Source organism: Achromobacter insolitus (assembly GCF_002209555.1).
GTDB classification, from domain to species: domain Bacteria; phylum Pseudomonadota; class Gammaproteobacteria; order Burkholderiales; family Burkholderiaceae_B; genus Achromobacter; species Achromobacter insolitus.
This window is the reverse complement of record NZ_NJIF01000001.1, coordinates 963907-1019638: the sequence shown is the minus strand read 5'-3', so window position 1 is coordinate 1019638 and position 55732 is coordinate 963907. Positions and strand designations below refer to the sequence as shown.

Sequence of the window (55732 nt, the reverse complement as noted above, 5' to 3'; positions counted from 1 at the left end):
GCTGGCCGCAATACGCGCGAACCGTGCGCGGCTCCACGCTGGTAGAGAAGAACCGCGAGTACGTGCAGGCCGCGCGCGTGATCGGGGTGGCCTCGCCCGTCATCATGTTCCGCCACGTGCTGCCCAATGTGCTGGGCCCGGTGCTGGTGCTGGCCACGGTGCACCTGGCCACGGCCATCATCACCGAAGCCACGCTGTCGTTCCTGGGGGTGGGCGTACCGCCGACCGCGCCGTCGCTGGGCACGCTGATCCGCATCGGCAACGACTTCCTGTTTTCAGGGGAATGGTGGATCACCATCTTCCCCGGCGCGGCGTTGGTGCTGCTGGTGCTATCGGTCAACTTGTTAGGCGACTGGTTGCGCGATGCGCTCAACCCCCGGCTGAATTGAGGTTTACATGAGCGCACTTCTAGAAGTCCGCAATCTGCGCGTGGAGTTCCCCACGCGCCGCGGCACGCTGCGCGCCCTGGACGACGTGTCCTTTTCCATCCAGGCTGGCGAAGTCCTGGGCGTAGTGGGCGAATCCGGCGCCGGCAAATCCCTGACCGGCGCATCCATCATCGGTCTGCTGGAACCACCCGGGCGCATCGCCGCGGGCGAGATCCTGCTGGCGGGCCGCCGTATCGACAACCTGCCCGACGAGCAGATGCGCCGCGTGCGTGGCCGCGAGATCGGCGCAGTGTTCCAGGATCCGCTGACATCCTTGAACCCGTTGTACACGGTGGGCCGGCAATTGGCGGAAACCATCGTGACGCATCTGGACCTGAGCTGGTCCCAGGCGCGCGAGCGCGCGGTGGAGCTGCTGGCATCGACCGGCATCCCGGCCGCGCGCGAGCGCATCGACCACTACCCGCACCAGTTTTCCGGCGGCATGCGCCAGCGCGTGGTGATCGCGCTGGCCCTGGCGGCCGAGCCCAAGCTGGTGGTGGCGGACGAACCCACGACCGCGCTGGACGTGTCCATCCAGGCGCAGATCATCGAGCTGCTCAAGCGCCTGTGCCGTGAAAACGGCACGGCCGTGATGCTGATCACGCACGACATGGGCGTCATCGCAGAGACTGCCGACCGCGTCGCGGTGATGTACGCCGGCCGCGTGGCCGAGATCGGTCCGGTGGCGGACGTGATCCACAAGCCGCGGCATCCCTACACGACGGGGCTGATGGGATCGATTCCGTCGCTGGAGGGCCATGCCGAACGGTTGGTGCAGATCGATGGCAGCATGCCGCGCCTGAATGCCATCCCCGCGGGTTGCGCCTTCAACCCGCGCTGCGGCCAGCGCATGCCGCGTTGCGGCGTAGAGCGCCCCGAACTGATGGCGGCCGGCACTTCCCGCGCGGCCTGTTGGCTGCATGACAATAACGATAAGGTGGCCGCATGACGACGCCCTTGGTAGAAGTAAAGGACGCCGCGCGCTGGTTCGATGTGTCGCCGCCCTGGCTGGAACGCAAGCTCGCGGGCAAACCGCGGGTGATGCTGCGCGCCGTGGACGGGGTGTCTTTCGACATTGCGCGCGGCGAAACGCTGGCGCTGGTCGGTGAATCGGGCTGCGGAAAATCGACCGTGGCGCGCATGCTGGTGGGCTTGTACGGCCTGACCCGCGGCGACATCCGCTTCGACGGCCAGCCATTGTCGCGCATGTCCGAGCCGGGCGGCCGCGCCTTGCGCAAGCGCCTGCAGATGATTTTTCAGGATCCCTACGCCAGTCTGAATCCTCGCTGGCGCGTGGGCCGCATCATCGCCGAGCCCATGCTTACCCACACCACCATGACGGCCGACGAGCGGACCGCGCGCGTGGGCGAGCTGCTTAAACAGGTGGGCCTGGATCCGGCCGACCAGGGCCGTTACCCGCACCAGTTTTCGGGCGGCCAGCGTCAACGTATTTCGATTGCGCGGGCGCTCGCGGTGAATCCCGAATTCCTGGTGTGCGACGAGCCGACTTCGGCGCTGGACGTGTCGGTGCAGGCGCAGGTGCTGAACCTGATGAAGGATCTGCAGCGCAACCTGGGGCTTACCTATTTGTTCATTTCCCACAATCTGGCGGTGGTCCATCACGTGGCCGACCGGGTGGGGGTGATGTACCTGGGCCGCATGGTGGAGGTGGCCCCGCGCGACGAGTTGTTCGCGCGGCCGCGTCATCCCTATACGCGCATGCTGCTGGAGGCCATTCCCGACATCAACGGCGCGGGCAAGCCGCGCACGGCAGTGGCGGGTGAAGTGCCCAACCCGCTGAATCCGCCCTCCGGCTGCACCTTCCATCCGCGCTGTCCGCACGCGAATGAGCGCTGCAAGGCCGAGGCCCCGTCCGCAATCATGGCGGGAGTGACGGTGGTGGCGTGCCACGCCGTGGAGGAAGGACGGATCTCCGCCTGAATCGCGGACGGCGCGTCTGCGGCGCTACGCCAGCCGTCGCCCGCCGTCCGGTACCGCCTCAGTGGCGGTGGTTGTGGTCGTGAGGATGATCGTGGCCGTGGCCATTTTCATCATCCTCATCCTCTTCGTCCTCTTCGTCCTCTTCATCCTCGTCGTCTTCCGCGTCCGGATCCTCGGATACGGGTTCTTCCGTCAAGGCAAACGGCAGCACGTCTTCCAGATTGTCGGACCAGGCGGACTCCTCGCCGTCGTGATCCAGCTTGATGAAGCGTTCGCCTTCGTTCAACGAGATCTCGATGGCCCAGAGATAAAGGCAATCGTATGTGTCGTCGTCGGACTGGGGCAAGCCGCCGCGGTTGCCCAGCAAGCGGGCGCCGGGTCCGCCCAGCTGGACGTGGGTCTGGTCTTCGTCGGGCTTGGCGTTTTCATCCATGGGCACGCCATAGGTCACCCATTCGGTGCCGTCGTCGCCCAGCACTACCTCCGCCAGTACGGGTTTGCCCAGGTAGGCGCTCAGGGCGTCTGCCGTCTTGGCCAGCATGTCCAGTTCGGATGCGCTGAAATGGGTCAGGGAGGCTGGGGGGGTTGCGGAGGCAGACATGGGGAATTCCTGGGCGCGATGAGGCCGCGGCGGCACGGCAAAGTCGGATGAAAGCAAATTGAAAGTCAGGCGTATTGTCTCGCGATCGGCTCGGCGCCGCATCGGACGCTTGGACGACGCGATTTTCCCGGGCTAGGCCGGCGGGGAGCCGCCCAGGCAGCGCCTGCGCGCGCTGTCCGGCGATTGGCCGGTCAGCCGCTGGAACATGGCGATGAACGCGGACGGCGTACTGTAGCTCAGTTCTCGCGCGACGGACTGGACGGACTGGCCCGCGTCCAGCATGCCCAGCGCGCTGACCACCCGTAGCCGCTGCCGCCATTCATTGAACGACATGCCCAGGTGCTGTTGGCAGTGGCGCAGCAGCGTGCGCTCGGTAATGCCCGCGGTGGCGGCCCAGTGCGCGGCGCCGCGCTTGTCGCCCGGGCTGTGCTGCAGCGCCGACAGGATGGGCGCCAGCAGTGGATCGGAGGTAGAGGGCAGGTAGCTTGCATAGGCGCGCGCCTGGCGCGCCTGGTCGATGACGATCTGCGCCATGCGCCGGTCTTCCGGCGTATCCGGATAGCTGATGCCACGCCGTTCGAAGTCAGCCAGGATGGCCCGCATGACGGGGCTGATCTCGAGCGTGCACGGTTCCTTGGGCAGGCCGGCGCAGGCCGCGGCGGGAATGTCGATGCAGGCGTAGTGCACCTCGCCATCGTTCTGGCAGCAATGCTCGACATGCGGAGGAATCCAGATGGCGTACTGCGGCGGCGACAGATAAGTGATGCCGCCGACGCCGATTTCCATGATGCCGGAGATCGCGAAGTTCAGCTCTGCCCAGGGCGAGCTGTGGCGCTTCATGCGCGAGTTGGGCGTGAAATGCAGGATGCGGCAGGCCAGCGGATAGGGCAGGTGGCTGGCCAGCGAGGGGGCGATGTCGTCGGCGGACATGTCGGAACTTCGTCTGGTTTTGTCTGTTTTTAATTATATACATCATGTCGGACAGAGCCTACACTGCCCCAGTCTTCTCTACACCTGTGCTGTATCCCCTATGACGCGTGTTTCCTCCCCGCATGTTCCCGCCCGTTATCTGTTGTTTCCGCTGCTGGCGGCCCTGATCTGGTCGGTCAACATGATCGTCACCAAGATGGCGGCCAGCGCCATCGCGCCGGCCGCCATCGGCTTCTACCGATGGGCGCTGGCCGGCGTCGTCCTGACGCCCTTCGCGCTGCCGGGCGTCTGGGCGCAACGCCGCCAGATCCTGCCCAACCTGCCCAAGCTGGCGGTGCTGGGCGGGCTGGGCATGGCCCTCTATCAAGGTTTGGCCTACGTGGCCGCCGCCAACACCACGGCGACCAATATGGGCATCATCACCGCGATGATTCCGCTGATGACCATCGCAATCGTGGCGGTGTTGCTGCGTGAACTGCCTTCGGCCACGGCGATGCTGGGCGGCCTGTTGTCGCTGGCGGGCCTGGCCCTGCTGATCGGGGAGGGCGATCCCGCCCGCCTGCTGGAGGTGGGCGCCAATCGCGGCGACCTGCTGATGGGCGTGGGCGCGCTGGCTTATGCGCTGTACGGCGTACTGTTGCGCCGCTGGGCGCTGCCGGTGGGGCCATGGCAATCGCTGTATGTGCAGGTGGCTTTCGGCGTGTTGTTCCAGCTGCCGGCCTTCCTGTTGGCGCCGCCGTCACCGCTCAATGGCGACAACCTCCCGCTGGTGCTGTATGCGGCGGTGTTCCCCTCGCTTTTCGCGCCCTTTCTGTGGATGCAGGGCGTCAAGCACCTGGGGCCCAACCGCGCCAGCATTTTCCTGAACATCATGCCGGTGGCCACGGTGGCGATCGCGGCCGTTTTCCTGGACGAAAAGCCGCACCTCTTCCATATCGTTGGCGGCGCGATGGCGCTGGCTGGCGTCATGTTGGCGCAGATGCGTTCCGGCGCCAGGCCGGCGCGGCCCAAGGCAGCCTGAAACCCCGGGCGGCACGCGCGCGCGGGCTATTCGGCCTCGGACATACGCCGGTCAGGGTTCCGGCCTACAATCAGCGGTTTATCAGCTATATCTCTCATACGAGCCCATGGCCCAATACGTCTACACCATGAATCGCGTCGGCAAGATCGTGCCGCCCAAGCGGCAGATCCTGCGCGACATCTCGCTTTCGTTTTTTCCTGGCGCCAAGATCGGCGTGCTGGGCCTGAACGGCTCGGGCAAGTCGACGCTGCTGAAGATCATGGCCGGCGTCGATCGCGAAATCGAAGGTGAAGCCATCCCCATGCCGGGCCTGAACATCGGCTACCTGCCGCAGGAACCGCAGCTCAATCCCGAGCACACGGTGCGCCAAGCTGTCGAAGAAGGCCTGGGCGCGGTGGTCACCGCAAAGAAGCGCCTGGACGAAGTCTACGCGGCCTATGCCGAACCGGACGCCGATTTCGACGCGCTTGCCGCCGAGCAGGCCGAACTGGAAGCCATCATTGCCGCCGCCGCATCCAGCGGCGCGGACGATATCGAGCACCAGATGGAAATTGCCGCCGATGCTTTGCGCCTGCCGCCCTGGGATGCCATCGTCGGCAAGCTCTCCGGCGGTGAAAAGCGCCGCGTGGCGCTGTGCCGCCTGCTGCTGTCCAAGCCCGACATGCTGCTGCTGGACGAGCCCACCAACCACCTGGACGCCGAAAGCGTGGAATGGCTTGAGCAGTTCCTGCACAAGTTCCCCGGCACCGTGGTGGGCGTGACTCACGATCGCTACTTCCTGGACAACGCGGCTGAATGGATCCTCGAACTCGACCGCGGCTACGGCATTCCCTGGAAGGGCAACTACAGCTCGTGGCTGGAGCAGAAGGAAGACCGCCTGAAGCAGGAAGAGGCCTCGGAATCCGCCCGCCAGAAGACCATCAAGAAGGAACTGGAGTGGGTGCGCCAGAACCCGAAGGGCCGTCAGGCCAAGGCCAAGGCGCGTCTGGCCCGCTTCGAGGAACTGTCGTCCTACGAATACCAGAAGCGCAATGAAACCCAGGAAATCTTCATTCCCGTGGGCGAGCGCCTGGGCAACGAGGTCATCGAATTCAACAACGTCAGCAAGGCCTATGGCGACCGCCTGCTGATCGACAACCTCAGCTTCAAGGTACCGCCGGGCGCCATCGTCGGCATCATCGGCGCCAACGGCGCCGGTAAGTCGACGCTGTTCCGCATGATCGCGGGCCGCGAGCAGCCGGATTCAGGCGAGGTCAAGATCGGCCAGACCGTGAAGCTGGCCTACGTGGACCAGTCGCGCGACGCGCTGGAAGACAAGAAGACCGTGTTCGACGCAGTGGCCGATGGCGCGGACCTGCTCACCGTGGGCAAGTTCGAAATGTCGTCGCGCGCCTATCTGGGGCGTTTCAACTTCAAGGGCGGCGACCAGAACAAGGTCGTGGGCCAGTTGTCGGGCGGCGAACGCGGCCGCCTGCACATGGCCAAGACGCTGATCGCCGGCGGCAACGTCCTGCTGCTGGACGAACCGTCCAACGACCTCGACGTCGAAACGCTGCGCGCCCTGGAAGACGGGCTGCTGGAGTTCCCCGGCAGCGTCATGGTCATCAGCCACGATCGCTGGTTCCTGGACCGTATCGCTACCCATATCCTGGCTTTCGAAGGAGACTCGCAAGTCGTCTTCTTTGACGGCAACTACCAGGAATACGAGGCCGACAAGAAGCGCCGCCTGGGCGAAGAGGGCGCCAAGCCCAAGCGCCTGCGCTACAAGGCCCTGAAGTAATCAGCGCCTGAAGGAATCCCGGCCCTGCGCCGGGATTTTTTTTGCCGGAGGTATGCTAGGGACTTCTACCAGGAGTTCCATGCCATGCTGCTGTCCGCTTCCGATTCCACCCTGTTGATCGTCGACATGCAGGGTCGCTTGATGCCCGTCATCCACGACAACGAAGCCGTGCTCCAGGCCGCGCACAAGCTGGGGCAGGCTGCGCGCTTGCTGGATGTGCCGGTGGCCGCCACCGAGCATCACGCCAAGATGCTGGGCGCCACCGTGGAGCCCTTGCGCGAGCAGGTCCAGACGACCTTCCAGAAAATGCACTTCTCTTCGGCGCTGGAGCCGGGATTCGAAGCGTGGCTTCCTGCGGCGCGCAAAACCATTCTGGTGGCGGGCTGCGAGGCGCACATTTGCGTGCTGCAGACAGTGATCGGCTTGATCGATCTGGGTTACCACGCCGTGCTGGTGTCGGATGCAACGGGATCCCGCAAGCCTGCGGATCATCATGCGGCGCTGCGCCGCGCGCGTGCGCACGGCGCTGAAATCGTCACGTCCGAAATGGCGATATTTGAATGGATGCGTACTTGCGAACACCCGCGCTTCCGCGAGGTGTTACGTCTGGTCAAATAGCGCGGACCCGTTGCAACAAAGTCCCTGGGGGGTGCAAAGATCCTCTCGCCCTTTGACACAATTCATGGGCAAACCTAACAGCCAGGGCAACGATATTTTGCGATCCTGAAGGTTCCAGGCCCTTATGGGCGCCGCGTGCTCGCATCCAGTTTCATGCGCGGCCCCGGGTACGAGAATAGGAACCACAAATATGAAAATCGCATCTCTCTCCAAAATCTGTGTTGCGCTGGCGATGACCGCCGCCATGGCTGGCTGCTCTTCCTGGGATGGCATGAGCCATCGTCAAAAGAGCGCAGTGGGCGGCGCTGCGTTGGGCGGCGTGGCAGGCGCCGTGATCACCAATGGCGGCATCCTCGGAACAGTGGGCGGAGCGGCGATCGGCGGTGTCATCGGCGATCAGGTCGGCAAGCGTTAAGCTTCCGCCCCAAAAGGCAAATGCCCGGCAATGCCGGGCATTTTTTTTGGGCCGTGGCCCTGCAAAACAAGAATGCCCCCGCAGGGGCATTCTTCTTGGCCATGGCGCGCACAGCCGCATCAGGTCTCGTTCTGCGGCATCTCGATCTTTACCTCCAGGACCTCGAGCGTGTCCTGGCGTTCCAGGTGCACCTTGATGTCCTCGGGGTTGATCTTCACGTACTTGGAAATGACGGCGATAAGTTCCTGCTGCAACTGCGGCAGGTAATCGGGCGAATCGCCGCGGCCCCGCTCGTGGGCCAGGATGATCTGCAACCGTTCCTTGGCGACGGATGCGGAAGTTTTCTTTTGACCGAGCAGAAACGACAGGAAGGACATTGCTTACTTGCCTCCGAACAGGCGTTTCAGGAAACCGGGCTTTTCGTAATCGGTAAAGCGCAGGGCCTTGTCTTCGCCCAGGTAACGGGCCACGACGTCCTTGTACGCTTCAGACACGTCGGTATCTCTCAGGTGGATGGCCGGCAGGCCCTGGTTCGACGCCTGCAGCACCGCTTCCGACTCGGGGATCACGCCGATCAGCTTGATGCGCAGGATGTCCTCGATGTCGCCCAGCGACAGCATTTCGCCGTCGACAACGCGCTTGGGGCTGTAGCGCGTGAGCAGCAGGTATTCCTTGACCGGTTCGTCGCCTTCGACGGCGCGCTTGGACTTGGCGGCCAGGATGCCCAGAATGCGGTCGGAGTCGCGCACCGACGAGACTTCCGGGTTGGTCACCACCAGCGCGTCGTCGGCAAAGTAGGCGGCCATCAGCGCGCCCGTCTCGATGCCGGCGGGCGAGTCGCAGACGATGTAGTCAAAGCCCATGCCCTTGAGGTCGTTGATGACCTTTTCCACGCCTTCTTGCGTCAGCGCATCCTTGTCGCGCGTTTGCGAGGCGGGCAGGATGAACAGGTTTTCGAGCTGCTTGTCCTTGATGAGCGCCTGGTTGAGCGTCGCTTCGCCCTGGATCACGTTGACGAAGTCATACACCACGCGGCGTTCGCAGCCCATGATCAGGTCGAGGTTGCGCAGGCCGACATCGAAGTCGATGACAGCGGTCTTGTGGCCCCGCATCGCGAGTCCTGCAGAAAAACTGGCGCTGGTCGTGGTTTTGCCCACGCCGCCTTTGCCGGAAGTCACCACAACAATGCGTGTCATGACGATCAAACCCTTATGTTCGAATAAATCGCGTTATCGTAAAGCAAAAAGCCCTTGTAAGGCTTCTTACAGGATGTGTTGAAATCTTTGGGCCGCCTCAAGGCAAGAGCACCTCTCGGGGGCAGCAAGCCCGCGCAAGCGGGTGCAGCGTGGGGGCACACAACCCATTCAGGCCTTGAGCGCCTCGATGCGCAGCGTATCGCCGTCCAGGCGGACCAGCGCGGGCTGATTTTGCAGCGTGCGGTCCAGCTTGTCCTCGACCACGCGGTACACGCCGGCCACGGCCAGCAGCTCGGCATCCAGGTGCGTCGTGAAAATGCGCGCGGAAGTGTCGCCGCGGGCGCCTGCCATGGCCTTGCCGCGCAGCGGGCCGTAGACGTGGACGTTGCCGTCCGCGATGACTTCCGCGCCCTGGCTCACCATGCCGATTACCACCAGGTCCGTGTGGCGCGCATAGACGCGCTGGCCGGAGCGTAGCGGCTTGGTGATGACCAGCGCCGACGACGAGTGCGGGGCGGCAGGCGTGGGGCTGGGGGCAGAGGTGGTGCTGCTCGCCGCGCGCGCCGGCAGCGGCTCGGCCGCGGGCTTGTCGGCGGGCGTATCCGCGGCGGGCGTTTCAGGTTCGGTGGAGACTTCAGTGGGCGCGGGCGCGGTCTCGACCGCGGCGGCGGGCACCGAGGGTACCGGCGTGGACACGTCGTTGGGCGGCGCGGTGTCGATCACCGGCGCGGGCCGGGCCGCGGGCGTGGACAGTTCCACCGGCGTCAGGCCGGCCGCGCGAGCGGCTTCCAGGTTGGCGCCTTCCGCCACCACGCCGATGGGGGGCAGGTTGTGGCCGCGCAATGCCGCCACCAGGGCGGTCCAATCGATTTTTTCCTCGACGCGGCTGGCGTCGATGACCACGGGTTCGTTTTCGAAGAAGCTGCCGGCATCGGCCATGCGCTTGGCCAGGGCGGCGGTCAGGCGTTCGGGATCGGCGCTGTGCAGGACCACCCGGATGGCATAGAGGGTGGCGCTTTTGAAGTCCAGGGCTAGGGATTCAGTGTTCATCTTGATTGTGGCTGGCGGTCTGGGGCGCCGGAAACGGCGCGCTCGACCGGCTGCGGGGTTCGGGGGATGATAACCCGCCCAGGGGCGGCATGCGCAGGGGGCGGACCCAAAGAAAAAGGCGCCTTTCGGCGCCTTTTCCCTGCAATGCGGACGCGGCGCGTCAGCCTTGCGCCCAGGAGTCGCGCAGGGTCACGATGCGGTTGAGCACCGGGCTCTCCGCGGTGGATTCCTTCAGGTCGGCCGTGAAGTAGCCCAGGCGTTCGAACTGCCAGGTGGCGCCCGGCGTGGCCACGGTGCCGGGTTCCAGCCAGGCCGTGACGGTCTGCTTGGAGTTCGGGTTCAGGCAGGCCAGGAAGTCCTTGTCGCCGCCGTCGGGACGCGGGTCGGCGAACAGGCGGTCGTACAGGTGGATCTGGGCGGGCACCGCGTGGGCCGCGCTGACCCAGGTGATGTTGCCCTTGACCTTGACGCTGTCGGCGCCGGGCGTGCCGCTCTTGGTTTCCGGCAGGTATTCGGCCTGGACCTCGACGACCTCGCCGGCCTCGTTCTTGGTGAAACCGGTGCAGCGGACCACGTAGCCGTATTTCAGGCGCACGGTGTTGCCCGGGAAGAGGCGGAAGTATTTCTTGGGCGCTTCTTCGCGGAAGTCGTCGCGTTCGATCCAGAGCTCGCGCGACAGCGGGAACTCGCGCACGCCGGCTTCGGGGTTGTGCGGGTTGCGCGGCGCGGTGCAGATCTCGGTCTGGCCTTCCGGGTAGTTGGTGATGACCAGCTTGAGCGGATCCAGCACGGCCACCGAGCGCGGCGCGACGGGGTCCAGGTCGTCGCGCACCGCCTGCTCGAGCAGGCTGTAGTCGATGCGGGAATCGGACTTGGACACGGCGGTGCGGTCGCAGAACAGTCGGATCGAAGAGGGCGTGTAGCCGCGCCGGCGCAGGCCGAAGATGGTCGGCATGCGGGGATCGTCCCAGCCGTCCACGTGGCCTTCGCGCACCAGCTGCAGCAGCTTGCGCTTGCTGGTGACGACGTAGCTGACGTTCAGGCGGGCGAATTCATACTGGTGCGGCAGCGGCTGGGCCAGCTTGCCGAGTTCGGCCAGGCGCGCCAGGATCCAGTCGTAGAACGGGCGCTGGTCTTCGAATTCCAGCGTGCAGACACTGTGCGTGATGCCTTCGAGCGCGTCTTCGACCGGGTGCGCCCAGCTGTACATCGGGTAAATGCACCACTGGTCGCCGGTGCGGTGGTGGTGGGCATGGCGCACGCGGTACATGACCGGGTCGCGCAGGTTGATGTTGGGCGAAGCCATGTTGATCTTCGCGCGCAGCACCAGGCTGCCGTCGGGATGCTTGCCGTCGCGCATTTCGCGCAGCAGCGTCAACGACTCGGCGGCGGGGCGGTTGCGCCAGGGCGAGTCGGTGCCGGGTTCCGTCAGCGTGCCGCGGTTGGCGCGGATTTCTTCGGGGCTTTGTTCGTCCACGTAGGCGTGGCCGGCCTCGACCAGCGCCTCGGCGAACTCGTACATGTAGCCGAAGTAGTCGCTGGCGAAGTACAGGTTGTCATTGCCGTCGGCCTTCCAGTCGAAGCCCAGCCAGTGCACGGCCTCGATGATGGCGTCGACGTATTCCTGGTCTTCCTTTTCCGGATTGGTGTCGTCAAAGCGCAGGTGGCAGACGCCGCCGAAGTCGCGCGCCAGCCCAAAGTTCACGCAGATGCTCTTGGCGTGGCCGAGGTGCAGGTAGCCATTGGGCTCCGGCGGAAAGCGCGTGCGGATGCGGGCCGGATCCATTCCGCCTTGTTGTTGCAGGGCCGCCGGGCCAGGCTTGCCCGCCCAACGCTTGCCTGCGAAGCGCTGGGCTTCGAGGTCGTCTTGAACGATGTTGAGCAGGAAATTGGATGCGGCAGGGGTCGGCGTCGTGGCGGAGGTCATTCTTGAAAGAATAGGAAAAAGCAGCGACAAAGAGTCAATTTTGCCACGTTCCGCAGGCGAGGCCTTTTAGCGGCCGGCGCAACCGGTTTCAAACTGTCCCCACGGTCATGTAACTGGCTCTACACTACGGGCCATCATGGACATATCCACGTTATCCCTGGCCCGCGCGCAGTTCGTGGCCAGTCTGAGCTTCCTGGCGTTTTTCCTGGCCTTCTCCCTGGCGCTTGCCTGGGTGCTGCTGTTCTTCAAGATCCGGGCGCGCTGGTCGGGCCACGGCGGCTGGACAGCCGCCTACCGCTTCTGGGTGCGGATATTCGCCCTGGCCTTCGTGCTGACTCTCGCGGCCAGCGTGCCCGTGCTGATCCAGCTGGGCAGCCTGTGGGCGGGCCTCATGGACAAGATCGGCAATGTCGCCGGTCCCTTGCTCGGCTACGGCATTCTCTCGGTCTTCATCCTTAAGTCCTGTTTTCTCGGCGTCATGCTGTTCGGCCAGCGCCGCGTGTCGGACGGCGCCCATACGCTGGCCGTGCTGATGGTGGCGGTGGGGCAGCTGGTGGCGGTGTTCTGGGTGCTGGCATTGCAATCCTGGATGCAGACGCCGGACGGCGCGCTGCTGGTGGATGGACGCTACCAGGTCTATGACTGGATGGCCGTGGTGCTGAATCCGTCGGTGGGCTGGCGCATGGCGGTGGTGGTGGTGGGCGCGGCCCTGGCCGCCTCGTTCCTGATGATGGGCGTGACAGCGTTGCAGGCCTTGCGGCGCCCCTTGGGCGATGGCGAGCGCAATGCGTTCAAGACCGCCCTGGTGGTGGCGGTCGTAGCGGCCTTCATGCAATTGCCGGTCGCCACCGGCGCCGGCCAGATGATCGCCAAGCTGCAGCCCGCCAAGGCCGCCGCCGCCGCGGGCTACTGGGAAAGCGGCACCGAACCGCAACTGGTGCTGTTTGCATGGCCCGACGCGCGCTCCCATACGAATGTGGCCGACCTCACCCTGCGCAACATGGGCGGCATGTGGCTGCACCGCAACCAGGACGGTACCTACCGCGGCCTGGACAAGTATTCCGGCATGTTGCCCCCCGTGGCGCTGACATTCTGGTCGCTGCGCGTGGCGGCCGGCCTGGGGCTGTTGATGCTGGCCGTGGCCTGCGTGACCTTTCTGTGGACCTTCCGGCGCGGCTTGGACCCGTCCACATTGCCGCATTGGTGGCAGCGGGTCCTGTGCGGCATGATGTTTTCGGGTGCCATCGCCGTCGTGGCCGGGTGGTGGGTGTCCATACTCGGCCTGCAGCCGTTCGCGGTGAACGGCACCATCACGCAATCCGAAGTGCTGGGCATCGTGGCTTCCAGCACCGTGCTGTACGGCCTGATCGGCTACGGCGTGCTGTACGTGCTGCTGCTCGCGGCGTTCGTCGGCATGCTGTTCCACGCGGCGCGCTACGGCGTCGTGCCTGTGCGCAAACTGGGCGGAGGTACGCCATGATCGCCATGCTCGCCGCCTCCCAAGGCCTCAATCCCGACGATCCTTCATTCTGGATGCCGCTGGCCTTCATGGCGCTGCTGTTCGTGGTGATTGCCGCGGGCATGGTGCTGGACGGTTTCGACCTTGGCGTCGGGATCCTGCTGCAACTGGCGCCCGAACACGAGCGCGGCCGCATGATGAGCCTGCTGAGCCCATGGCGCGACGCCAACGAATTCTGGCTGCTGCTGGGCATGGGGCTGTTCGCGGCCGCGTTCCCCTTCGCCTGGGGCGCGGTGCTGGGCAAGCTTTACGGGCCGCTGACTTGCATGGTGCTGGGCGTGGTGCTGCGCAGCGTGTCCTTCGAATTCCGCATTCGCGCGCGCAACGAAATGAAGCCGCGCTGGATCTTCGGTTTCTGGGCAGGGTCGCTGATCACCGCTTTTGGCCAGGGCATGCTGCTGGGCCGCATCGCGACCGGCTACCAGTCCGACGCCGGCTATGGCTGGTTCTCCATGTTCGTGGGCTTGTGCGCGGTGGCCGCCTATGTATTGCTGGGCGCATCCTGGCTTGTCATGCGAGTGGACGGCGATTTGCAGCGCCGCGCCGCAAACTGGGCCCGCCATGCCATCCGCTGGACGGCGGTGGGCATGGTGGCGATCGCCGTTACGCTGGGCCTGGCCAACGCAGGCATTTTCTACAAATGGAGCAACATCGCCCACCTGAGCCTGGCCGCCACGGTCTGGGTCATGATGCTGGCGGGCTTCGTGGCGGCTGAAATGCTGCTGGCCCGCTTGCCCGGGAAGGCCGACCGCTTCAGCTGGCTGCCCTTCGTGCTGTGCGTAGCCCTGTTCCTGCTGATGCTTAGCGGGCTGGCCTACAGCCTGTTTCCCTACCTGATCCTGGACGACATGACCTTGTGGGACGGCGCGGGCGCGCTGGGCTCCATGCGTCTGGTGTTGGCAGGCGCCGTCGTGGGCATTCCAGTGGTGCTGGTGTTCAACATCCTGGCCTACCGCTCGGTGTTCGGCAAGGAGCGCGCCCCGGTGCCGCTGCTGCCGCCACCGGGCTGATTTGGCCGTGGCTGCCCCGAAGGGCAGCCATCACAAGGCCGGCTTGCTCACGCGCTGCAGGATTTCTTCGCCGTACGCTTCCAGCTTGCGTGCACCCACGCCGCTGATGTGGCTCAGCTCGTCCATTGATTCGGGCTGGGCCAGCGCAATCTCGCGCAGCGTGGCGTCATGGAAAATGACGTATGCGGGCACGCCATGGCTCTTGGCGACCTCGCCGCGCCAGGCGCGCAAGGCCTCGAACACGGGCTGCAGTTCGGCCGGCAGGTCGATCGTCGCCGCTTTGGGACGACCGGTGCCGCTCTTGCCAGAGCGCGGCTTTTTCTCGGATTCCCGGCGCAGCATCAATTGACGCTCGCCCTTGAGCACGGCCCGGCTGCCTTCGGTCAGGGCCAGGGTGCCATAGCCTTCGTGGTCCACCGTCAGCAAGCCTTGCGCCAGCAATTGGCGCAGCACGCCGCGCCACGCGGTGTCGCTCAGGTCCGCCCCTACGCCGAACACGCTGAGCGTGTCGTGGCCGTGCTGTTTGGTGCGGTCGGTGACCTTGCCGCGCAGGATGTCGATGATGTGGCCCGCGCCGTAGCGCTGGCCGCGTTCTTTCCACAGGCGATAGACGGCGGACAGCACTTTCTGCGCGGCGACCGTGCCATCCCAGGCCTGGGGCGGATCCAGGCAGACGTCGCAATTGCCGCAGGCCGTGATCTGCTGGCCGAAGTAGGCCAACAGGCGCACGCGGCGGCATTCCACGGTTTCGCACAGACCCAGCATGGCATCCAGCTGCTGGCCCAGGCGCCGCCGGTAGGACTCTTCGCCCGGGGATTCGTCGATCATGCGGCGCTGCTGCACCACGTCTTGCAGTCCGTAGGCCAGCCAGGCAGTGGCCGGCAGTCCGTCACGGCCGGCGCGACCGGTTTCCTGGTAATAGCCTTCCACGGACTTGGGCAGATCTATGTGCGCCACGAAGCGCACGTCGGGCTTGTCGATGCCCATGCCGAACGCGATGGTGGCGACCATGACCACGCCGTCCTCGCGCAGGAAGCGCGCCTGGTTGGCGGCGCGCACCTGCGCGCTGAGGCCCGCGTGATAGGGCATGGCGTCGATGCCCTGGTTGCACAGGAACTCCGCGGTTTCTTCCACGCGGGCTCGCGACAGGCAATACACCACGCCCGATTCGCCTTCGTGCTCGGCCTGGATCATCTCCAGCAACTGCTTGCGCACCTCGTTCTTTTCGATGATGCGATAGCGGATATTGGGACGGTCGAAGCTGGAAACGAAGTGGCGCGCGTCGTCCAGCGACAGGCGTTGGGCGATCTCGCGGCGGGTATCGGCGGTGGCGGTCGCCGTCAGCGCAATGCGCGGCACGTCTGGCCAGCGCTCGTGCAGCATCGACAGCCCCAGGTATTCGGGACGGAAGTCATGGCCCCATTGGGACACGCAGTGCGCCTCGTCGATAGCGAACAGTGCGATACGGCCGCGTTCGAGCAGCTGCAGGCAGCGGTCGGTCAACAGGCGTTCGGGCGCGACATACAGCAGGTCCAGCTCGCCAGCCAGGAAAGCCTGCTCTACGTCGCGGGCAACGCGCCACTCCTGCGTCGAGTTCAGGAAGGCCGCGCGCACGCCCAGTTCGGTCAGGGCGTCGACTTGGTCCTGCATCAGCGCGATGAGCGGCGACACGACGATGCCGGTGCCTTCGCGGACGAGCGACGGGATCTGGTAACAGAGCGACTTGCCGCCGCCAGTGGGCATGAGGACCAGCGCGTCGCCGCCGTCGATCACCTGTTCGACAATGGCTTGCTGGTCGCCGCGGAAGGATTCGTAACCGAAAACGCGCTGCAACACGCCGAGGGCGCGCGCGTCAGACATGGGGGTAGGCCGGGAGCATCATGGCAGGGATTTTAAGCCGCAATTTTGGCCGGCCCCTTCCGAGGGGAGATTTCCGTCCTTGCCGCAGTGCGCCTACCAGCTCAGCCAGGTCCCGCGCATGAACGTATCCACCGGCATGCTGAGGTTGGCGCGCCATTCATAATTGCCCGAGAGGATGTCGCGGTCGGCGCCCACCGCCAGCTTGACCTTGGGTGCGACGAACATGCTGTGGGACAGGCCAACGCGCTGCTCGGCCAGCTCCGAGCCCTCGCGCAGGCCCGAGTAGGTGCCGCTGAGCACGCCCCAGCCGGTGATGGGGACGCCGGCCGACAGCGTGTTGCGGGTATGCGCCGTCGAGGCCGCGCCGCCCGAGTAGCTGGACAGGTCGCCATAACCCGCCCCGACCTGCTCGTTGGAGTAGCCCAGGTTCACGCTGTCGGCCACGTCCACGTTGTAGTCGAAGCGATAACGCCACGCGCTGGCGGCGTCGAACGAACTTTGCGTGGCGCCCGCCCGGAACGTGCCGTACTCGCCGGCGGCATAGGTGGTGCCCATGCCGCGTGTGGTGAGCGAAGGCGCGCTCTGCATCTGGCCTTCCAGCGTCAGCGCCGGAGTCAGCCCGTAACGCACGCTGCCGCTGCCCACCGCCTCGCCGTAGTCCACGGCTCCGGAACTGGCGGCGGGATCCATGCGGTTCAGCCTGCCGAGCGATGACGAATAGCCGAAGCTGCCTTCGGGGGCGGTGGCGCCGGATCCGGCCCAGTTCGAGATCTGCAGGCCGCCCACTGGCGCGCTGCTGCCCCAGGCCGGGGCCCGGGCGTCGACATTGCCGACGGCGACGGACGGACCCGAAGTGTTGCGATAGACCCAGTTGCGGTTGCCGCCGTAGCGCAGGCCTTCCTGGCTGCTGGCCGAGGCGAACCAGGGCCGCGAAGCGCGCGACACGCCAGAAATCACGACCACCGGCACGCGGGGCAGGTCGCCGTCCTGGAGGGCGAAAACGTAATCGGGCGTGGGTTCCTCGGGCGTCGCGAGCACGCCGCAATCCAGCGGTACCGGGGCGGGCTGGGCGTCGCCCGACAGGCCCAGGCCGGTGCCGGGGATCAGGTCGGCTTCACTCGCGCCCGTGCCGCGCACGCTGGTATCCAACGCCGGTTCCATGGTCTGCATCTCGCAGGGGGCCGGGTCCAGTGGCACCGCGCGCGATTCCATGGACGGGGCAGGGCGCACGGGAATGGGCTGGACCGAGGACAGCACCCCGATGCCGCGCCCCGCGGACAAAGCTGGCATATATGGGGACGTAGCAAGTGGGTCGCCCACGGCCGGGGCGAGCGGGCAGGCCAGGGCCGCCGCCAGCGCGGCGCGCAACAGCCGGTTTCGCCAGATGATTGCAAGGGCGATCATAGACACAGTGTAGAAAGGGAGCGCCGCCTTGCCTGTAAACGATTTTTAGCAACTCGGACAGAAGACGGGGCGGCTTCCATTTTAGAGCCACGCGGCGCGGGCGGCGGGCCCTGGCCGGAAAGCGCTGGAAAACGGGTCCAACATCGTGCAACAGGTATATTTCAGTTGATTTCCTGCCTCTTGCGGCAGGGCGCGACGGGCCGCACTATGGCATCCATGGACAATCCCCACACCAAGCTGCTGGTCGTCGACGACGACCCCGCCTTACGGCAATTGCTGGCCGACTACCTCAACCGCCACGGCTACGACACGCTGCTGGCGCCGGACGCCACCGACCTGTCGTCCCGCATTACCCGCTACGCGCCCGACCTCCTGGTGCTGGACCGCATGTTGCCGGGCGGCGATGGTGCGGACGCCTGCCGCCGCCTGCGTGAGCAGGGCGAGGACATCCCCGTCATCCTGTTGACGGCGCGCGACGAAGCGGTAGACCGCATCATCGGCCTGGAAGCCGGCGCGGACGATTACGTCGGCAAGCCGTTCGACCCGCGCGAGCTGCTGGCCCGCATCGAGGCCGTGCTGCGCCGCAAGCGCGGTCCCTCCGCGCTGACCAAGGACGCGCCGGTCGCGTTCGGTCCCTTCATTTTCGATCCCTCCACCCGCCAACTGTCGCGCGATGGCACGGTGGTCAAGCTGACCGGAGGCGAGATCAACCTGCTCGAGGCGCTGGTGCGCAACGCCGGCAAGCCGCTGTCGCGCGAACGCCTGCTGGCGCTGGCGCGCGACGACGATGCGGGCGAGCGCAATGACCGCGCCATCGACATCGCCATCCTGCGCCTGCGCCGGGTCATCGAAGACGATCCCAAGCAGCCGCGCTGGATCCAGACCGTCTGGGGCATCGGCTACCGGTTCTCGCCCTGATGCGTCTTTCCCCCGGTTTTCTGGTACCGCGATCGCTGCGGGCAAGGCTGATCCTGCTGATCCTGGGCTCGGTCCTGCTGACGCAGGCGGCCACCTTGGTGACGGTGTCGTACTTTCGGCACAAGTTCATGGAAGACGTAGCCATCGGCTACATCGTCACGACCATCCGCACGCTGCGCGCCGCCGTGTCGCAGGTGCCTGCGGAAGAACGTGCGGAGTTTGTGCGCACGGCCTCGCAGAACCAATGGCGGCTTTGGTCGCGGGTGCTGCCGGCCGAGGCCAAGCTGCAGCGCTTCAATGGCCGCCGTCCTCCGCCCAAGGCGGCTCCGCGGCCCCCGCCGCCGCCCGCGTCGGAAACGCAGATCCACGGTCCGCCGGCACCACCCCCGCCGGAAGTGCGCGACGACGATCACGGAAATGGACGCGATGAGCGCGCGAGCGCGCGCGAAGGCGAGCGAGCCCGCGACCGCGAGGAACACGGCCGCCGCTACCAACCCGAACCGGACGACATCCGCCGCGATCTGCGGGTGCTGGTCCAGCAGCTCAATGAACGCCTGAACGATGGCACGCGGGTGGCGCTGTCTCGCGGTCCCACGCCGGAGATCTTCATTTCGCTGGCGCCCAATTCCGCCAGCGAAGACGTGCCGCGCTTGCGCGAGTGGCTGGTCATCCCGCTGGAGCGCCTGGATCCGCCGGTTGCCACGCCGTTCATCGCCGCCTGGCTGGGCGGCCTGGGCTTGCTGCTATTGCTGGCGGTGGGCTTTTCATGGCACATCACGCGTCCCATTACCCGGCTGGCCGATGCGGCCGACCGCCTGGCCGCCGGGCAACCTCAGCGGGTCGAACCCTCGGGGCCACATGAGACCCGGGTGCTGGGCGAACGCTTCAACGCCATGTTGGACGCGCTGTCGGAATCCGACTCGGTGCGCCGCACCCTGCTGTCGGGCCTGCCGCACGACTTGAAGGGGCCGCTGTCGCGGATGTGGCTGCGGATCGAGTTGGCGGATGATTCCAAGCTGAAGGAAGGGCTGCGCGCGGACCTGCAGGATATGCAGCACATGGTTGATCAGTTCATCGGCTTCGTGCGCGGTACCGATCCTGCCGCCTACCGCTACGCCTCCATGAATCTTTCCGATTGGCTGACCGAGCGCGTGGGCGCATGGCAGGGGGCCGGCACCGACATCAGCCTGGGATCCGGCGATGACGCCGCAGCCCTGGTGGTCCAGGCGGACGCGGTGGCGCTGGGCCGCTTGCTGGATAACCTGATCGGCAATGCCTTGAACCATGGCGCCCCGCCAGTCGAGGTCAGTCTGCGGCACGAGGGACGGCATGCGGTGCTGGACGTGGCCGACCATGGCCCGGGCATCGTGCCGGAACGGCGCCTGGAGGCATTGCGCCCGTTCAGCCGCCTGGACGACGCGCGTACGCGCACCGGCAGCGTGGGATTGGGCCTTGCGCTGGCCGAGGCCATCGCGCGCGCGCATGGCGGTTCGCTGGAGCTCCTCGAGGCGGCGTCCGGCGGGCTGTGCGTGCGGGTCAGGCTGCCGCTGTCCGAAACGCCCTAGGGCGCCCCGCGCAGGCGTGCCCGCCCCCCGGGGCGGGCCGCGCTACGGTACGATGCATCCTGCTCAGTACTTTGTCGTTTCCGCACCATGGCCATCCAGTCCGATTCGCTTTCCTCCCGTCCCGACGCCCCCCGTATCGTGGCGCCGCAGCCGGTGTCGCCCAACGAGGAGTCGATCGAACGCGCCTTGCGGCCCAAGGCGCTGGACGAGTACGTTGGCCAGCAGCGCGCCCGCGAACAGTTGGAGATCTTCATCGCCGCCGCGAGGAAGCGCGGCGAAGCGCTGGACCACGTGCTGCTGTTCGGGCCGCCGGGCCTGGGCAAGACCACGCTGGCCCACATCATTGCCCATGAAATGGGCGTGCAGCTGCGCCAGACCTCCGGGCCGGTGCTGGAACGCCCTGGCGACCTGGCGGCGCTCTTGACCAACCTGGAAAAGAACGACGTCCTGTTCATCGACGAAATCCACCGCCTGTCGCCTGTGGTCGAGGAAATCCTCTACCCGGCGCTGGAGGATTTCCAGATCGACATCCTGATCGGGGAAGGGCCGGCCGCGCGCAGCGTGAAGCTGGACCTGCAACCCTTTACCCTCGTTGGCGCCACCACCCGCGCCGGCATGCTGACCAATCCCCTGCGCGACCGCTTCGGCATCGTGTCGCGGCTGGAGTTCTACAACGCCACCGATCTCGGCCACATTGTTACGCGCAGCGCCGGTCTGCTCAACGCAGGCATCACGCCGGATGGCGCGGCCGAGGTGGCGCGGCGCGCCCGCGGGACGCCGCGCATCGCCAATCGGCTGTTGCGCCGGGTGCGCGACTATGCCGAGGTCAAGGCCGGCGGCACTATCGACGCCGAGGTCGCGGGCCGCGCGCTGGCCATGCTGGAAGTGGATCCGCAAGGCCTGGACCTGATGGACCGCAAGCTGCTCGAGGCCATCATCCACAAGTTCGACGGCGGCCCCGTCGGCGTGGACAGCCTGGCGGCGGCCATAGGCGAAGAGCGCGACACGATCGAGGACGTGATCGAACCCTACCTGATCCAGCATGGCTATCTGCAGCGCACGCCGCGCGGCCGTACCGCCACGCTGACTACCTGGCGCCACCTGGGCCTGACCCCGCCGGCCGGCGCCACGGCCGGGTCGGGCGACCTTTTCGGCAAGTAGGCGGCGCGCGCCCCGGGCGCCGCGGGTTTATCATCCGGAGGTTTTGATTCTTCTCCGCGATCAAAGGACCTCACCCCATGCAGCCCGAATTGCCCACCTATGACGACGTCGTGCGCGCCAGCGAGCGCCTGGCCGGCAACGCGCACCGCACGCCCGTACTGACCTCGGCCACCGCCGATGCGATCAGCGGCGCGTCGGTCTTCTTCAAGTGCGAGAACTTCCAGCGCATGGGCGCTTTCAAGTTCCGGGGCGGCTATAACGCCATCGCGCGCTTGACGCCGGAGCAGCGCGCCGCTGGCGTCGTGACGTTCTCATCGGGCAACCACGCGCAGGCCATCGCCCTGGCTTCCAAGCTGCAGGGCGTGCAGGCCACCATCATCATGCCGCTGGACGCGCCGGCCGCCAAGCGCGCCGCCACGGAAGGCTATGGCGGCAAGATCGTCACGTATGACCGCTACACCGAAGACCGCGAGGCGATCGCCCGCCGTATCCAGGCGGAAACCGGTGCCACGCTGATCCCGCCCTACGACCACGAAGACGTGATCGCTGGCCAGGGCACGGCCGCCAAGGAACTGTTCGAGGAAGTGGGCGAACTGGATTACCTGTTCGTATGCCTGGGCGGCGGCGGCCTGCTGTCGGGATCGGCCCTGTCCGCCTTCGCGCTGAGCCCGCGCTGCCTGGTCTATGGCGTCGAGCCGGAAGCCGGCAACGACGGCCAGCAGTCTCTGCGCAAGGGTGAAATCGTCCGTATTCCCGCTCCCAAGACCTTGGCCGATGGCGCTGCCACGACGCACCTGGGCAACCTCACCTTCCCGCTCATCCAGAAGCATGTGCGCGACATCGTCACGGTGACGGACGAGCAATTGGTCAGCACCATGCGCTTTTTTGCCGAGCGCATGAAGATGGTGGTGGAACCCACCGGCTGCCTGGGCGCGGCCGCTGTCATGCAGAACGTGGTGCCGGTGCGCGGCGCGCGGGTGGGTGTCATCATCAGCGGCGGCAACGTCGACCTTCCGAACTACGCCAAGCTGTTGGCGGCCTGATACCGCAGGCGGCCCCTTTTCGGGGCCGCCGATACGCGCTTGCGGATGTAGCGCGTGCAAGGCAGAATCGGGACTGAATCCTGACGAACAGGGGCTGCGACATGCGTATCCTTGTCATCGGCGGCACCGGTTTCATCGGCCGCCATCTGGTAGCGCGGCTTTCCGCCGATCAGCATCAGATCGTCGTTCCCACCCGGCTCTACAGCCGCGGGCGCGATTTGCAGATTCTTCCCACGGTCACCTTGCTCGAATGCGATGTGCATGACGATGCCACGCTGGACGGCCTGCTGGATGGCTGCACTGCCGTCATCAATCTGGTCGGCATTCTGCACGGCAATTTTGGCCGGCCCTATGGCTCGGATTTCGCTCGGGCACACGTGCTGTTGCCGCAGCGTATCGCGCAAGCCTGCCTGCGGCGGGGCACGCAGCGGCTGCTGCACGTCAGCGCGCTCGGCGCCGACTCCAATGGCGACAGCATGTACCAACGTTCCAAGGGCGATGGTGAAGCCGCCATCAAGCAGGAATTCCAAGGCCGGCAGGAGGGCGGCTGGACCATTTTCCGTCCGTCCGTGGTGTTCGGGCCCGACGACCGCTTCACCAATATGTTCGCCGGCCTGGCGCGCTGGCTGCCGGTGTTGCCGCTGGCGGGCGCGCACGTGCGCATGCAGCCGGTCTATGTGGGCGACGTGGTCGCCGCCATCGTGGCGGCGCTCGGTAATACGCACACTTGCGGCAAGACCTATGAATTGGGGGGACCCCAGGTCTACACCCTGGGTGAGATCGCCCGCCTGTGCGCCGCCTGGGGCGGGCATCCCAGGCCCGTGATCAACATGCCGATGGGGGTGGGCCGCATGCAGGCAAGGCTGTTCGAATGCCTGCCCGGCACGCCGCTGATGTCTCGCGACAACCTGGATTCCCTGCGGCGCGACAACATCTGTACCGGGCCGATCGCGCCCGAACTGCACGTGGTGCCGACGGGCCTGGAAGCCGTGGCGCCCCGCTATTTGTAGGCCCGCTCAGCGCACCAGCGCCTTCAATGCCTGCTTGATGCCGTCGGACACGCCTACGCCTTCCGGCAGCGTCTTCAGTGCCGACAGCGATTCCTTCTCGGAGTAGCCCAGCGCCAGCAGCGCATTGAGGATGTCCGACTGGTTGTCGGGCGCCGCATGCGGCGATGCGCCGATGTCCGCGCCCAGCTTGCCCCGCATTTCCAGCAGCAGGCGTTCGGCGGTTTTCTTGCCGATGCCGGGCACGCGCGTAAGGCGGCCAGATTCCTGCAAGGTGATGGCTTGCGCCAGATCCGCCACCGACAGCCCCGACAGCACCGACAGCGCGGTGCGCGCGCCGATGCCGCTGACCTTGATCAATTCGCGGAAAGCGCTGCGTTCGCCGGCCGTGGCGAATCCATAAAGGATATGGGCGTCTTCGCGCACCGTCAGGTGCGTGTATAGCGTGACGCGGGCGCCCGTGTCGGGCAGCGAGTACAGCGTGCTCATGGGCACGTCGATGTCATAACCCAGACCACCCACATCCACGCAGATGGTGGGCGGGAGTTTTTCGATCAGGGTTCCTGTGATGCGTCCGATCATGGCGAGGTAGGCTTGGCAAGAGTGAGGCCGCTGAAAGCGCGGCGGATGCGGGGATTCTATACGCGCGGGCGTGCAATCGGCGGGAACCCGGCCCGCCTGGCGGCAAACCGTCGTGCAGCAGCGCGTCAGCCGACCAGGCGCCCGTTGCGGATGCGGGTCTTGCCGCTCATGCGCAAGGAGGCGCCCAGGCGCTCCAGCTTGTCCTGCAATGGTCCGGCATGGGCATGGCAGATGGCGCAGGCCAGGGCGTCCGCCGAATCGGGCGCGGGCGCACCGTCCAGCGCCAGCAGATGCTGCACCATCATCTGCACCTGTTCCTTGGCGGCGCGGCCCGTGCCGACCACGGCCTTCTTGATTTGCAGCGCGGTGTACTCGTGCACGGGCAGCGAGCTGTCGGCCAGCGCGCACAGCGCGGCGCCGCGCGCCTGGCCCAGCAGCAGCGTGGACGCGGGGTTGGTGTTCAGGAAGATGATTTCCAGCGCCGCCACGTCCGGTTGGGTGTCGCGCGCCACCTGGCGCAGATTGTCCAGGATGACTTTGAGACGTTCGGGCAGCGTAAGCGCGGGCGGAACCACGATGGTCCCGCTGGCCACGTAGCGCAGGCGCGGCCCGTCGGCATCGATCACACCGAAGCCGGTGCGGCGCAAGCCGGGATCGATGCCGAGGACGCGCATCAGTGGCGGAAGTGGCGGGTGCCGGTCAGCACCATGGCGATGCCGTGCTCGTCGGCCGCGGCAATCACTTCGTCATCGCGCACGCTGCCGCCAGGCTGGATCACGCAGGTCGCGCCCGCAGCCACCACCACGTCCAGGCCGTCGCGGAACGGGAAGAAGGCATCGGACGCCACGGCCGAGCCCTTCAGGGTCAGCCCGGCGTTCTCGGCCTTGATCGAGGCGATGCGGGCCGAGTCGATGCGGCTCATCTGGCCGGCGCCCACGCCCAGGGTCATGCCGCCGCCGACGAACACGATGGCGTTGGACTTGACGTACTTGGCGACCTTCCAGGCGAAGGCCAGATCGTTCATTTCCTCTTCGGTGGGCTGGCGCTTGGTGACCACCTTGAGCGCGTCGCGCGGCACGTTGTAGGCGTCCGGGCTCTGCACCAGCCAGCCGCCGCCCACGCGCTTGACGTCAAAAGCGTTCTGGCCCGTGCCCATCGGCACTTCCAGGACGCGCACGTTCTTCTTGGCGGCCAGGATGGCCAGCGCGGCGCCGTCATAGGCGGGAGCCAGCAGCACTTCCAGGAACTGGGCGCTCACGGCTTCGGCCGTGGCGGCGTCCACCGGGCGGTTGAAAGCGATGATGCCGCCGAAAGCCGAAGTGGGATCGGTCTTGAAGGCTTGTTGGTAGGCGCCGAGCGTGTCGGCTGCGACCGCCACGCCGCAGGGGTTGGCGTGCTTGACGATGACGCAGGCGGGCGCTTCGAAGCTGCGCGCGCATTCCCAGGCGGCGTCGGCGTCCGCGATGTTGTTGTAGGACAGTTCCTTGCCCTGCAATTGGCGGTAGTTGCCCAGCAGGCCGGCCGGACGCTGCGCGTCCACGTAGAAGGCGGCGGTCTGGTGCGGGTTCTCGCCGTAGCGCAGCGCTTGTTCCTGCTTGACCTGCAGGGTCAGGGTGCCCGGCCATTCATTGCGGGCGGGTACGGCTTCCTGCTTGGGCTCGGCTTCCGCCAAGCTGGTCAGGTAGGCAGCGATGGCGCCATCGTAGGCGGCGGTATGGGCGTAGACCTTGGAGGCCAGTTCCAGGCGCAGCCCGTACGAGGTGTTGCCGCCCTTGTCCATTTCAGCCAGCACGCGGGAGTAATCGACGGGGTCGATCACCACCGTCACGCCACCGGCTTCGGTGCCGTGGTTCTTGGCCGCCGCGCGCAGCATGGCCGGGCCGCCGATGTCGATGTTCTCAACGGCGTCGGCGAAGGTGCAGTCCGGCTTGGCCACGGTTTCGCGGAACGGGTACAGGTTCACCACCAGCATGTCGATGCGGTCGATGCCCGCCGCCTTGATGGTGTCCATGTGTTCGGCGCTGTCGCGGCGCGCCAGCAGGCCGCCGTGGATCTTCGGATGCAGCGTCTTGACGCGGCCATCGAGAATTTCAGGCGAACCCGTGTGGGCCGCCACTTCGGTGACGGTCAGGCCGGAGTCGGCCAGCAGCTTGGCGGTGCCGCCGGTGGACAGCAGGCGCACGCCACGCGTGGCGAGGGCGCGGGCAAATTCAACGATGCCGGTCTTGTCGGACACCGAAAGCAGGGCGGTTTCGATTTTCATGGTGAGGGACGGGAGTGGGGCGGGGGCGCCTTTCTCGTTCAGGTCTGATGGGAAATCTGGGGTGCGGGCGAGGCGATACGCACGCCGCCCGCGCGCGAAAGCTATACCTGGATATTGTGCGCCAGCAACTTCTTGCGCAGGGTGTTGCGGGTGATGCCCAGCATTTCGGATGCCCGCGACTGATTGCCGCCCGACCGTTCCAACGCTACTTCAAGCACCGGGCGCTCCACGCAGCGCATCACCATGTCCCACATGTCGTGGGGCTCGGATTCGCCCAAGTCTTCGAAATAGCGCTCCAGGCTGGCGCGCACGCATTCTTCCAGGACATCTTTCTTGCTCATTTGAGTACAGATATTTTTATGTTGGTGTTGAGGCGGTTATGCCGCCAGCAGGGCTTCTGCGACCGGCGCCGGATGGGATCCGCCGTCGCGCGAGATGAGATCGAACCAGTCCGACACAGCCCGCCACTGGTCGCGGGTATTGTCGATCAGATTCATGCGGGCACAGAACGAGTCTGCGCCCGGCAGGCCGTCCAGATACCAGCCTATGTGCTTGCGCGCTGTGCGTACGCCAGTGTGCTCGCCATAGAACCGGTAGTGGTCGTCGAGATGTTCGAGCAGCAGCTCGCGCATTTCCCCATAGGAGGGAGGGGCCAGTGTTTCGCCCGTGCGCAGGTAGTGGTCGATTTCGCGGAAAATCCAGGGACGGCCTTGTGCCGCCCGGCCGATCATGACCGCGTCGGCGCCAGTGTAATCCAGGACGTACTTGGCTTTTTCTGGCGAGGTGATGTCCCCGTTGGCGACAACGGGAATTTTCAGCTCGGCCTTGACGGCGCGGATAGTGTCATATTCCGCCTCGCCCGTATAGAGGTCGGCGCGGGTGCGTCCGTGCAAGGTCAGGGCGGCGATGCCGGCGTTTTCCGCCATTTTCGCCACCCGCAAGGCGTTGCGGCTTTCGCGGTCCCAGCCGGTGCGGGTCTTCAGCGTTACCGGCACGCCCAGGGGCGCGCAGGCCGATACGACGGCGTCCAGGATGCGGGCGATCTGGTCTTCGTGGCGCAGCAGCGCCGACCCGGAGGCCACGTTGCAGACCTTTTTGACCGGGCAGCCCATGTTGATGTCGATGATCCGCGCACCCTTTCCGGCATTGAATGCCGCCGCCTCCGCCATCATGGCGGGGTCGGCGCCGGCAATCTGCACGGAAATGGGGGCGATTTCGCCGTCATGGTTCAGGCGGCGGGAAGTCTTGACGCTATCCCACAGCTTCGGGTTGCTTGCGGCCATTTCCGACACGGCATAGCCCGCCCCCAGCTTCTTGCAAAGCTGGCGGAAAGGACGGTCGGTCACGCCCGCCATGGGCGCGACCAGCACGTTGTTGGGAAGGGTCCATTGACCTATGCGCATGCTCACATTTTAACCGGCTCAATCGTGCCCCCTTTGTCACCTGGAGAACACTTCGTAACAAGGGAAGGCGAAAACAGACAATCCAGCCCTTGTTCGGGGACGGATTCAGGGGAAATCAGGCGCGGAAACCTTGCAGCAGATGCTGCGCCAGTGGCGCGCGCAGAGGAGAAGCCAGATCCATCCCCAATAAGGCCAGGCCGCAAGCATGCTCCACCGGAGCCAGGCCGGTCGAGAAGATTCGGGGCATCAGATCCGTCAGGCCAGCGGTGATGAGCCGGTCCACGTGGCGAGCCCCGGCGAATTCCGCGAGGGCGGACGCCGGGTTGACCTCGGGATGGGGCAGCCAGCCGCCCAGCGTCTGGGCGAGGCGGGCCGCGTCACGCAGCCCCAGGTTCAGGCCTTGGCCGGCGACCGGATGCAGCGTTTGCGCGGCATTGCCGATAGCCGCCACGCGGCCATGCACCTGGGCGCGGCGGGCGCTGAGCGCCAGCGGAAAGACATGCCGCGGCGCCTGGCTGGAAAGCCGGCCCAGGCGGTCGCCGAAAGCCTGCGACAGCGCCCGCGAAAAGGCGGCATTGTCCAACGCGGCCACTTCGGCGGCTCGCTCGGGGGTGCAGCACCAGACCACGGAATAGGCGTCCGGGGTCTGCGGGTGCGGCAGCAGCGCCAGCGGACCTTCGGCGGTGAAGCGTTCCCAGGCCCAGCCGCGGCGGGGCAGGGTGGCATGGGCCGTGGTCAGCACGGCGTGCTGGTCGTAGTCGCGCCGCACGTCGGTCGCGCCCGCGCCATCGGACTGCACAGCGACCCGGCACAGCAGCGTCGTATCGCCTTGGTGGACGCGCACGCCATCGGCATCCTGCAGGCCGATCCTGGCGGGCGGACCCGGAAGGACAGTAACCCCACAGGCGGCCACGCATTCGTCCAGCTTCGCGTGCAGCCCGGAATACGCGACCACGCTGCCCAGCTGCGGCACGCCGAAATCGGTATTCTGGATCAGGGTGCGGCCCAGCCGGCCGCGTTGCGATACATGGATGTTGCGGATGTCGGCCGAGCGGTCGGGCCAGGCATGCAGCGCTTCCAGCAATACCCGGCTGCCGTGGTTCATGGCCAGCACGCGGGGATCCGTGGCCGGCGCCGCCGCCGACGGCGCGACCGGGGCGGGCGGGCTGCCCGCAAGCAGCGCGATGCGCGCCGGGTCCGGCGCCACACGGGCCAGCATCAGGGCCAGCACGCGGCCCACCGGGCCGGCGCCTAGTATCGCTATGTCGAAGGCGGATGAAGTCATGACCGGATTTTAACCGTCCACTACAATCCGCAGCAGCCGGCGCTTCTTGGCGCCGTGGTCCTTTTTCCGGTCGACCGACATGACGCAGCTCCAGGCTTCCTCCCCGCTGTCCGCCGCTCCCGCCCGCCGTCCGCGCGGCAAAGTCACAGTGGGCCTGCTGGCCTGCCTGTTCGGCGCGGTAGGCGCGCACTGGTGGTATCTGGGTCGGCGCCACGCCTGGCTGGTGACCGCGTTGGCGCTCATCAGCCTGTTCTGCGCGGTGCGCTTCTATCCCGTCTGGTACGACAACCCGGCATTCTTCCTGCTGTTCATTCCCATGATCGACGGCTTCATCGAAAGCGCGGTGTTTTCGCTGATGCCGGACGAGAAATTTGACCGCCTCTACAACGCCGGCCTGGGCCGACCCACGCGGACCGGCTGGGGACCGGTGCTGGTCGCCATCCTGGCCTGCCTGGTCGGCGCCATTGTCTCCATGTTTGCCATCGCCATGGTGGTGGTCTACACCTGGATCGCCATGGGCTGGCTGGACGGCTACGTGTTCTAGCGCGCGCCTGCCGCGCCGCGATCCTATTCGCGCATCAGCGCTTCGATTTCCCCAGCCTGCACGGGGACTCCCCGGGTGATGAGCTCGCAGCCCTCGTCCGTGACCAGCGCGTCGTCTTCGGTACGGATGCCGATGTTCCAGTACGCCTCGGGTACATCATCGGCGGGCCGCACATAGATGCCCGGTTCGATCGTCAGCATCATCCCGGCTTCCAGCCTGCGCCAGGGGCGTTCGGCGCCATGGGCCGCGCCGGGCTGGCGGTAGTCGCCCACGTCGTGCACGTCCAGGCCCAGCCAGTGGCCCGTGCGGTGCATGTAGAAACGGCTGTAGTCGCCGGATTCCAGCACGCCGTCCAACGAACCTTTCAAGAGCTTCAGGTCCAGCATGCCTTGCGCCAGCACGCGCAGGGCGGCCTGATGGCCGTCGTTGAAACTGCGGCCGGGCGCGGTGGCCTGGGCGGCGGCGTCCTGGGCCGCCACCGTCAGGTCGTACAGCGCGCGCTGCGGGCCGCTGTAGCGGCCGTTCACGGGAAAGGTCCGGGTGATGTCGCTGGCATAGCTGTCGACTTCGCAGCCCGCGTCGATCAGGACCAGGTCACCGTCGCGCAGCACGGCCTCGCCGGCCGGGTAGTGCAGCACGCAGGCGTTCGCGCCCGCTGCGACGATGCTGTTGTAGGCCACCGACTGCGCGCCATGGCGGCGGAATTCGTACAGCAGTTCGGCCTCGATCTCGTATTCGCGCATGCCGGGGCGGGCGACGCGCATGGCGCGCACGTGGGCGCCCGCGGAAATCTTGGCCGCCCGCCGCATTGCGGCAATTTCGCTGGCGTCCTTGATCAACCGCATTTCGGCCAGCAGGGGCCGGATGTCCTGTTGGCGGGAGGGGGGAGCATGGCCGCCACGGCTGGCCTCGCGCGCCGCGGCCAGCCAGCGGTGCAGGCGGCCGTCGTTGCGCTTGTCGCTGGCCAAGGGCGCGTACAGGGTGGCGTGGTCCTGCAGCAGCGCAGGCATCAGCTCGTCCAGCGCATCGAGCGGATGGGCGTCGTCAAAGCCGAAATGCGCCGCCGCCGCCTCGGGGCCGAAACGCTTGCCCTCCCAGATTTCATGCTCGATGTGGCGTGGGCGGCAGAAGAGCACCGAGCGGTCGGTCGCTCCCGCGATCAGCACCAGCCAGGCGCCGGGTTCGGTGAACCCGGTCAGGTAGAAAAAATCGCTGTCATGCCGATAGGGGTATTCGGCGTCTCGGTTGCGAGTGGCTTCCGGTGCGGTCGCCAGGATCGCAATGCCGCCTCCATCGGCGCGCATCTGCTCCATCAGGCGTTGGCGCCGCGCGGCGTAAGGGGCGATGTCTTCGGGAGGCAGGCTCATGGCGGAGTGGGGCGCGAACCCCGGCAAGGTGATGATGCCGTTTACTTTACCTGCCATCCCTCGGATACGACACCCCGTGCAGGCCACGCCGAATCCGCTGGACCGCTTCGGGCAAGCTGCTACAATCGCGGCTCTGTCATTGGGGAGTAGCCATCCTTTGTCCCCTCAAAGGAGCTAGCGTCAACAGACTTGGTGGTTCAGCGCTGCGGAGCAGCCGCTAGAACTCCATGGCGCTAGCGGTATCCATGCGCTGCGGCACGCCCGCCGCATGGAGCAGCCAGGCGAGACCTTTGGCCGCGTTGCGTTCACCCTTGGCCGGGCGAGCCGCGACGTCGCGCCAATTGGTTTCTGCTCGTCCGGCTCGCCTATATGTTTCTCACCCTGTTCCTGTTTTTCCTGTCTGCGGCAGTGATCTACTTCGCCTGTGAGTTCTTCGTGAACGGCGTTGAATGGGTCGGTCATCGCTTCCAGCTTGGCGCCACTGCGACCGGTACTGTGCTCGCCGCCTTCGGCACCGCCTTGCCGGAAAGTGCCGTGACCTTCATGGCCGTGGTCTTCGGCGACACCCCAGAGCAAAAAGACATAGGCGTTGGCGCCGCCATGGGCGGCCCGCTGGTGCTGGCCACGCTGGCTTATGCGGTGGTCGGCCTGACCCTTTGGCGCTCGCGCCGCGCCCGGGCCCCGCAGGCGGCCTGTATCAACGCGGACCAGCGCCGGCTGGCCCGCGACCAGGCCTGGTTCATGGGCATCTTCATTTTCAAGGTCGGCCTGGGCCTGCTGGCCTTCGCCTGGAAGCCTTGGCTGGGCATCCTGTTCCTGGCCACCTACGGTCTCTACGTCAAGCGCGAGCTCAGCAACGACGAAGAGAGCCTGGACAGCGAGGATCTCGAGCCGCTCAAGCTGCGCCCCCGCGACGAAAACCCGACGATGTTCTGGTCGGTGGCGCAGACCGTCATGGCCTTGGTCGTGATCGCCGGGGCTTCGCACGTGTTCGTGAATCAGATTGAAGTGCTGGGCGTGGCCATGGGCGCGTCGCCCCACGTCGCGGCGTTGTTGCTGGCGCCGGTCGCGACCGAGTTGCCGGAAATCATGAATGCACTGATCTGGGTCCGCCAGGGCAAGGAGCGGCTGGCGCTGGCCAACATTTCGGGCGCCATGATGATCCAGGCAACTATCCCCAGCGCGCTGGGCATCTTCATGACGCCGTGGTTGCTGGACGGCCCTCTGCTCGCGGCGGGCCTGTTCACCATGCTCTCGATCGGCCTGCTGTGGCTGCGCTTCCGCCGTTCGGTCATGAGCGTGCCGGCCTTGTCGGCGGTGGGCGGCCTGTATGCCGTGTTCGCCGCCTATCTGGGCTGGCATTTCTACGTTTGAGCGGCACGTTGCGCTGGGGGGCTTCGGCCCCAGCCGGTTTTGCCACGATCAAGCCAGATTTCGTGGCAAAAACCTTGTCCATAAGTGGAAACCCGCGTAAAATCCTGCCTGTTATCCATCCCAGGAGCAGTCTTCGTGAATACCGATTCCGGCGAAAGTTGTCGATCTTGCATCGACGTCGCTGTTTAACAGGTCCACGCAGAACTCCGTCTGCCGCAGCCTGTTGAACAGGTTGCGGTTGTATCCCAAGCTCCAGGCTCACGCCCGGGCAATCGCGCAAGCCAGCGGCTTGCCGGGAACCTCCCCAACATAAACCGCCAGAACCGCCGCCAGTCGCAGCGTCCGCGTTCGTGCACGTTTTTCGTGCCTGTCCGCTGAACGCAGCGGAGGTGCGCGCGTATTCGCGATCACGCTCCCCATTCTTGCAATGGAGGTCGTTATGCGTTTCTTCGACTTGTTCCTGCGCCGCGCCGGCGTGGACCGTTCTGCCGCCCTGAGCCGCCGCCGCGGCACATCGCGCTTGACGGTCATCTGTCCGCGCGACGAGCTGGGCGCCTTGCGCAAGCAGATCTGCCTGGACTTCAGCGCCGCCGGCCTGGACGTCTCGCAAGTACAGATCGACCAGGGCCGGGATCCTGGCATGGCGTCCGCCTGCATCACCGTCAATTGCCCCCCGGAGCTGCGGGGCGAACTGATGTCGCAGGCGCGCCGCCTGAGCGCCAATCCCGCCGTGCGTCACGTGCATTTCGGCGCCCAAGCCGCGCAGGCCGCGCTGGCCTGAAGCCGCCCTTTCTTCCCCAGGAGAGATCATGCCCAGTGCCTTAGACCCCGAGCCTCGATTGCGCCCAGTGCGCGGCGCCGGCATGCCTGCCTGACCTGTCTATTCGCTGCGAACCGACAGGCGGGATAGTCATCCTGGCCCGTACGGAGTCCGCAGCCTGGAATCCCCGGCCTGGCCCACGTCTTGTGCGCCCTCGCCGCCGGTATCGGTTCCTTCGCTAGCTCCCTTCCGTTTTCCGCACCCGGCGCATTTCCATGCGATCCGGATACCGGCAACATTGCCCCGGTGCCTGCGCACGCCCGTAAGCGGCGGTTTGACGGCTTTCTGAGCGAAAGCCGCGGCCTGCTGCTGCCCGCGCGTGGGCGGCAGCAGGGCAGGGTGGTCCGTGTCTCCGACAACTACACGTATAACCGGAGCACTCCGATGTTCAAGTTTCTCAAGTCCTTCTTTACGTCGGCGGCGGGCCTGCGCCATACCGCTAGACACTTCCGCCGCTCACCCATGCCCGAGCGGGGCGCGGCTGCCGCCGCCGCCTCCTCCGACACGGCTCGCCATGCCAACCGCCAGATGCTGGACCTGGCGCGCATGGATTTTGGCGCTTTGTTCTCGTTGTTCGGCAGCAGCCGTGGCGGGCTGTCAGAGGCCCAGGCGCAGACCGCCCGCGAACGCTACGGCGCCAATGAAGTCGACCATGAAAAGCCGCTTTCCTGGCATGCCCACCTCTGGCTGTCCTATCGCAACCCGTTCAACCTGCTGCTGACCGCGCTGGCGGCGCTGTCCTGGCTGACCGACGTGCACATGGCGGTCCCGGACGATCAATCCTGGATGGCGGTTTTCATCATCGGGGCCATGGTGCTCATTTCCACCGTATTGCGATTCGCGCAGGAACAGCGTTCCAGCCGCGCCGCCGAAGCGCTCAAGGCCATGGTGCAAAACACCGCTACCGTCCTGCGCAGCGACCCGGCCACCCAGGCCGAAGGCGATGCCCGCCGCTATTTCGGCGTGGCGCTGCACGTCAGCGGTTCGCGGCAGGTCGAGGTGCCGCTGGCGCAGTTGGTTCCGGGCGACGTGGTGTTGCTGTCGGCGGGCGACATGATTCCCGCCGATTGCCGCATCCTTGCGGCCAAGGACCTGTTCATCGCGCAAGCCGCGCTGACGGGCGAGTCGCTGCCCGTCGAGAAATATGCGACGCAGCGTCTCGAGACTGCCAATGCCCTCGAGTTGGAGAACATGGCGTTCATGGGCACCAATGTCGTCAGCGGTTCCGGCAGCGCCCTGGTGGTGGCGACCGGCACTCGCAGCTACTTCGGTCAATTGGCCGGGCGCGTCACGCAGACGAGCCGCGCGCGGACCCAGTTCCAGCAAGGCATCAACCGCGTGAGCTGGGTGCTTATCCGGTTCATGCTGGTAATGGCGCCCATCGTCATGCTGATCAATGGGTTCACCAAGGGCGACTGGATGGAAGCGTTGTTGTTTGCGCTGGCCATCGCCGTGGGCCTGACGCCCGAAATGCTGCCCATGATCGTCACGGCCACGCTGGCCAAGGGCGCCGTGCGCATGTCGCGCCGCAAGGTGGTCGTCAAGCGGCTGGACGCGATCCAGAACCTGGGCGCGATGAACGTGCTGTGCACGGACAAGACCGGCACGCTGACCCAGGACCGCATCGTGCTGGAGCGGCACACCGACGTATACGGCACCAGCAGCGACGACGTGCTGGCCTACGCCTATCTCAACAGCTACTACCAGACCGGCTTGAAGAACCTGCTGGACGTGGCGGTGCTGCAGCATGCCGAGGTCGAACGCAAACTCGATCTGGCGGCGAAGTACCGCAAGGTCGACGAGATTCCCTTCGACTTTTCCCGGCGGCGCATGTCGGTGGTGGTGAACGAGACCGAGAACGGCCGCGAGCACCACGAACTGATCTGCAAGGGGGCGCTGGAAGAGGTGCTGGCCGTCTGCACCCGGCTGCGCGTGGGCAGCGAGGAACACCTGCTGACCGATGCCCGCCGGGCGGACATCCGCAAGGTGACGGCAGACCTCAACCGTGACGGCCTGCGCGTCATCGCCGTGGGCGTGAGGGAGTTGCCGCCCACGCAGCAAACCTACGGCGTCGCGGACGAATCCGATCTGGTGCTGGTGGGGTACATCGCATTCCTGGACCCGCCCAAGGAATCCACCGCGCCCGCGCTCAAGGCGCTCAGGGATTCCGGCATCAACGTGAAAGTGCTGACCGGCGACGTGGAACTGGTGACCCAGAAGGTCTGCCGCGAGGTGGGGTTCGAGGTGCGCAAGGTCTACCTGGGTTCTGATATCGAGGCGATGGACGAGACGCAACTGGCCGCGGCCGTGCGCGAGGCCAACGTGTTCGCGCGCCTCACGCCGGCACACAAGGAGCGCATCGTGCGCAGCCTCAGGGCTCAGGGCAATACCGTGGGCTTCATGGGCGACGGCATCAATGATGCGCCGGCGCTGCGGGCGGCCGACGTGGGCATATCCGTGGATTCGGCCGTCGATATCTCCAAGGAGGCGGCCGACATCATCCTGCTGGAAAAAAGCCTGATGGTGCTGGAGGATGGCGTCATCGAAGGCCGCAAGACCTTCTGCAATATGCTCAAGTACCTGAAGATGACGGCCAGCTCGAACTTCGGCAACGTCTTTTCGGTGCTGGTGGCGAGCGCTTTCCTGCCTTTCCTGCCGATGCTGCCCATCCATCTGCTGGTGCAGAACTTGATGTACGACATTTCCCAGACGGCGATTCCGTTCGACAATGTCGACGAAGAATTGCTGAAAAAGCCGCAGCAATGGGATCCTGACGGCCTTGGCCGCTTCATGGTGTTCTTCGGCCCGATCAGTTCCCTGTTCGACATCGCCACCTATGCGCTCATGTGGTACGTATTCCAGGCCAATACCGCGGAGCACCAGACGCTGTTCCAGTCCGGCTGGTTCGTCGAGGGGCTGTTGTCGCAGACGCTCATCGTCCATATGATCCGTACACGCAAGATCCCGTTCCTGCAAAGCCGCGCCGCCTGGCCGTTGATGGGCATGACGCTGATGGTCGTTGCCCTGGGGTTGCTGCTGCCGTTCTCGCCGCTGGCCGAATACCTCCAGCTGCAGGCGCTGCCGTGGAGCTACTTCCCTTGGCTGGCTGGCATCCTGTTGGCCTATTGCACGCTGACGCAGTTGTTGAAGGGCATCTGGGTCCGCCGCTACGGCTGGCAATAGCTTGCCGCGCCTTCAGGAGAAACGCATGAGAATCGCTACTTTTGCCGTACTGTTGGCGGCCGGCCTGATTTCTCCCCTGACCGCGCGCGGCGCGGACGCCGTGCAGGGGGTGTCCCTGTACGGCGTGGTGGATGCGGGGGTGGCCGTCACAAATGTGTCCGGACAGGGCAGCCATAGTGGGTTGCTCAATGGCGGGCTGACCGACTCGCTCTGGGGCATGACGGGGGAGGAAGACATGGGCGGCGGATGGAACGCCCGGTTCCAGTTGGAAAGCGGCTTCGATCCCTCGTCCGGCAAGCGGGCCGACGACGACCGCTACTTCAACTACGCTGCCTGGGTGGGCCTGGGGCACGACAGCTATGGCGAATTGCGGTTAGGCCGTCAACATACGATAGGGCAGGTCTACGGCAATTCGCTGGAAATCGCGTCCTGGAAGGAAATGGGCATGGGCGCCACGTTCAAGGCGTCCGACAACTATCAGTTCAGCAACCTGGTCAATTACTACACGCCGGCCTGGCACGGCTTCCAGGCCGGGATCGGCTATTCCTTCGACGCCGACGGCCAGGACCATTTTGGCACCGCCAGCAACAACCGCGCGCTCAGCCTGGGCCTGAAATATGAGGACGGGCCTTTGCTGGCGGTGGCCACCTGGGACCAGTTGCGCCTGGCCGATGCCCCGCCGGGAAGCAATGGGCGGCCGCAGGCGGTGCAGCTAGGCGCCTCTTACGATTTCGAGGTGCTGAAGCTGTCCCTGGCGTGGTCGCGCCAGCGCAATGGCGATGTCGGGCTGGATGGTGGCGACCCGGACGGCTTGGGGCTGGGCCTGGGACCCGCCGCTTTCGTCCGTGGCGGCACGGTCAACGCCTGGCTGGTGGGCGCCAGTGTGCCTGTGGGGCCGGGCGCCGTCCTGGTGCAATGGTCGCTGGCACATCCGGACTGGCATTGGGACAACGGCATGACGGCGCGCAATGCGCAGGTGATGACTCTGGGCTATACGTACACCTTGTCTCCTCGCACGACGCTGTATGCCTTTGCCGGCTATGCGTCGAATTACACGCTGGACGACCAGTTCGACCCCGCTCATTCCCACACCACGCGCGTGGGCACGGGCATTTCGCACCGTTTCTGAGTCCGGCGGCGGGGCGGCCCGGGGTCAACTACAATCGGCAGGTGCGGCGCATGGCGCCCGTCCCCGTCCAGCCCCGACGTTTTCCGGAAGGTTTGCATGGATAGTCTCGAATGGCTCATACCCTGGGAGTTCTCTCCCACGCTGGTGGCCTCCTTCCTGGTGGCCATCGTGCTGTTCGTGCGTGGCCAGCGGGTCCATCATGTGACCGCCGCCCGCCGCATCCTGTTCTGGACGGGCATGGTGCTGCTGTACCTGTCCATGCATACCCGGCTCGACTACTACGCCGAGCGCATGTTCTTCATTCACCGCATCCAGCATCTGGTGCTGCATCACCTGGGGCCGCTGCTGGTCATGGCGGCCTTCCCGGGCCAGGTCATGCGGGCGGGGCTGCCCATGCGCTGGCGCGTCCGGCTGCGCGACTTCCTGCGTACCGGCGCCGGCCGCGCCACGGTGACGGTGCTCACCCACAAGATCTTCGTTCCGGCCCTGTTCGTCTTCCTGGTGCTCGTCTGGCTGATCCCGTCGGTGCAGTTCTATTCCATGCTGGACTGGCGGCTCTACCGCCTGATGAACTGGTCGGTGGTGATCAGCGGCTTCATGTACTGGAACCTGATCCTGGACCGCAGGCCCGCGCCGCCCGCGGCCATGACGCCGGGCGGTCGGGTCATCTCGCCCGTGCTGACCATGCTGCCGCAGATGGTGGCCGGCGCGATCATCGCCTTCACCGAAAGCGATATCTATCCGCTCTTCGAACTGTGCGGGCGGGCCATCGCGATGTCGGCCCAGACCGACCAGACCATCGGCGGCCTGACCATGTGGATACCGGCAGCGCTGGTCGAGGTGATCGGCCTGATGGTAGCCCTGGGGACGTTGATGCGCCTGTCGGCAAAGGGACGCCTGCGCAAGGCGGACCGCGATGCGCAGGCGCGGGCCAGGGCCAAGGCCCGGGCGGTGTCCGCCTGAGGATGCAGCCGGCTTGCCGTTACTCGGGCAGCAGGCCGTGGTACTTCTTGCCCAGCGCCACGGTAGCCTGGAACATGCCAGCCTTGCTGCCGCAGTCGTAGCGCACGCCTTCATAGCGGTGCGCATATACGGCGCGCTCGCGCATCATCGACGCGATGCCGTCCGTCAGCTGGATTTCGTTGCCGGCGCCCATTTTGGTGGAGCGCAAGTGGTCGAAGATTGCGGCTTCCAGCACGTAGCGGCCCACGACGGCGAGCGTCGACGGCGCGGCTTCGGGATCCGGTTTTTCCACGATATGGGTGACGCGTTCGGTGCGGCCGTCGGCGCGGGCATCGCCCTGGCGGGTGGCCACGATGCCGTACTTGCGCGTATCCGCGCGGGGCACGTCCTGCACGCCCAGCACGCTGGCGTTCTGCGCCACGGCCACGTCCACCAGTTGCTTCAGCGCGGGCTGGTCGGAGTCGATCAGGTCGTCGGCGAGCAGCACGGCGAAGGGTTCGTCGCCCACCGCGGGCGCGGCGGACAGCACCGCGTGGCCCAGCCCCAGCGGGGCGGATTGGCGGATGTAGAGGCAATTCACATGCGCGGGTAGAATGCCCCGCACCATGGCCAACAGCTCATGTTTGCCCTTGCTTTCCAGATCGGATTCCAGTTCCGGGGCGGAGTCGAAGTGGTCTTCGATGGCGCGCTTATTGCGCCCGGTCACGAAAATAAGGTCGGTGATTCCGGCAGCCACGGCTTCTTCCACGGCGTATTGGATCAGCGGCTTGTCGACCACGGGCAGCATTTCCTTGGGCATTGCCTTGGTGGCGGGCAGGAACCGCGTACCCATGCCAGCGACAGGGAAAACAGCTTTACGGACAGGACGCATTGAGACCTCGTTGGGGGTATCGATGAAACATTTTAAGCTCATCGCTATCATAGGCTTATGAACCGCAGGAAAATGCCATCCATTTGCTCGATTGCGAAACGGGGTGCAATCGTCGGCCTGTCCGTGGCCTTGGCCATGCCCGCCCTCCCGATTGCCGCCTGGGCGCAGCCGATAGGGCTGCCCTCGATGGGCGCGGCGTCCGCTACCGAGCTGTCCCCCATGCTGGAGCGCAGCCTGGGCGAGGCCATCATGGCCCAGGGGCGGCGCGACCCGACCTATGTGGACGATTCCGAACTCAGCCAGTACCTCACCACCATGGGGCGCAAGCTGGCGGCGTTCGCGCCTGGCGGTGTTCCCGAGGTCGAGATGTTCGGCGTGCGCGACCCCGAAATCAACGCCTTCGCCATGCCTGGAGGTTTCATCGGCGTCAACACCGGCCTGATCGTGTCTTCCGGCAGCGAATCCGAACTGGCCGCGGTGCTGGCCCACGAAATCGGCCACGTCGTGCAGCGCCACATCGCCCGCGGCATGACCCAGCAAAACCAGAACGGCATGGTCATGTTGGCCAGCCTTGCCGGCGCCCTGCTTGCGGCACTGGCCGGCGGGGGCGGCAATCTGGCAATGGGCGTGGCGGCCTTTGGCCAGGCAGCAGCCATCAACCGCCAACTGGGTTTTTCGCGCGATGCGGAACGCGAGGCCGACCGGGCCGGGCTGCAGATGCTGACCAAGGCGGGCTATGACGCCGAAGGCATGGCGCAGATGTTCGGACGCCTGATGAATGCGTCGCGCCTGAACGAAGGGGCGGGAGGCGGCTCATGGGCCAGCACCCACCCTCTGTCCATCGAACGTATGTCGGATGTGCAGAACCGGGTGCGCAATCAGTCGCCCGTGGCACGCCACGTGGACAGCGACGACTTCTGGTACGTGCGCGCCAAGATGCGCGTGGTGCAAGGCCGCGATGCGGTCAGCCTGCGCACCGCGAGCCAGCAATTGCAGGACGAGGCCCAGGCGCTGTCCGGCGTGCGCCGGTCTGCCGCCTATTACGGCCTGGCGCTGCAGGCATACCAGCGCAACAACCTGGCGGAGGCCGAGCGCAACTGGAACCTGGCGTCGGCCGACGGCCGCAGCTCGGCTCAATTGGCCAAGCTCAGCGTGGACATTGCCCTGGCCCGCAAAGACTACCCCCGCGCGCTGGAGCTGGCCCAGGCCGGCACCAAGCGCTGGCCGGGGCACCGGGCCCTTGGCATCGCCTACGCCCAGGCATTGCAAAGCGTCGGCCGCCACGCGGACGCGCAGGAATACCTGCGCGCCAAGATCAAGCAGTGGGGCAGCGATGAGCCTAGCCTCTACCAGATGCTGGCCCAGAGCGAGGACCGCAACGGCAAGCCCGTGGCCGCGCGCCGCGATCAGGCGCGCTACTACGTCATGACAGGCGCATACGCCGCCGCCGAATCGCAATTGCAACAGGCGCGCAGCATGTCTACCGACTTCTACGAACAATCGCAGATCGACGTGCAGATCAAGGAAGTCAAAGACAAGCTGGCCGAAGAGCGCCAGTTGCTGGAGCGCTTCAAGTCGGGTTGAACGCCGGGCCTGGCAGGGCGCGCGCGCCCTGCCAGCGTCTTACAGGCCAGTCTCGAAGAAGCGGCCCAGCCGCTGTGGCAGCCAGTTCAGGTGCGCCGGGAAGCTGCCTGTCGGAAAACCGGCATGGCCGCCATCCGTGGGCTGGTGCAACAGGATGGCGGACGAGCATTCCTCGGGCGTGGGCAGCGAGGCGGCCGGCACGAACGGATCGTTGCGGGCATTGAGCACCAGCGTCGGCACGGAGATCTTCGGCAGCCACGGCTTGCTGGAGGCGCGCGTCCAGTAATCCAGCGCATTGCGAAAACCATGCATGGGCGCCGTGTAGGTGTCATCGAACTCGCGCAGGTCATGCGCATGCGCAATACGCATGACGTCGACCGCGCCGGGGTAACGGTGCGCCTTCTCCAGCACTTTGTGCTTGAGCGTCTTCAGGAAATGGGCGGTATAGACCCGCCGATTGAATACGCCGGTGGACAGCGTCTTGCCGCAAGCCACCAGATCCAGCGGCACGGAGACACCCGCGCAGGCGGTCAGCCAGCCGGTGTCTTCCTGGTGCTCGCCCAGGTATTTGAGCAGGGCGTTGCCACCCAGCGAAACGCCCACGGCATGCCAGCGCGCATGCGGGATGCGCTGGCGCACGGTTTCCAGCAGGAAGCCGACCTCGGCCGAGTCGCCGGAGTAGTAGGCGCGGGCCAGACGGTTGGGCACGCCCGAGCAGCCTCGGAAATGCGCGATCACCACGATCCAGCCGCGCGCGCGGAAATGATGCGCAATGGATTGCGCATAGCGGCTGTTACTGCCGCCTTCCAGGCCGTGGAACAGGATCAGGGCGGGCGTGTCGGGCGTATGCGGCAGGGACTTCCAGTCCGCATCCGTCATCCACCGTGCCGCGGCGGTCTTGCCATTGGCGACCGGGCGCTGGCCGCTGACGGGCGCACCGTCGGCGGACTTGTGCGGGAACAGGCCCGGACCGGTCCAATCGAAGTCGACGAAATCGGTGTCGGGCGTGTCGACCCGATCGCGCACGAACGCGATCCGGTGATACTGCGCGAACAAGGCGGCGTACACCGTCTGGCTGTCGCCTCCGGGCAACCAGGAGGGAACGGGGCAGGGCGTTGTATCAAGACGAGCAGCGGCCAACTAAAAATCCACCCGATTCAGTGCAGCATGTCGGGTACGTCGTGCAAGTCGAGCACCCCGGCTTCCGTGGGCGCCGGCGAGGCATGGTGCATGACCATGCGCCAGCCGGTGGGGCCCTTGTGGTAGATATTGGTGGCGTAGCAATTGGCGAATTGCGTGCCTTCCCGCGTCTGCACCGCCACCTGTTCCACCAGCACGTGCACGGCGCACATCATGCTCAGCATGACCAGCGGGCGCAAAGGGCGCACGTGCAGGGGGCCGTTGGCCAGTACCTGCTGCCAGGAGTCGTGCACCGCCGAGTGGCCGACGATACGCAGGCCTCCCGGGTGGATGCAGACGACTTCCTCGTCGTCCGCCCAGACTTGCATCAGGCGAACGACGTCCGCCTGCTCGAGGGCTTCGTAGAACGCGTGCTCTGCTTCTTCGGGCGTGGCGAACATGGTTGCGGAAACGGGTGGACGTTGTGGAGCGGGTAACTCAGTGCCCGTGGCCGTGCAGCACGGTGCCGGGCTTCAGGCGGTATTCGGCGCCGCAGTAGGCGCAGCTGGCGGAGCCGGTGCGAGCCACGTCCAGGAACACGCGCGGGTGCATGCTCCAGAGCGGCGCCTTGGGGCCCGGACAGAACACGGGCAGGTCGTCGGCGCCGACCTCGATGACTTCGTGGGAGTGGGGGACGGCGGCCGAGGCAGCAGCGGTCATGGATATTCCTGAAAAAAAACCGGTAAACGGCAGGTTGGGGCAATGTTGCGGCCTGGTCTTGGACCGGGCCGCGCGGATCAGACTTTACTCAGCCAGTGATGGTACTTCGGGTTGCGGCCATTCACCACGTCAAAAAACGCTTTCTGCAGCTTCTCCGTGATCGGGCCGCGCCGGCCGGAGCCGATCTGGCGGTTGTCCACTTCCCGGATGGGCGTCACTTCGGCGGCGGTACCGGTGAAGAACGCTTCGTCCGCAATGTAGACGTCATCGCGCGTCAGGCGCTTGGTGAGCACGCGCAGGCCCAGGTCGGCGGCCAGCGCATGGATGGTCGAGCGGGTGATGCCGGTCAGGGCAGAGGCGATTTCCGGCTCGCAGAGCACGCCGTCCTTGACGATAAACAGGTTCTCGCCGGAGCCCTCGGCCACAAAGCCTTCGGTGTCCAGCAGCAAGGCCTCGTCGTAGCCGTCTTGCAGGGCTTCGGTATTGGCCAGGATGGAGTTGGCGTAGGTGGTGGCCACCTTGGCGCGCGGCATCGTGACGTTCACGTGCTGGCGCGCGAAGGACGACACCTTGACGCGGATGCCTTCGGATAGCGCTTCTTCGCCGAGGTACGCGCCCCAGGGCCAGGCGGCAATGGCCACGTGCACCCGGGCGCCCTTGGGAGAGACCCCCATTTTCTCGGGGCCGTAGAACACCAGGGGGCGCAGGTAACCGGCTTCCAGCTGGTTCTCGCGCACAACCGTCCGCTGCGCCTCGTTGATCGTGTCGCGATCGAAGGGCATGGGGATCTGGTAGATGTGCGCCGAATTGAACAGGCGGTTGGTGTGGTCTTGCAGACGGAAAATGGCGGTACCGATCTCGGAACGGTAGGCGCGTACACCTTCGAACACCGACAGGCCGTAGTGCAGGGAGTGCGTCAGGACGTGCGTGGTCGCGTCTCGCCACGGAACGAGCTTGCCGTCATACCAGATGAAGCCGTCGCGGTCTGCCATCGACATGGTCTACTCCCAAGAGCCCAAGAATCTCGAGGCCCGTATTGTATCAAGCGGCGAGGTTACAATACGCGCCTATTCGCGCCCCGGCGCGGCGTCCCCGGACCCGCGCACAGTGATCCCGGCGGGCGAACGGGTTGTCGTGCGTTCCTTTTCCTTAGAGTTTCCATGTCGTCCTGTCCGAATCGCCAGGGGCCAGCCGTTGTCCTCTGAATCCGCGCTTCCTGAAACCGAAGACCCCGCCGTGGTCCGCCAGGAACGCCTCACTGCGTTTCGCGCTGGTGTTCACGCCATCGTGCCCGCCCTGATCGCCACGGCCACGTGGGGGCTGGTCACCGGGGTGGCGATGGTCAAATCGGGGCTGACGGAGTCGATGGCGCTGGCCATGACCCTGCTGCTGTACGCCGGTTCCGCGCAACTGACATCCCTGCCGCTCATCGCCACCGGCGCGCCGCTATGGCTGATTTTCGCCGCCGGCTGCGTGGTGAACCTGCGTTTCCTGATTTTCGGCGCGGCCCTGCAACCCTATTTCCGCCATTTGTCCTGGCCCAAGCGGCTGGGGCTGGGCTATTTCACGACCGACATGGGCTTCGTGCTGTTCATGCCGCGCTATGGGGATGCGGCGGTGCGGGGCACGCGCGAGCAGCTCTGGTTCTTCCTGGGCGCCATCGCGCCGGGCTGGTTCGTCTGGCAGACGTCCTCCATCGTGGGTATTTACCTGGGCACCATGGTGCCCACCGGCTGGTCGCTGGACTTTGCCGCGGTGCTGGCGCTGTTGGCCATCACGGTGCCGCTGGCCAGTTCCAAGCCCATGCTGATTTCGATGCTGGCCGCAGGCGTGGTCGCCTGGACCGGGCAGGTCCTGCCGCTACGCCTGGGCCTGGCGGCCGCCGTGGTGGCAGGCGTGGTCGCCGGCATCTGGGCCGAACGCTATTTCAAGGCCCGCGCATGACTTTCTGGCCTTCCGAAATCTACGTCTATTCCGCCATCCTGCTGCTGGCCCTGTGCAGTGTGCTGACCCGCGCCGGCTTTATGCTGTTCGGCGACTACATTCCCCTGCCGGAGGGGGTGCGACGCGCATTGCGCTACGCGCCCGCGGCAGCGCTGACCGCCATCATCGTGCCGGACCTGCTGCCCTGGAAGGCCGGCTTGGGGCCCGTGTTCGACTACAAGCTGGTCGCCGGCGTGGTCGCCATCCTGGTATTCCTGCGCACCCGCAGCGCGGTCCTGGTCATCATTGTCGGCATGTTGGCGCTCTGGGGCCTGCGCTGGCTGGCCGGCTGAGGATACTGCCATAAAGCGTCCATCTGGTGGACGTGCTGGGTATGCCCGGCGGGCGCTCTTTGGGGGCGTCGGCAGGCGTTTGCAATGCCTTTCGAACGGCGTCTTGACCGTGTGGTAATGCGGCTGCGCTAAAATCATGTTATCCACAGCAATCCGGGCCTGGTACTGCCCTCATGAGTATCGAATCCAGAATGCGCCGCCTGGCCTGCAAGGCAGGAGGAAGATTGCGCGTGTTCAGGCTGTCCCGATGCATATGTAGTGCAGTGCGCGTAGCACTCTCGTTTTGTTCTTTTTCACTGGTCCCGGTATCTGCCTAACCCTGATGACTGAATCCACTCAATCCGTAGCACCCGCCGCTGCCGCACCCGCGCCGACGTTCGCCGACTTCGGGCTGCACCCCCTGCTTCTGCAGTCCATCGCCGAAACCGGCTACACCACGCCCACGCCTATCCAGGCCCAGGCCATCCCTGTCGTGGTGGAAGGGCGCGATGTCATGGGCGCGGCCCAGACGGGCACCGGCAAGACGGCCGCCTTTACGCTGCCGATCCTGCACCGCCTCATGCCGCTGGCCAATACCAGCGCATCGCCCGCGCGCCATCCGGTGCGCGCGCTGATCCTCACGCCCACGCGCGAACTGGCTGACCAGGTCTACGAAAGCGTCAAGCGCTACAGCAAGCAGACGCCGCTGCGTTCCGCGGTGGTGTTCGGCGGTGTGGATATCGGCCCGCAGAAGGAAGCCCTGCGCCGCGGTTGTGAAGTGCTGGTGGCCACGCCTGGCCGTCTGCTCGATCACGTCGAGCAAAAGAACGTGAACCTGAGCCAGGTCGGCATTCTGGTGCTGGACGAAGCCGACCGCATGCTGGACATGGGCTTCCTGCCCGACCTGGAACGCATCATCCGTCTGCTGCCAGCGCAGCGCCAGGGGCTGTTGTTCTCCGCCACCTTCAGCAACGAAATCCGCAAGCTCGGCCGTTCGTACCTGAACCACCCTGTCGAGATCGAAGTCGCGGCGCGCAACGCCACCGCCAACACGATTACCCAGATCGCCTACAAGATGCCCAGCGACGCCAAGCGCGCGGCGGTCGTGCATCTGGTGAAGTCGCGTGGCCTGAACCAGGTCATCGTGTTTTCCAACACCAAGATCGGCACAGCGCGGCTCGCCCGCGACCTGGAGCGCGACGGCGTGCGCGCCGAATCAATCCATGGCGACAAAACGCAGGCCGACCGCATGAAGGCGCTGGAAGCCTTCAAGGCTGGCGAACTGGAAGTGCTGGTGGCGACCGACGTGGCCGCGCGCGGCCTGGACGTGGCCGGCGTGCCTTGCGTCATCAACTACGATCTGCCGTACAACGCCGAAGACTACGTGCACCGCATTGGGCGCACGGGCCGCGCGGGCGCCTCGGGCGAGGCCATTGCCTTGTTCACGCCCGATGAAGAACGCTTTCTGCTCGATATCGAAAAGCTCATCAAGCGCGAAGTGCCGCGCGGTACCCTCGACGTGCCGGCCGACCTGGTCGCGCGCAGCCACCGCCGCAGCGATGAGCGCCGAGGTTCGTCCTCGCGCGAAGGCCGTGACAGCCGCGGCAGCGACCGTGGCCGTACGTCCGAGCGCCGCTCCGGCTACTCGTCTGGCGCGCCGCGCCAGCCCGTGGACGATTTCTTCCTCAAGCCCTATGAGCCCTCGGTCTCGTCCGCTCCCGCCGAAGAGCCCGCGCCCAGGAACAATGGCGGCTCCACCGGGCCGAAGCGCCAGATTGCCGTCCTGCTGGGCGGCAGCCGCAAGCCCTGAGAAGCTCTTGCTTGAAAAAAACCGCAAGCCCTAGGGGCGTTGCGGTTTTTTTTTGGTTGGGGGGCTTTCAGGCAGCCAGCATGCGCGGCAGGTCCGGCAACGCCGTGGCGACCGCGGGGCTGTTTTCATTCAGGCTCTCAAGCAGTCGTTCCAGGTGGCCGATATGCGGCAGCATCGGTCCGTAGAACACCACTCGCGAGCCGATCTGCACCAGCAGGGTAGGGAAGTTTTCCACATCTTCGTCGCCCAGCAGTTCGGCGTGGTCCTCGATGTCTATCCAGGCGAAGACGTGCCGCGGCATGGCGTCGGCCAGCGCTTGCAGTTTGGGCTTGTATTGCTCGCAGGTATCGCACCAGGCCGCGCAGAAGCAGGCGACCAGCCAGGTGTCGGGCGATGTGCCGAGCCGCGCGCGCAGAGCAGCCAGGTCGGTATCGGGTACAAGTAGAGACATGTGGGCAGATCAAGGCGTGTTTGACTATCATACCCGGGATGTCTATCCCCTTATTCTTCGTCCATGACTGCTTTGCGCACTGATTCCGCCACGCCCGACAACGGCCGATTTTCCGCAGCCGGCGCCGGCGCCGTCAGCGTGGGCCAGGCGTTCAAGCGCGCGCTGGTGTCCCAGTGCCACCCCTCCATGCTGTTCGCGGTATTGCTGCCGTTCCTGATCGCGCTGGTGGGGGCGCTGTTGTTGCTGTACCTGTTCTGGACACCGCTTAACGAATGGCTGGCGGCGGAGGCGGCGCGCTGGGACTTCGTCAACCGGGCAGAGGACTGGATGTTGGCGATGGGGCTGTTCTCGCTCAAGGTCTACATGATCCCCGTGATCGCGGTGGCCATTCTGTTGCCAGTCTCGGGCATCCTGGGCCTGGCGATTGCGGCCGTCTTCGTGATGCCGCTTGTGCTGCGCCACGTCAGCAAGCGTGAATACGTGAGCGTCGCGCGCCAAGGCAGGCATGCGACCGCGGTCAGCGTGTGGAACGCGATCTGGGTGTCCCTGGCCTTTGCCGCGGGTTGGCTGCTGACGCTGCCCCTCTGGCTGGTGCCGCCAATGGCCATTGCGCTGTCCATTTTCTGGTGGGCCTTCGCGTTCTCGCGCATGATGCGGGTGGACGCCATCGTTGAACATGCCAGCCCCGCCGAGCGCCAGCTGATCCTGGAACGCAACAACGGCGGCTTCTGGACCATAGGCCTGATCTGTTCGCTGTTGAACCTGTTGCCGCCGGCGTGGGTCATCCTGCCGGTATTCTCCGCCCTGGTCTATGCCCACTATGGTCTGGAAGCGCTCAAGCGTTTGCGCGAGGACCGCGTCATCGACGTCTGACCGGCGTCATCCCTCTCAACTACTGGAATCGGACATGGCCGCAGAACCCGCCGCCCGCCGTATCGGCCTCATCATCGTGGGGGACGAAATCCTCTCGGGCCGCCGTCAGGACAAGCATTTTTCCAAGGTCGTCGAACTGCTGGCCGCGCGCGGCATGCAGCTGGGCTGGGCCGAGATCGTGCCCGACGACCGCGACACGCTCATTGCCACCTATAAGCGCAGCTTTGCCACCGGCGACGTGGTGTTTTCCTGTGGCGGCATTGGCGGCACGCCCGACGACCATACACGCCAGGCCGCCGCGGCCGCGCTGGGCCTGCCGCTGGCGCTGCATCCCGAGGCCGAGCAGGCCATCGCCCTGCGGACGGCCGAGATGGCCGCCAAGGGGCAGGGCACGGCCGACATGAGCGCACCGGAAAACCAGCAACGCCTGCAGATGGGCGTGTTTCCGGAAGGCTGCGAGATCGTGCCGAACCCCTACAACCGAATTCCCGGCTTCTTCATCAAGGACCACACCTTCGTGCCGGGCTTTCCCGTCATGGCGTGGCCCATGCTGGAATGGACGCTGGACACACGTTATCGTGCGCTGCAGCATGTGCGGGCGCATGCGGAACATTCCTTTCTGGTGTTCAGCATGCCCGAATCGCGCATTACGCCCGCCATGCAAACCGTGGAAACCCGTTGGCCGGGCGTCCGGGCATTCAGCCTGCCCAGCGTGGGCGAGGCGGGCGGCACGCCCCATATCGACCTGGGCGTGAAGGGCGAACCGGCCGCCGCAGCCGAGGCGCTGGAGTTTTTAAGGGCTGAAGTGCTGCGCCTGGGCGGCAAGCTTGCGCCGCCGCCGGCAGCATGACGACAGGGCCGCCCTTCATGTGCGGCCCTTTTTTTTGATACAAAAACCGGTTGCCAAACGCGCCAGTAAATTTCACAATACGGGAAAGAACTGTTTGCTGCGATGCCGCAAGTCCGGTTCCCGAAGGCGGGGTCCTACAGGCGGCGCGGCTGTCCTAGCCCTCTTTCCATGTCCCGTCTCCCCACTACCCGCAATGCCCTGGACGCCGAGACCGAAGGCGCGTCCGCCCATCCCATCGCCATTCAGGTGATCGAGCGTGCCATGCGCCTGCTCGATGCCCTGGCCGCGCAACCCGACCCGGTAACGCTGAAAGAGCTGTCCGCGACCACCGGGCTGCACGCGTCCACGGCGCATCGCATCCTGAACGACCTGGTGGTGGGGCGCTACGTAGAACGCGTCGACAATGGCCTGTATCAGCTGGGCATGCGCCTGCTGGAGCTGGGGTCCTTGGTCAAGGGGCGGCTGAACGTGCGCGAAGCGGCCATCTCCGCCATGCGCTCGCTGCACAAATTAACCGGGCAGACCATCAACCTGTCGGTCCAGCAGGGCGACGAAATCGTCTACATCGACCGCGCCTGGAGCGAACGCTCCGGCATGCAGGTGGTCCGCGCCATCGGCGGCCGCGCGCCGCTGCACCTCACCTCGACCGGCAAGCTGTTCCTGTCGACCGCGGATGCGCGCCAGGTCCGTGCATACGCGCTGCGCACAGGCCTGGCCGGCCACACGCGCAACAGCCTGACCGACCTGGACCGCCTGGAGCGCGAACTGGCGCTGGTGCGGCGCCACGGCTATGCGCGCGACAACGAAGAACTCGAACTCGGCGTGCGCTGCATCGCCGCGGGCATTTTCGACGATACCGGCAAGCTGGTCGCCGGCCTGTCCATCTCGGCCCCCGCCGAGCGTCTGCAGGACGATTGGATCAAAGCCTTGGTCGACACGGCCGCCAGCATTTCCGAAGCATTGGGTTACGAGCCCTCGGTGTCCACTAGTTTCAGCGGGCTGGGCATGGCCGCCGAAGCGCTGCGCCCCTAGCAAAATGAAAAGCCCCTGACGGGGCTTTTCCTTTATCAGCGGCGCGCAAAGCGCTGCCTGTGGATTACTGCTGTTCGACGCCAGCTTTCTTGAAGAGCTCGGCCCATTGCGGGACTTGCTGCTTGACCTTGGCTTCCAGGGCCTGCGGGTTGGCTTCGGCGGTCAGGACCGTGGCGCCCAGCTGCTTCATGCGCTCCTGGAACTTCGGATCGGCCAGGCCAGCCTGCAGGCTCTTGACGAGCTTGTCGACGACGGGCTTGGGCGTGCCCTTCGGCACCCACATGCCATGCCAGATACCCACTTCAAAACCCTTGTAGCCGGATTCGTCCATGGTCGGCAGGTTGGGCAGCGTGGGCACGCGCTTCAGGCTGGTGACGGCGTACGCCTTCACTTTGCCGCTGTCGATCTGCTGGGTGGTGTTGGTGGTCTGGTCGCAGAGCAGGTCCACCTGCTTGCCCAGCAGGTCGTTCATGGCCGGCGCCGTGCCCTTGTACGGAATGGTCAGCAGTTGCACGCCCAGGGCTTCGACCAGCATGGTGCCGCACAGATGGCTGGCAGCGCCGATGCCGGCATTGGCCAGGGACACCTTGTCCTTGTTCTGCTTGACGTACTCGGCCAGTTCCTTGATGTTGTTGGGCGGGAAGTCCGAGCGCGCGATGATGGTCATCGGCACGTCGACCACCAGGCCGATGGGTTCGAAGCTCTTGTAGGGGTCGTACCCCGGATTCTTGTACAACGAGGGCGCCGTCGAGAAGCCGGCATGCATCAGCAGGACGGAGTAACCGTCGGGCTGGGCGCGTGCCACCTGGGTGGTGCCGATGGTGCCGCCGGCGCCGCCTTTGTTCTCGACCACGACCGTTTGGCCCAGAGTCGGCCGCATGGCTTCCGCGAGCGAACGCGCGACGTTGTCCGTCGGGCCGCCAGCGGCGAACGGCACCACCATGTTGATGGGGCGGTCCGGATATTCCGCCTGGGCGGCGCCGGCTGCGAGCATGGCGCTGGCCGCGAGCAAGGCCGAAAGCGTGCGGGGGATGAGGGTCATGGAGTCTCCAATTGCAGGGTTTTGCTTGCTGCGATTTCGTTGTTGCGCGCTGACTTATGGGTTTATTTGTCTGTCATCAGCGTGAAAGCAGTTTAGAAAACAATTGATACGACGTCACTTCGGGTATTTCCCGAATCGTGGGAAACCTTTGTGCTGGATCAAATCCCGATAAGGCGTGCACCGTCAAAGTGCAATTCTTTGTTGCGTCGCACAAAAACTCCTTGACAAGTATTTTTCCCAGTCTAGAATGTCAATTGTGCAGTGCATCAAACGGGCCGGCGGTAGCTTGTAGTACCAGTTTCCGCGCACGTTTCTTTAGTTCGTCGCAGACAACCATTCCTTATTTGCCGGACAGCCTCCGGCTACCCTGAAGGAGCATTCTATGAGCGCTATCCCGCAACAAGTCCTGGACCGTCAAAAGGCCAGCATCAACACCATCGTGGCCGCCCAGTCGGCTGTTTTCGCCGGCTTCGAAAAGCTGGTCGAACTGAACCTGAAGGTCGTCAAGGCCACCCTGGACGAAGTCGCCCAGAAGTCGCAGCAAGCCACGGAAGTCAAGGATCCGCAGGAAGCCGCCGCTTTCGCCTCGGGTCTGCTGCAGCCGGGCGCCGAAAAGGCCATGGCTTACACCAAGCACGTGTACGACATCGTCGCCGGCGTGCAGAGCAGCCTGGTCAAGCTGACCGAAGAACAGATCGCCGAAAGCCAGCAGCAACTGAGCGAAGCCGTCGACCAGTTCTCCAAGAACGCCCCCACCGGCTCCGAAAGCGCCGTTGCCCTGATCAAGTCCTCGCTGGCCACCGCGACCAGCGCCTACGATTCGATGACCAAGGCTGCCAAGCAGGCCGCTGAAGTCGCTGAGTCGAACCTGAATGCCGCCGCCAACGCGACCTTCAAGGCTGCCTCGGATGCCGCCGACGCCGCGACCAAGGTTGCCAGCCGTAGCCGTCGCAGCGCCTAAGTTTTTGGCGCGCGATGCTGCGCAAACCGCAGTTATGTAGTACTGTTGAGTGACAGAGCAGAGCTGGAATTAGGGCCACCCGCCGGGTGGCCCCTTTTTTTTGCCTGCTTTTCCGTAGAGTCCGGCGTGGTTGCCGGTCAGCGCGCCACGGCGCGCACGCACTCGCCCACCAGGGCCGGGCCGCGATAGATCAAGCCGGTGTAGAGCTGCACCGCATCGGCGCCCGCGTCCATTTTTTCGCGCGCCTGGCGGCCCGACATGACCCCGCCCACGCCGATGATCGCCAGACTGCCGCCCAGCCGTTCCTTCAGCCGGCGAATTACCGCCAGAGACAGTTCATGCACTGGCGCGCCGGACAAGCCGCCGGCTTCCTCCGCATGGGGCTGGCCGCTAACGGCATCGCGCGAGAGCGTGGTGTTGGTGGCGATGACGCCGTCGATACCGTGGCGCGGCAGCGTTTCCGCGATGGAATCGATCTGCTCGTGGGTGAGGTCGGGCGCTATCTTCACCGCCATGGGGACGCGACGTTGGTGTTTGTCTTCCAGCTCGCGGCGTTTATCGGCCAGTTGCGCCAGCAGCCCGGACAATTCGTCCCCGCCTTGCAGCGCGCGCAGGTTTTTGGTGTTGGGCGAGGAAATGTTCACCGTCACGTAGTCGGCATGCGGATACACGCCTTCCAGCCCAATGAGGTAGTCGTCCGCGGCACGCTCGATCGGCGTGTCCGCGTTCTTGCCGATGTTCAGCCCCAGCACGCCGCCTTGCTTGCGCCAGGTGCTGCGCTGCACGTTGGCGAGAAAGGCGTCCAGCCCCTGGTTGTTGAAGCCCAGCCGATTGATCAGCGCGTTGGCGCGCGGCAGCCGGAACATGCGCGGCTTGGGATTGCCGGGTTGCGCGCGCGGGGTCACCGTGCCTACCTCGATAAAGCCGAATCCCAGGTTGCCCAAGGCGTCGATATAGGCGCCGTTCTTGTCCAGGCCCGCGGCCAACCCGATGGGGTTGGCCAGTTGCAAGCCCATCAGCGTGCTGGGCGCTTTCGGCTGCGCGTGCATGAGCTTGCGCGTGGCGCCGCATTCATAGGCGCGCTGCAGGCCCGACAAAGTGACTTCGTGGGCGGTTTCCGCGTCCATGGCGAACAGCGCCGGGCGGGCCAGGGGATAGGCGTGGAAGAGGATAGACATGGGGCGGAATTGTAGAGCGAATTTTGCCGGCCTTGCGCCGTGCTAGGCGCCCCGAAGAACGGGGGGATCAGCCGGGTGGCGGCGCGGGCTGGTCGCCCCACACGCCATCCACCAGGAATTGGGCTGGGTGGAAGCTGGATTTGTAGGACATCTTGCGGCTGTCGGCGATCCAGTAGCCCAGGTACAACCAGGGCAGGTTCAACGTGCGGCATTGTTCTATTTGCCACAGGATGCTGTAGGTGCCAAGGCTGCCCGCGATGTCGGGATCGTAGAAGGTGTAGACGGAAGACAGACCGTCGTCCAGCACGTCGATGATGGACACCATGACCAGCGCGCCTGTCTCATCGCGGAACTCCACCAGCCGGGTGTTGACGCGGCTGGTGAGCAGGAATTGCGCATATTGAGTGCGGCTGTCCTCGTCCATGCCTCCGCCCGGATGGCGGCCTTGTTGGTAGCGCGTATAGAGCCGGTAGTGCTCGGGTGACCAGGCCAGCTCGGCCACGAATGATTGCAGCCCTTGGTGATCGCGCCAGGCGCGGCGCTGGCTGCGATTGGGCGCAAAACCCGCCGTATCCACGCGTACCGGGATACAGGCGTGGCAATTGTCGCAATGGGGACGGTAAGTGAATAGGCCGCTTCGGCGGAAGCCTTGCTCCACCAGTTGCGAATACGTGCCGGCGTTGATCAGGTGGCCAGGCGCGGCGACCTGCGACCGTGCCTGGCGACCCGGCAGATAACTGCAAGGGTAGGGAGCGGTGGCGTAGAACTGCAGGGTGGAGAAGGGAAGTTCTTTGAGCTGGCTCATCGGAGGTCCCGCAGTATGGCGGCAGGGCCGCAGCAGGATGGCTACATATTAACGCCGAACCCTGCGGCCGATACTGTGTCGGGATGCAAGCGACCGGCGCTGTCCAGGGTGCCGCGTGCCCACGCGATGGGCGGCAGCGCCGTCGCCACGCGCACATGCTGCAGGAACGACGCGCGCGGAATGGGACGCGCGCCCAGGCTTGCCAGATGGCGCGTCTGCTGCTGGCAATCGATACGTTCCACGCCTTGCGCGGCCAGGTAGCGCACCAGATAGGCCAGTGCGATCTTCGAGGCGTTGGGCGCGCGGGCGAACATGGACTCGCCGAAGAACATGCGACCCAGGCTGATGCCGTAGAGGCCGCCCGCGAGTTCGCCGTCGATCCAGGTTTCGATGCTGTGGACATAACCCGCTTCGTGCCAGGCGCGATAGGCCTGCTGCATGGCCGCGGTTATCCAGGTGCCTGGCTGACCATCACGCGGCGCGGCGCATTGCGCCATGACCTCGGCAAAGGCGGTGTCCACCCGAACCTGCACGCGCGGTGCCGTGGCCTGTTCCTGGCCTGCGATCTGCCGCAACAGCTTGCGCAGCGAATGCGAGGGCGCAAAATCCTTCACGGCCAGCACCATGCGAGGATCGGGGCTCCACCAAAGAATGGGCTCGCCTTCGGAATACCACGGGAAAATGCCGTTGGAGTAGGCCTCGATCAGCCTGGGGGTAGACAGGTCCGCGCCCGCCGCGAGCAGGCCGTCGGGATCCGCAAGCGCAAATTCCGCCGGCGGAAAAGGGGTGTCGACGGCGAGCCAGGGCAGTTTCAACGGTGCGATTCTAGGGTGTAGTGATGGGGAGGGTAGATGCCCTGCTTGCGGTCGTCAAAGTAATGACGCAGCGTCGTCGCCACGGTGCGGAACGCCAGGTCGTCCCAGGGGATTTCCGCTTCGTCGAAATAGCGGGCTTCCAGGCTTTCCGGGCCCGGGTCGAGCTCGGCCGACAGCGCGTTGGCCAGGTAGAACACGTGCACCTGGTCGATCTGGGGCAGGTCGATGACGGTGTAGAGCTCGCCCAGCTTGATGCGGGCGCCGGATTCTTCCAGGGTCTCGCGCGCGGCGCCCTGAGCGGTGCTTTCGCCCAATTCCATGAAGCCGGCGGGCAGTGTCCAGGTGTTGTAGCGCGGTTCGATCGCGCGCCGACACAGCAGGACGCGGTTCTCCCAGACCGGCACGGTGCCGACCACCAGCCTTGGGTTTTGGTAATGGATTGCACCGCAATGATCGCAGATGTCGCGTTCGCGGTTGTCGCCTTCGGGAACGCGGCGGCTGATGGGCGAGCCGCATTGGCTGCAGAAATGCGAACGGCGCGGCGCGGGGAAATATTCGAGGGGCGATTTTGCGGTCATGGGTACGATTCTAACGGCTGCGGCGGGGGCTGGCGCGCCGGCCCGGGACGACCGGAGAGGGGGCGCCGAAGCGGCCTTCCAGATGCTCCACGAAGGATCGTACCTTGGGCGACAGGAAGCGCCGGTGCGGATAGACGGCGTACATGGAGATTGGGGTATGGGCGTAGTCGGTCAGCAAGGCCACCAGGCGCCCGGCGCGGATGTCGTCGCCCACCAGGAAGTCGGGCTGCAGGATGATGCCGTGGCCGGCCAGGGCTGCCGTACGCAGCACGTCGCCGTTGTTGGCGCGCAGCGCGGCATTCACTCTCACCAGATGGGTCACGCCATCCTTCTCGAAATGCCATTCGTTGCCTGTGCTCGCATAGGCGTAATGCAGGCAGCGGTGCTGCTTCAGCTCATCCGGCGTTTGCGGCGTGCCGTGGCGCTGCAGGTATTCGGGGGCGGCACAGACCAGCAGCTGCTGCGGCGCCAGTGGCCGCGC

55 protein-coding genes and 1 riboswitch (2 of these 56 running past the window's edge) are annotated in these 55732 nt (G+C 65.7%); of the genes, 28 read left to right on the top strand and 27 right to left on the bottom strand.

All coding sequences use genetic code 11. From position 1 onward, the window contains the following. The 3 genes in view from CEY08_RS04615 to CEY08_RS04605 are tightly spaced (at most 7 nt apart) and all read left to right on the top strand, a layout consistent with a single transcriptional unit that may run on beyond the window. Window positions 1-389: the 3' end of an ABC transporter permease gene (locus tag CEY08_RS04615; protein WP_063642217.1), read on the top strand. 526 nt of this gene lie to the left of the window's left edge; the window shows 389 of its 915 coding nt (coding positions 527-915); its start codon lies beyond the left edge, outside the window; it ends in the stop codon at window positions 387-389. 7 nt (window positions 390-396) lie between these two features. Further along, window positions 397-1377, top strand: coding sequence for an ABC transporter ATP-binding protein (locus CEY08_RS04610; protein ID WP_063642216.1), 981 nt, complete (start codon window positions 397-399; stop codon window positions 1375-1377). Continuing rightward, a complete protein-coding gene (locus tag CEY08_RS04605; RefSeq protein ID WP_042796527.1) occupies window positions 1374-2369 on the top strand; it encodes an ABC transporter ATP-binding protein in 996 nt (331 codons plus the stop codon). Before CEY08_RS04610 ends, CEY08_RS04605 begins: the two co-directional genes overlap by 4 nt. A 58-nt stretch (window positions 2370-2427) precedes the next feature. On the opposite strand, the gene CEY08_RS04600 is transcribed toward CEY08_RS04605, so the two are convergent. Together CEY08_RS04600 and CEY08_RS04595 are read right to left on the bottom strand one after the other, a co-directional pair. Beyond that, entirely contained in the window at window positions 2428-2970 is a 543-nt protein-coding gene (locus CEY08_RS04600; RefSeq protein WP_063642214.1) for a hypothetical protein, read from the bottom strand. Between the two features lie 132 nt (window positions 2971-3102). Beyond that, entirely contained in the window at window positions 3103-3900 is a 798-nt protein-coding gene (locus CEY08_RS04595; RefSeq protein WP_042796529.1) for an AraC family transcriptional regulator, read from the bottom strand. 100 nt (window positions 3901-4000) lie between these two features. Between CEY08_RS04595 and CEY08_RS04590 the strand changes: the two genes are divergently transcribed. The 4 genes from CEY08_RS04590 to CEY08_RS04575 all read left to right on the top strand — a co-directional run bounded on the left by CEY08_RS04590 (window position 4001) and on the right by CEY08_RS04575 (window position 7734). Beyond that, complete coding sequence (locus CEY08_RS04590; protein ID WP_084738623.1) at window positions 4001-4921, top strand: DMT family transporter; 921 nt, start codon at window positions 4001-4003, stop codon at window positions 4919-4921. A gap of 106 nt (window positions 4922-5027) precedes the next feature. Beyond that, window positions 5028-6701, top strand: coding sequence for an energy-dependent translational throttle protein EttA (ettA, locus tag CEY08_RS04585; protein WP_076816139.1), 1674 nt, complete (start codon window positions 5028-5030; stop codon window positions 6699-6701). An 84-nt stretch (window positions 6702-6785) separates the two neighbouring features. Beyond that, on the top strand, window positions 6786-7319 hold the full coding sequence (locus tag CEY08_RS04580; RefSeq protein WP_076816136.1) for an isochorismatase family protein: 534 nt from the start codon (window positions 6786-6788) through the stop codon (window positions 7317-7319). 190 nt (window positions 7320-7509) lie between these two features. Beyond that, window positions 7510-7734: a YMGG-like glycine zipper-containing protein gene (locus CEY08_RS04575; RefSeq protein WP_042796532.1), complete on the top strand. Its 225-nt coding sequence runs from the start codon at window positions 7510-7512 to the stop codon at window positions 7732-7734. Window positions 7735-7853: 119 nt separating this feature from the next. Here CEY08_RS04575 and minE read toward each other — a convergent pair whose 3' ends face one another. From minE to CEY08_RS04555, 4 genes are all read right to left on the bottom strand, one after another. Further along, entirely contained in the window at window positions 7854-8111 is a 258-nt protein-coding gene (gene minE / locus CEY08_RS04570; RefSeq protein WP_006217654.1) for a cell division topological specificity factor MinE, read from the bottom strand. 3 nt (window positions 8112-8114) lie between these two features. Further along, entirely contained in the window at window positions 8115-8930 is an 816-nt protein-coding gene (gene minD / locus CEY08_RS04565; protein ID WP_041652327.1) for a septum site-determining protein MinD, read from the bottom strand. Between the two features lie 168 nt (window positions 8931-9098). Continuing rightward, window positions 9099-9980 (bottom strand): septum site-determining protein MinC, encoded by an 882-nt coding sequence (gene minC / locus CEY08_RS04560; RefSeq protein ID WP_076816134.1) that lies wholly within the window; start codon window positions 9978-9980, stop codon window positions 9099-9101. A gap of 160 nt (window positions 9981-10140) precedes the next feature. Then, a complete protein-coding gene (locus tag CEY08_RS04555) occupies window positions 10141-11907 on the bottom strand; it encodes a glutamine--tRNA ligase/YqeY domain fusion protein (RefSeq protein WP_076816132.1) in 1767 nt (588 codons plus the stop codon). 136 nt (window positions 11908-12043) lie between these two features. Between CEY08_RS04555 and CEY08_RS04550 the strand changes: the two genes are divergently transcribed. After that, window positions 12044-13387 carry a cytochrome ubiquinol oxidase subunit I gene (locus CEY08_RS04550; protein WP_042796534.1) on the top strand — a complete coding sequence of 448 codons (1344 nt, stop codon included), beginning with the start codon at window positions 12044-12046 and terminating at the stop codon, window positions 13385-13387. Then, window positions 13384-14436, top strand: a complete 1053-nt coding sequence (locus CEY08_RS04545) for a cytochrome d ubiquinol oxidase subunit II (RefSeq protein WP_042796535.1) — start codon at window positions 13384-13386, stop codon at window positions 14434-14436. Before CEY08_RS04550 ends, CEY08_RS04545 begins: the two co-directional genes overlap by 4 nt. A gap of 30 nt (window positions 14437-14466) precedes the next feature. Here CEY08_RS04545 and recQ read toward each other — a convergent pair whose 3' ends face one another. Together recQ and CEY08_RS04535 are read right to left on the bottom strand one after the other, a co-directional pair. Then, complete coding sequence (recQ, locus tag CEY08_RS04540; RefSeq protein ID WP_076816129.1) at window positions 14467-16296, bottom strand: DNA helicase RecQ; 1830 nt, start codon at window positions 16294-16296, stop codon at window positions 14467-14469. A 93-nt stretch (window positions 16297-16389) separates the two neighbouring features. Continuing rightward, on the bottom strand, window positions 16390-17700 hold the full coding sequence (locus tag CEY08_RS04535; RefSeq protein WP_084738622.1) for a fimbrial protein: 1311 nt from the start codon (window positions 17698-17700) through the stop codon (window positions 16390-16392). A gap of 216 nt (window positions 17701-17916) precedes the next feature. On the opposite strand from CEY08_RS04535, the gene CEY08_RS04530 reads away from it, so the two are divergent. From CEY08_RS04530 to CEY08_RS04510, 5 genes are all read left to right on the top strand, one after another. Beyond that, window positions 17917-18618 (top strand): response regulator, encoded by a 702-nt coding sequence (locus tag CEY08_RS04530; protein ID WP_042797571.1) that lies wholly within the window; start codon window positions 17917-17919, stop codon window positions 18616-18618. Further along, window positions 18618-20183 (top strand): sensor histidine kinase, encoded by a 1566-nt coding sequence (locus tag CEY08_RS04525; RefSeq protein ID WP_063960014.1) that lies wholly within the window; start codon window positions 18618-18620, stop codon window positions 20181-20183. The genes CEY08_RS04530 and CEY08_RS04525 overlap by 1 nt, the downstream gene beginning before the upstream one ends. A gap of 87 nt (window positions 20184-20270) precedes the next feature. Further along, window positions 20271-21344, top strand: coding sequence for a Holliday junction branch migration DNA helicase RuvB (ruvB, locus tag CEY08_RS04520; protein WP_063642208.1), 1074 nt, complete (start codon window positions 20271-20273; stop codon window positions 21342-21344). A 77-nt stretch (window positions 21345-21421) separates the two neighbouring features. Then, a complete protein-coding gene (locus CEY08_RS04515) occupies window positions 21422-22387 on the top strand; it encodes a threo-3-hydroxy-L-aspartate ammonia-lyase (RefSeq protein WP_063642207.1) in 966 nt (321 codons plus the stop codon). A gap of 101 nt (window positions 22388-22488) precedes the next feature. Further along, window positions 22489-23397 (top strand): complex I NDUFA9 subunit family protein, encoded by a 909-nt coding sequence (locus CEY08_RS04510; protein ID WP_042796537.1) that lies wholly within the window; start codon window positions 22489-22491, stop codon window positions 23395-23397. A 6-nt stretch (window positions 23398-23403) separates the two neighbouring features. Here the strand turns inward: CEY08_RS04510 and ruvA are convergent, their stop codons facing one another. The 6 genes from ruvA to CEY08_RS04480 all read right to left on the bottom strand — a co-directional run bounded on the left by ruvA (window position 23404) and on the right by CEY08_RS04480 (window position 28927). Next, the gene (gene ruvA, locus CEY08_RS04505) at window positions 23404-23976 is read right to left on the bottom strand and encodes a Holliday junction branch migration protein RuvA (RefSeq protein WP_042796538.1); all 573 of its coding nucleotides are present in this window, start codon (window positions 23974-23976) and stop codon (window positions 23404-23406) included. A 125-nt stretch (window positions 23977-24101) separates the two neighbouring features. Then, window positions 24102-24650: a crossover junction endodeoxyribonuclease RuvC gene (ruvC, locus tag CEY08_RS04500; protein WP_063960017.1), complete on the bottom strand. Its 549-nt coding sequence runs from the start codon at window positions 24648-24650 to the stop codon at window positions 24102-24104. Continuing rightward, a complete protein-coding gene (purH, locus tag CEY08_RS04495) occupies window positions 24650-26239 on the bottom strand; it encodes a bifunctional phosphoribosylaminoimidazolecarboxamide formyltransferase/IMP cyclohydrolase (protein ID WP_042796540.1) in 1590 nt (529 codons plus the stop codon). The genes ruvC and purH overlap by 1 nt, the downstream gene beginning before the upstream one ends. 101 nt (window positions 26240-26340) lie before the next feature. After that, the gene (locus CEY08_RS04490; RefSeq protein ID WP_006217670.1) at window positions 26341-26580 is read right to left on the bottom strand and encodes a helix-turn-helix domain-containing protein; all 240 of its coding nucleotides are present in this window, start codon (window positions 26578-26580) and stop codon (window positions 26341-26343) included. Between the two features lie 36 nt (window positions 26581-26616). After that, window positions 26617-27642, bottom strand: a complete 1026-nt coding sequence (gene dusB / locus CEY08_RS04485; RefSeq protein ID WP_042796541.1) for a tRNA dihydrouridine synthase DusB — start codon at window positions 27640-27642, stop codon at window positions 26617-26619. Between the two features lie 115 nt (window positions 27643-27757). Then, a complete protein-coding gene (locus tag CEY08_RS04480) occupies window positions 27758-28927 on the bottom strand; it encodes a UbiH/UbiF/VisC/COQ6 family ubiquinone biosynthesis hydroxylase (protein ID WP_076816126.1) in 1170 nt (389 codons plus the stop codon). A 79-nt stretch (window positions 28928-29006) separates the two neighbouring features. On the opposite strand from CEY08_RS04480, the gene CEY08_RS04475 reads away from it, so the two are divergent. After that, window positions 29007-29471 (top strand): TM2 domain-containing protein, encoded by a 465-nt coding sequence (locus CEY08_RS04475; protein WP_063642202.1) that lies wholly within the window; start codon window positions 29007-29009, stop codon window positions 29469-29471. A gap of 23 nt (window positions 29472-29494) precedes the next feature. Here the strand turns inward: CEY08_RS04475 and CEY08_RS04470 are convergent, their stop codons facing one another. Beyond that, window positions 29495-30838 (bottom strand): aminopeptidase P N-terminal domain-containing protein, encoded by a 1344-nt coding sequence (locus CEY08_RS04470; protein WP_042797572.1) that lies wholly within the window; start codon window positions 30836-30838, stop codon window positions 29495-29497. A 122-nt stretch (window positions 30839-30960) separates the two neighbouring features. Further along, window positions 30961-31128: riboswitch (yybP-ykoY riboswitch) on the top strand. 79 nt (window positions 31129-31207) lie between these two features. On the opposite strand from CEY08_RS04470, the gene CEY08_RS04465 reads away from it, so the two are divergent. From CEY08_RS04465 to CEY08_RS04445, 5 genes are all read left to right on the top strand, one after another. After that, the gene (locus CEY08_RS04465) at window positions 31208-32212 is read left to right on the top strand and encodes a sodium:calcium antiporter (protein ID WP_076816124.1); all 1005 of its coding nucleotides are present in this window, start codon (window positions 31208-31210) and stop codon (window positions 32210-32212) included. 439 nt (window positions 32213-32651) lie between these two features. Then, window positions 32652-32993, top strand: a complete 342-nt coding sequence (locus tag CEY08_RS04460) for a hypothetical protein (protein ID WP_042796545.1) — start codon at window positions 32652-32654, stop codon at window positions 32991-32993. Window positions 32994-33416: 423 nt separating this feature from the next. Next, window positions 33417-36215 carry a magnesium-translocating P-type ATPase gene (mgtA, locus tag CEY08_RS04455; RefSeq protein WP_076816122.1) on the top strand — a complete coding sequence of 933 codons (2799 nt, stop codon included), beginning with the start codon at window positions 33417-33419 and terminating at the stop codon, window positions 36213-36215. A gap of 25 nt (window positions 36216-36240) precedes the next feature. Then, window positions 36241-37344: a porin gene (locus CEY08_RS04450; RefSeq protein WP_076816120.1), complete on the top strand. Its 1104-nt coding sequence runs from the start codon at window positions 36241-36243 to the stop codon at window positions 37342-37344. A gap of 96 nt (window positions 37345-37440) precedes the next feature. After that, entirely contained in the window at window positions 37441-38307 is an 867-nt protein-coding gene (locus CEY08_RS04445) for a cytochrome c oxidase assembly protein (protein ID WP_076816118.1), read from the top strand. Window positions 38308-38326: 19 nt separating this feature from the next. On the opposite strand, the gene galU is transcribed toward CEY08_RS04445, so the two are convergent. Next, window positions 38327-39178, bottom strand: coding sequence for a UTP--glucose-1-phosphate uridylyltransferase GalU (galU, locus tag CEY08_RS04440; RefSeq protein WP_063642351.1), 852 nt, complete (start codon window positions 39176-39178; stop codon window positions 38327-38329). A gap of 57 nt (window positions 39179-39235) precedes the next feature. On the opposite strand from galU, the gene CEY08_RS04435 reads away from it, so the two are divergent. Next, window positions 39236-40762, top strand: a complete 1527-nt coding sequence (locus CEY08_RS04435; RefSeq protein WP_076816116.1) for a M48 family metalloprotease — start codon at window positions 39236-39238, stop codon at window positions 40760-40762. 39 nt (window positions 40763-40801) lie between these two features. Here the strand turns inward: CEY08_RS04435 and CEY08_RS04430 are convergent, their stop codons facing one another. The 4 genes from CEY08_RS04430 to CEY08_RS04415 all read right to left on the bottom strand — a co-directional run bounded on the left by CEY08_RS04430 (window position 40802) and on the right by CEY08_RS04415 (window position 43599). Next, window positions 40802-41902 (bottom strand): YheT family hydrolase, encoded by a 1101-nt coding sequence (locus CEY08_RS04430; protein ID WP_042796550.1) that lies wholly within the window; start codon window positions 41900-41902, stop codon window positions 40802-40804. Window positions 41903-41919: 17 nt separating this feature from the next. After that, entirely contained in the window at window positions 41920-42342 is a 423-nt protein-coding gene (locus CEY08_RS04425; protein WP_042796551.1) for a YybH family protein, read from the bottom strand. A gap of 37 nt (window positions 42343-42379) precedes the next feature. Next, window positions 42380-42601: a zinc-finger domain-containing protein gene (locus tag CEY08_RS04420; protein WP_076816114.1), complete on the bottom strand. Its 222-nt coding sequence runs from the start codon at window positions 42599-42601 to the stop codon at window positions 42380-42382. Window positions 42602-42678: 77 nt separating this feature from the next. After that, window positions 42679-43599, bottom strand: coding sequence for a branched-chain amino acid transaminase (locus CEY08_RS04415; RefSeq protein WP_076816113.1), 921 nt, complete (start codon window positions 43597-43599; stop codon window positions 42679-42681). A 196-nt stretch (window positions 43600-43795) separates the two neighbouring features. On the opposite strand from CEY08_RS04415, the gene CEY08_RS04410 reads away from it, so the two are divergent. The 3 genes from CEY08_RS04410 to CEY08_RS04400 all read left to right on the top strand — a co-directional run bounded on the left by CEY08_RS04410 (window position 43796) and on the right by CEY08_RS04400 (window position 46666). Beyond that, window positions 43796-44545 carry an AzlC family ABC transporter permease gene (locus CEY08_RS04410; protein ID WP_076816111.1) on the top strand — a complete coding sequence of 250 codons (750 nt, stop codon included), beginning with the start codon at window positions 43796-43798 and terminating at the stop codon, window positions 44543-44545. After that, a complete protein-coding gene (locus tag CEY08_RS04405; protein ID WP_042796553.1) occupies window positions 44542-44877 on the top strand; it encodes an AzlD domain-containing protein in 336 nt (111 codons plus the stop codon). Before CEY08_RS04410 ends, CEY08_RS04405 begins: the two co-directional genes overlap by 4 nt. A 322-nt stretch (window positions 44878-45199) precedes the next feature. Further along, the gene (locus CEY08_RS04400; protein ID WP_088607589.1) at window positions 45200-46666 is read left to right on the top strand and encodes a DEAD/DEAH box helicase; all 1467 of its coding nucleotides are present in this window, start codon (window positions 45200-45202) and stop codon (window positions 46664-46666) included. Between the two features lie 67 nt (window positions 46667-46733). On the opposite strand, the gene CEY08_RS04395 is transcribed toward CEY08_RS04400, so the two are convergent. Next, window positions 46734-47117: a thioredoxin family protein gene (locus CEY08_RS04395; protein WP_042796555.1), complete on the bottom strand. Its 384-nt coding sequence runs from the start codon at window positions 47115-47117 to the stop codon at window positions 46734-46736. A gap of 63 nt (window positions 47118-47180) precedes the next feature. Here CEY08_RS04395 and CEY08_RS04390 point away from each other — a divergent pair, with 63 nt between their 5' ends. The 3 genes from CEY08_RS04390 (at window position 47181) to CEY08_RS04380 (ending at window position 49872) form a co-directional block, all read left to right on the top strand. Then, window positions 47181-47990, top strand: a complete 810-nt coding sequence (locus CEY08_RS04390) for an EI24 domain-containing protein (protein ID WP_076816108.1) — start codon at window positions 47181-47183, stop codon at window positions 47988-47990. 34 nt (window positions 47991-48024) lie between these two features. After that, window positions 48025-48840, top strand: coding sequence for a competence/damage-inducible protein A (locus tag CEY08_RS04385; RefSeq protein ID WP_042796557.1), 816 nt, complete (start codon window positions 48025-48027; stop codon window positions 48838-48840). 168 nt (window positions 48841-49008) lie between these two features. Continuing rightward, a complete protein-coding gene (locus tag CEY08_RS04380; protein WP_042796558.1) occupies window positions 49009-49872 on the top strand; it encodes an IclR family transcriptional regulator in 864 nt (287 codons plus the stop codon). Between the two features lie 64 nt (window positions 49873-49936). Here CEY08_RS04380 and CEY08_RS04375 read toward each other — a convergent pair whose 3' ends face one another. Further along, a complete protein-coding gene (locus CEY08_RS04375) occupies window positions 49937-50914 on the bottom strand; it encodes a tripartite tricarboxylate transporter substrate binding protein BugD (RefSeq protein WP_042796559.1) in 978 nt (325 codons plus the stop codon). A gap of 382 nt (window positions 50915-51296) precedes the next feature. On the opposite strand from CEY08_RS04375, the gene phaP reads away from it, so the two are divergent. Then, on the top strand, window positions 51297-51875 hold the full coding sequence (gene phaP / locus CEY08_RS04370) for a TIGR01841 family phasin (RefSeq protein WP_042796560.1): 579 nt from the start codon (window positions 51297-51299) through the stop codon (window positions 51873-51875). 137 nt (window positions 51876-52012) lie between these two features. Here the strand turns inward: phaP and CEY08_RS04365 are convergent, their stop codons facing one another. The 5 genes from CEY08_RS04365 to CEY08_RS04345 all read right to left on the bottom strand — a co-directional run. After that, window positions 52013-53053: a quinone-dependent dihydroorotate dehydrogenase gene (locus CEY08_RS04365; RefSeq protein WP_042796561.1), complete on the bottom strand. Its 1041-nt coding sequence runs from the start codon at window positions 53051-53053 to the stop codon at window positions 52013-52015. A 67-nt stretch (window positions 53054-53120) separates the two neighbouring features. Next, window positions 53121-53858 (bottom strand): arginyltransferase, encoded by a 738-nt coding sequence (locus CEY08_RS04360; protein WP_063642192.1) that lies wholly within the window; start codon window positions 53856-53858, stop codon window positions 53121-53123. A gap of 41 nt (window positions 53859-53899) precedes the next feature. After that, window positions 53900-54673, bottom strand: coding sequence for a leucyl/phenylalanyl-tRNA--protein transferase (aat, locus tag CEY08_RS04355; RefSeq protein WP_076816106.1), 774 nt, complete (start codon window positions 54671-54673; stop codon window positions 53900-53902). Further along, entirely contained in the window at window positions 54670-55251 is a 582-nt protein-coding gene (locus tag CEY08_RS04350) for an NUDIX hydrolase (RefSeq protein ID WP_042796564.1), read from the bottom strand. Before CEY08_RS04350 ends, aat begins: the two co-directional genes overlap by 4 nt. A 10-nt stretch (window positions 55252-55261) precedes the next feature. Beyond that, window positions 55262-55732, bottom strand: the 3' portion of a protein-coding gene (locus CEY08_RS04345) for a LysR family transcriptional regulator (protein WP_042796565.1). Its footprint extends 462 nt past the window's final position; only the last 471 of its 933 coding nucleotides appear in the window; its start codon lies beyond the right edge, outside the window; it ends in the stop codon at window positions 55262-55264.

Coding starts and splice junctions, on each gene's coding strand:
- CEY08_RS04580 (WP_076816136.1), top strand. CDS start 6,786: ATGCTGCTGTCCGCTTCCGATTCCACCCTGTTGATCGTCGACATGCAG.
- CEY08_RS04415 (WP_076816113.1), bottom strand. CDS start 43,599: ATGTCGATGGCAGACCGCGACGGCTTCATCTGGTATGACGGCAAGCTC.
- CEY08_RS04600 (WP_063642214.1), bottom strand. CDS start 2,970: ATGTCTGCCTCCGCAACCCCCCCAGCCTCCCTGACCCATTTCAGCGCA.
- CEY08_RS04425 (WP_042796551.1), bottom strand. CDS start 42,342: ATGTTCGCCACGCCCGAAGAAGCAGAGCACGCGTTCTACGAAGCCCTC.
- CEY08_RS04595 (WP_042796529.1), bottom strand. CDS start 3,900: ATGTCCGCCGACGACATCGCCCCCTCGCTGGCCAGCCACCTGCCCTAT.
- CEY08_RS04405 (WP_042796553.1), top strand. CDS start 44,542: ATGACTTTCTGGCCTTCCGAAATCTACGTCTATTCCGCCATCCTGCTG.
- minD (WP_041652327.1), bottom strand. CDS start 8,930: ATGACACGCATTGTTGTGGTGACTTCCGGCAAAGGCGGCGTGGGCAAA.
- CEY08_RS04460 (WP_042796545.1), top strand. CDS start 32,652: ATGCGTTTCTTCGACTTGTTCCTGCGCCGCGCCGGCGTGGACCGTTCT.
- CEY08_RS04450 (WP_076816120.1), top strand. CDS start 36,241: ATGAGAATCGCTACTTTTGCCGTACTGTTGGCGGCCGGCCTGATTTCT.
- CEY08_RS04380 (WP_042796558.1), top strand. CDS start 49,009: ATGTCCCGTCTCCCCACTACCCGCAATGCCCTGGACGCCGAGACCGAA.
- minC (WP_076816134.1), bottom strand. CDS start 9,980: ATGAACACTGAATCCCTAGCCCTGGACTTCAAAAGCGCCACCCTCTAT.
- purH (WP_042796540.1), bottom strand. CDS start 26,239: ATGAAAATCGAAACCGCCCTGCTTTCGGTGTCCGACAAGACCGGCATC.
- CEY08_RS04350 (WP_042796564.1), bottom strand. CDS start 55,251: ATGACCGCAAAATCGCCCCTCGAATATTTCCCCGCGCCGCGCCGTTCG.
- CEY08_RS04555 (WP_076816132.1), bottom strand. CDS start 11,907: ATGACCTCCGCCACGACGCCGACCCCTGCCGCATCCAATTTCCTGCTC.
- CEY08_RS04400 (WP_088607589.1), top strand. CDS start 45,200: ATGACTGAATCCACTCAATCCGTAGCACCCGCCGCTGCCGCACCCGCG.
- CEY08_RS04545 (WP_042796535.1), top strand. CDS start 13,384: ATGATCGCCATGCTCGCCGCCTCCCAAGGCCTCAATCCCGACGATCCT.
- CEY08_RS04515 (WP_063642207.1), top strand. CDS start 21,422: ATGCAGCCCGAATTGCCCACCTATGACGACGTCGTGCGCGCCAGCGAG.
- CEY08_RS04605 (WP_042796527.1), top strand. CDS start 1,374: ATGACGACGCCCTTGGTAGAAGTAAAGGACGCCGCGCGCTGGTTCGAT.
- ettA (WP_076816139.1), top strand. CDS start 5,028: ATGGCCCAATACGTCTACACCATGAATCGCGTCGGCAAGATCGTGCCG.
- CEY08_RS04530 (WP_042797571.1), top strand. CDS start 17,917: ATGGACAATCCCCACACCAAGCTGCTGGTCGTCGACGACGACCCCGCC.
- CEY08_RS04590 (WP_084738623.1), top strand. CDS start 4,001: ATGACGCGTGTTTCCTCCCCGCATGTTCCCGCCCGTTATCTGTTGTTT.
- CEY08_RS04435 (WP_076816116.1), top strand. CDS start 39,236: ATGAACCGCAGGAAAATGCCATCCATTTGCTCGATTGCGAAACGGGGT.
- CEY08_RS04375 (WP_042796559.1), bottom strand. CDS start 50,914: ATGACCCTCATCCCCCGCACGCTTTCGGCCTTGCTCGCGGCCAGCGCC.
- CEY08_RS04420 (WP_076816114.1), bottom strand. CDS start 42,601: ATGACCGCTGCTGCCTCGGCCGCCGTCCCCCACTCCCACGAAGTCATC.
- mgtA (WP_076816122.1), top strand. CDS start 33,417: ATGTTCAAGTTTCTCAAGTCCTTCTTTACGTCGGCGGCGGGCCTGCGC.
- CEY08_RS04550 (WP_042796534.1), top strand. CDS start 12,044: ATGGACATATCCACGTTATCCCTGGCCCGCGCGCAGTTCGTGGCCAGT.
- ruvA (WP_042796538.1), bottom strand. CDS start 23,976: ATGATCGGACGCATCACAGGAACCCTGATCGAAAAACTCCCGCCCACC.
- CEY08_RS04395 (WP_042796555.1), bottom strand. CDS start 47,117: ATGTCTCTACTTGTACCCGATACCGACCTGGCTGCTCTGCGCGCGCGG.
- phaP (WP_042796560.1), top strand. CDS start 51,297: ATGAGCGCTATCCCGCAACAAGTCCTGGACCGTCAAAAGGCCAGCATC.
- CEY08_RS04390 (WP_076816108.1), top strand. CDS start 47,181: ATGACTGCTTTGCGCACTGATTCCGCCACGCCCGACAACGGCCGATTT.
- CEY08_RS04480 (WP_076816126.1), bottom strand. CDS start 28,927: ATGACTTCATCCGCCTTCGACATAGCGATACTAGGCGCCGGCCCGGTG.
- CEY08_RS04575 (WP_042796532.1), top strand. CDS start 7,510: ATGAAAATCGCATCTCTCTCCAAAATCTGTGTTGCGCTGGCGATGACC.
- recQ (WP_076816129.1), bottom strand. CDS start 16,296: ATGTCTGACGCGCGCGCCCTCGGCGTGTTGCAGCGCGTTTTCGGTTAC.
- CEY08_RS04385 (WP_042796557.1), top strand. CDS start 48,025: ATGGCCGCAGAACCCGCCGCCCGCCGTATCGGCCTCATCATCGTGGGG.
- ruvC (WP_063960017.1), bottom strand. CDS start 24,650: ATGCGCGTCCTCGGCATCGATCCCGGCTTGCGCCGCACCGGCTTCGGT.
- CEY08_RS04610 (WP_063642216.1), top strand. CDS start 397: ATGAGCGCACTTCTAGAAGTCCGCAATCTGCGCGTGGAGTTCCCCACG.
- CEY08_RS04475 (WP_063642202.1), top strand. CDS start 29,007: ATGACGCAGCTCCAGGCTTCCTCCCCGCTGTCCGCCGCTCCCGCCCGC.
- CEY08_RS04525 (WP_063960014.1), top strand. CDS start 18,618: ATGCGTCTTTCCCCCGGTTTTCTGGTACCGCGATCGCTGCGGGCAAGG.
- CEY08_RS04360 (WP_063642192.1), bottom strand. CDS start 53,858: ATGAGCCAGCTCAAAGAACTTCCCTTCTCCACCCTGCAGTTCTACGCC.
- minE (WP_006217654.1), bottom strand. CDS start 8,111: ATGTCCTTCCTGTCGTTTCTGCTCGGTCAAAAGAAAACTTCCGCATCC.
- CEY08_RS04535 (WP_084738622.1), bottom strand. CDS start 17,700: ATGATCGCCCTTGCAATCATCTGGCGAAACCGGCTGTTGCGCGCCGCG.
- CEY08_RS04445 (WP_076816118.1), top strand. CDS start 37,441: ATGGATAGTCTCGAATGGCTCATACCCTGGGAGTTCTCTCCCACGCTG.
- CEY08_RS04490 (WP_006217670.1), bottom strand. CDS start 26,580: ATGAGCAAGAAAGATGTCCTGGAAGAATGCGTGCGCGCCAGCCTGGAG.
- CEY08_RS04465 (WP_076816124.1), top strand. CDS start 31,208: ATGTTTCTCACCCTGTTCCTGTTTTTCCTGTCTGCGGCAGTGATCTAC.
- CEY08_RS04470 (WP_042797572.1), bottom strand. CDS start 30,838: ATGAGCCTGCCTCCCGAAGACATCGCCCCTTACGCCGCGCGGCGCCAA.
- ruvB (WP_063642208.1), top strand. CDS start 20,271: ATGGCCATCCAGTCCGATTCGCTTTCCTCCCGTCCCGACGCCCCCCGT.
- CEY08_RS04365 (WP_042796561.1), bottom strand. CDS start 53,053: ATGTCTATCCTCTTCCACGCCTATCCCCTGGCCCGCCCGGCGCTGTTC.
- CEY08_RS04510 (WP_042796537.1), top strand. CDS start 22,489: ATGCGTATCCTTGTCATCGGCGGCACCGGTTTCATCGGCCGCCATCTG.
- dusB (WP_042796541.1), bottom strand. CDS start 27,642: ATGCGCATAGGTCAATGGACCCTTCCCAACAACGTGCTGGTCGCGCCC.
- galU (WP_063642351.1), bottom strand. CDS start 39,178: ATGCGTCCTGTCCGTAAAGCTGTTTTCCCTGTCGCTGGCATGGGTACG.